The organism is Micromonospora sp. CNZ303 (assembly GCF_004345505.1).
This window is the reverse complement of the sequence record NZ_SLVT01000014.1, coordinates 57,672-115,342: the sequence shown is the minus strand read 5'-3', so window position 1 is coordinate 115,342 and position 57,671 is coordinate 57,672. Positions and strand designations below refer to the sequence as shown.

Genomic DNA, 57,671 nt, shown 5'->3' with positions numbered 1-57,671 from the left:
GCGCCTCGGCGGGCTGTGGCGGCGTGACCGGGCCGACGCCGCCCGCGCCCTCGACGAGGTCTACCAGCTCTTCGCGCCGCTGGCCCGGCGGCGGCGACACCTCGGGCACCAGCTCTCCGGCGGCGAGCGGCAGATGCTCGCCCTCGGCCGGGCGCTGGTCGGTCGGCCCCGCCTGCTGCTGCTCGACGAGCCGTCGCTCGGCCTGGCGCCGCGGGTGGTCGCCCAGACCATGGCCCTGCTGCGCCGGCTGCGCGACGACACCGGGCTGACCGTGCTGCTGGTCGAGCAGAACGTGCGCAGCGCGCTCTGGATCGCCGACCAGGGCGTGGTGATGTCCCTGGGCCGGATCGTCACCACCGCCCCGGCCGCCCGGCTGCGCGACGACGCCGACCTGCGGCACGCCTACCTCGGCTTCTGACCCCCTCGTCCCCGCAAGGGAGGACCGTTGGACCGCTTCGTCTTCCTCACCCTCGACGGACTGTCCAGGGGCGCGGTCCTCGCCGCGTTCGCCCTGGCCCTGGTGCTCATCTGGCGGGCGGCCCGGATCGTCAACTTCGCCCAGGGCGCGATGGCCGTCGCCACCGCGTACGTCGCCTACAGCGTCTCCGCCGCGACCGGCTCGTACTGGCTGGGGTTCCTGGCCGCGCTGGCCGCCGGGCTGCTCCTCGGCGCGGCGGTGGACGTGGTCGTCATGCGCTTCGTCGACCACGCCTCGCCGCTCAATCCGGTGATCGTCGCGCTCGGGCTGGTGCTGCTGATCCAGGCCGTCCTCGGCATGGCGTACGGCAGCGAGTTCCTGCCCGCCGGGACGCCCTTCTCCCGCAACCCGCTGACCGTGGGCGGCGTCGCCGTCCTGTCGCCGTACGACCTGTTCGTCTTCGCGGCGGTCGCGGTGGTGGTCGTGGGGCTCGCCTGGACCTTCACCCGCACGGCGGTGGGCCTGCGGATGCGCGCGGCGGCGTTCGCCCCCGAGGTGTCCCGGCTGCTCGGGGTGAACGTGGGCGGCATGCTCACCCTCGGCTGGGCGCTGGCCTCCGGGGTCGGCGCGCTGGCCGGCATGCTTGTCATCCCCACCGAGCTGGGCCTGCACCCGCACGCGATGGACCTGGTCTTCGTCTCGGCGTTCACCGCCGCGGTGGTGGGCGGCCTGGACAGTCCACCGGGGGCGGTGGTCGGGGGCCTCGCGGTCGGGTTGCTGCTCTCCTACGTCAGCGGCTACGCCGGCAGCGACGTCACCCCGCTCGCGGTGCTGGTGCTGCTGCTGACCGTGCTGCTGGTCCGTCCCGCCGGGCTGTTCGCCCCGGTCGCGGCGAGGCGGGTGTGAGCGCCACCCGGGCGGTGACCCCGCCGGACACGCAGGCCCGGGCCGGCCGCACCGGCCCCGCCGATCCCCGCCGCGGCTCGACCCTGCTGCGCCACCTCGGCCTCGCGGCCGTCGCCGCGCTGCTGCTGGTGGCCGCCAGCTACGGGCTGGAGCCGTTCCGTAACTTCCAGCTCGCCACCGTGGCCGCCTACCTGTGCGCCACCGCCGGGCTGACCGTCCTCACCGGGCTCAACGGTCAGCTCTCGCTGGGGCACGGCGCGCTGATGGCGACCGGCGCGTACACCGTGGCGCTGTGCCAGAACGCCTTCGCCGACGCCGGGATGACCGGCGGCTGGCTGCTCCCGGTCTCGCTGGGCGCGGCCGTCCTGGCCGCCCTCGCGGTGGGCGCCGTGGTCGGGGTGGCCGCCGCCCGGCTGCGCGGGCCCTACCTGGCCGGCGTCACCCTGGCCGTGGCGGTCGTGGTGCCGGCGCTGACCGTCACCTTCGACGGCGTGTTCAACGGCGAGCAGGGGTTGGCGGTGCCGGTCGAGCCTCCGCCGGTGGCCCTCGGCGTCCACTTCCCCTACGAGCGCTGGCAGCTCTGGGTGACCGCGGCGGCCACCCTGCTGGCCCTGCTGTTGCTGGCCAACCTGGTCCGCAGCCGGTACGGCCGCACCTTCCGGGCGGTCCGTGACGACGAGGTCGCCGCCCGCCTCGCCGGCATCCACGTCGCCCGCACCCAGGTCCTCGCCTTCGTGGTCAGCGCGGCCGGCGCCGGGCTGGGCGGCGCCCTGCTCGCGGTCCTCGCGCAGAGTGTGTCGCCCGGGGCCTTCTCGCTGACGCTGTCGCTGTTCCTGCTGATGGCGGTCGTCATCGGCGGGCTGGGCAGCCTCGCCGGCGCGGCCTGGGGCGCCGTCCTGCTGGTGGCCCTGCCCGACCTGACGCACGCCGTCACCGAGCAACTCACGCTGTCGCCGGCGGTCGCGCAGCGGGTCGAGGGCAACCTCCCGCTGGCGATCTTCGGGCTCACCCTGGTCGTCGTCATGATCGCCGCATCCGGCGGCGTGCAGGGCCTGCTGTCCCGGCTGGCCCGGGCCTTCTCCGCGCGTCCGGCGGGCCGACGACGGCCCTGAGCCGTCCCGGTCCGCCCGGCAGTCCGCACCCGTCCTACCCGCCCCCACCACCGCCGCCGCACCCGCCCCCACCACCGCCGCACCCCACCCCATCACCGCCGCACCCCACCACCGCGGCACCTCACCGCCGCCGCACTGCACCCCACCACCACCCGGACCGAGGAAAGGTCGGTGTCTGACATGACACGAACGGCACGGCGCGGCCTCGCGCTCGCCACCGCCATCACCCTGCTCGTCGCCTCCGCCGGCTGCACCGGGGACGACGGCGGCGGCCGGGGGGCGGTCCCCGGCGTCACCGACACCGAGATCGTGGTCGGCACGCACATGCCGCTCACCGGTCCGGCGTCCGCCGGCTACTCCAAGATCGCGCCCGCCACGAAGGCGTACTTCGACCACGTCAACGCCAACGGGGGCGTGCACGGCCGGAAGATCACCTACAAGATCATGGACGACGGCTACAACCCGGCGAACACCCAGCAGGTGGTCCGCCAGCTCGTCCTGCAGGACAAGGTCTTCGCCATCCTCAACGGGCTCGGCACGCCGACGCACACCGGCGTGCTCGACTTCCTCAAGAGCAACCGGGTGCCCGACCTCTTCGTCGCCTCCGGCAGCCGCAGCTGGGACCAGCCCGACCGGTATCCGGGCACGTTCGGCTTCAACCCCGACTACACGGTGGAGGGCAAGATCCTGGCCCAGCACGTGAAGACCAGCCTGCCGGGGCGCAAGGTCTGCTTCCTCGGCCAGGACGACGACTTCGGCCGGGACAGCCTGGTCGGCGTGGAGAAGGTGCTCGGCGCCGGCGCGGTGGCGGCGAAGCAGACGTACGTCACCAGCAACACCAACGTGGCACCCCAGATCGGCGCGTTCAAGGCGGCCGGCTGCCAGGTGGTCGTCCTCGCCACCGTGCCCGGCTTCACCGCCCTCGCCGTCGGCACCGCCGCCCGGCTGAACTTCACGCCACAGTGGCTCGTCTCCAACGTCGGCGCCGACCACCCGACGCTGGCCAAGCAGCTCGGCGCCAACGCCGGGCTGCTGGAGGGCATGGTCGGCGCCAACTACCTGCCGATGCAGAACGACGCCGCCGACCCGTGGATCCAGCTCTTCACCAGAGTCAACAAGGAGTACAACGGGGACGCGCCGTTCGACGGCAACACCGTCTACGGCATGGCGGTCGGCTACCTCTTCGTGCAGGTGCTCCTCGCCGCCGGCAAGGACCTCACCCGCGAGGCGGTGACCGAGGCCGTCGCCAAGGGCGGCTACCAGGGGCCGGGCCTGGCCCCGTTGCGCTACTCCGACACCGACCACTCCGGCTACGGCGGGCAGCGGCTGACCCGGGTGAGCGGGGGGACGCAGTCCTACTTCGGGCCGACGTACGAGACGGACGAGGGCGACGGGCCGGTACGCGAGCACACCGTCGCGCCGGTGGCGCCGCCGGCCAACGGGGTGCCGACGGCCTCCTGACCGGGCGCACCGGGCGTGGCGCGTCGGTTCTCCGGCCCGCCACGCCCGGTCCTGGTTTCCGGGTGAGGGCGCTCAGGCTTAGCGTCCTCTCCCGGAGAGTGAACTGTCCGCATCGACAGTGCTGTTATGCCGGAGGGCTGTCGGTGGGATGCGCCCTGTCCGCCGACGTGCCGTCGTTGACGGGTCTCGGACGCCCTCATAGTATTTGCATCGTGAATGCAGATTCGGGGCGATCCGCGGGCCGGGCGGCGGTGGCGAGGACCCGCCGCGCGGCGGCGTGGCGCGATGGTCGGGAAGGGGCGTACCCCCTGGGGCGCCTCGGGGTGCCGTGGGACGGGGCCGGCGCGGTCGCCTCCCTCGCCTCCGACGACGCGGCCCGGCTCACCGGGCGGACTCTCGTCCCCGACGGCGGGGCTGGCCCCGCCGACCGGCCCGCCGGATGACCGCGTGGGGCCGGGGCCGGGCGGTCGCCGTGCCGCCCGCAGCTAGACTCGGCGCGGCGGTACGGGGGACGTGACGGCGATGAGGAGGCGGGCGCGGATGGGCGGTGCCGAGGCGCCGGTCCGGGTCGACGGCCGGACCGCCCGGGCCGAACGCACCCGGGCGGCGATCGTCGAGGCGCACCTGGCGCTCATCTCCGAGGGCGACCTGCGGCCGACCGGCGAGCGCATCGCCGAGCGGGCCGGAATCTCGCTGCGGACGCTCTGGACCAACTTCAAGGACATGGAGACGCTGTTCGAGGCCAGCGGCGCGGAGCTGCTCCGGCAGCAGGACGCCGCCCACCGGCCGATCTCGCCGGCGCTGCCGCTGGCCCGGCGGGTCGACGCGTACTGCCGGCAGCGGGCCCGGCTGCTCCAGCTCATCGCCCCGTCGGCGCGCGCCGCCCAGATGCGCGAGCCGGTCTCCGGGCAGCTGCGCCGCAACCGCCTCAAGCACATCGCCCGCGTCCGCGACGAGGTCGAGCACCTCTTCGCCGCCGAGCTCGAACAGGCCGGTCCCGACCGCGACCAGGTGGTGCACGCCCTGGTGGCCGCGAGCATGTGGCCGGCCTGGTCGATGCTGCGCGACGGGCTGGGGCTGGGCGTGGACCAGGCCCGCGCGGTGATGACCCGGACGGTCGCCGCCCTGCTGGCCGACGTCGACCCGCGCTGACGCGCGAGGGGCGAAGGGGGCGCCGCCGGTCTTTCCATCGGGCTACCGATAGGTGACACTCGATTGCATGGTTACTGCATCCTCAGTGCAATTAACCGTGCTGCGCGGCCGGGCCGACGAGTGCGCCGCGATCCGGCGCCTGCTGGGTGACCTGCCCGCCGGCGGGGGAGCGCTGCTGGTCCAGGGCGAGCCCGGATCCGGCCGCAGCGCGCTCGTCGACTACGCCCACCGGCACGCCGGGAGCTGCACCGTCCTGGCCGGCGCTGGGCTGCCCGAGGAGGCGGGCCTGCCGTACGCGGGGCTGCAACGGCTGCTGGACCCGGTCCTGGACCGGGCCGGCGCGCTCCCCGGACCACAGCGGCGGGTGCTGCTGCGGGCGCTGACCGGCGCGGGCTGCCCCGCCCACGGGCGCCTGGCGCTGTCCCTGGGCGTGCTCGGCCTGCTCGCTGCCGCCGCGCGGGACCGCCCGCTGCTGTGCACGATGGACGACGTGGACCGGGGCGACCAGCCCACCGCCGACACGCTGGCGTTCGTCGCCCGCCGCCTGCGCCGGTCGTCGGTGGCCGTCCTGCTCACCACGGCCGCGGACGTCCCCCTCGGCGGGATAGCCCGGCACCGGCTCCGCCCGCTCGACGACCGGGACAGCGCCGCGCTGCTCGCCGACCGGCTGGCCGGCCGGCCACCCGCGCCGCCCGTGGCCGCCGCGCTCGTCGCCGCGGCCGGGGGCAACCCGCAGGCCCTCGTCGACCTGGCCGAGGGGCTCACCCCGGGCCAGTGCCGTGGGGAGGAGCCGGTGCCCGAGACGCCCCCGCCCGACGGCGGGCTGGGCCGCGCCTACCGGGCCCGGCTGGACCGGTTGCCGGCCGTCACCCGCCGGGTCCTGCTGCTCGCCGCGCTCGACGAGGACGGGGAGCCGGCCACCCTGGTCCGGGCCGCCCGGGTCGCCGGCACGGCGGTCGAGGCGCTCGCGCCGGCCGAACTCGCCGGCCTGGTCCGCGTCGAGCCGCGACGGGTCACGTTCCCGCAGCCCCTCGTCCGGACCGTGGTCCGGGCCGCCGCGCCGCTGGCCGAGCGGCGCGCGGCGCACCGGCTGCTTGCCGGCGTGCTCGACGGGGCCGGGCACCGGCTGCGCCGGGCGGGGCACCTCGCCGCCGCCGCCCAGGGCCCCGATCCGGCCCTGGCCGCCGAGCTGGAGCAGGCCGTGGCCGAGTGTGAGGGCGCGGGGGCGGCGGCCTCGGCCGCGCTGCAACGGGCCGCCGAACTCACCGACGATCCGGCGCGCGCCGCCGCCCGGCTGGTGGCCGCCGCCCGGTACGCCTGGTCGGCCGGCCGGGCGCACCGGGCCCGACTGCTGCTGGGCGAGCTGCCCCCGGGCGCGGACGCCGCGGTGGCGGGCCGGGCCGACCTGCTGCGCGGGGAGTGGGAACTGCGCACCGGCCGGCCCCGGTCGGCGCTCACCACGCTGCTGTCCGCCGCCGACAACTTGTCCGCCGCCGATCGCGCGGCCGCCGACACCCTGTCCGCCGCCGATCGTGCGGCCACCGGCGCCCTGTCTGCCGCCGGCGATTGGACGGCCGCCGGCGCCCTGTCTGCCGCCGGCGATTGGACGGCCACCGGCACGGGTGGTGCCGGCGATCGCGCGCTGGCCCTCGGCGCGCTGGTGCGGGCGGGCGAGGCCGCCTGCTTCACCGGCGACCAGTACCGCTACGCCGACGTGGCCCGGCGGGCGGAGCTGTTGCGCCGCCCCGACGACCCGCCCGCCACCGAGCTGCTGAGCGCCTACGTCGCCGGGACCGCGGCTACCCTGCGCGGCCACCACGAGCAGGCCGGGCCCGCCCTGCGCCGGGCCGTCGTCCTCGGCGGGCAGCTGACCGGGCCGGCGTCGACCCCCGCGGCCCTGACCTGCGCGGCGGCGGCCGGGCTGCTGGTGGCCGTGGACGGCGCGGCGCACCGGCTCGCCGAGCGCGCCGTCGAGCTGGCCCGCGAGCGGGGCGAGCTGTCCGCCCTGCCGCGCGCCCTGGAGCTGCGGGCAGCCGCCGAGTACTGGCTGGGCCGGCACGACGCCGCGACGGACACCTCCCGGGAGGGGCTGCGGATCGCCCGGGACGTCGGCCAGGAGAACTGGGCCGGCGTACACCTGGGCATGCTGGCGGTGCTGGCCGCCGTCCGGGCCGACCGTGACACCGCCCTGCGCCGGATCCGGGAGATCGGCGAGGACCCGGGCGCGCACAGCCGGCCCCGCGCCCTCGCGCAGTGGGCCCTGGCGGTGCTCGACCTGGTCGACAACCGGCCGGCCGCCGCCGCCGCGCGACTGGCCGCGCTGGCCTGCCCGGGCACGGGCCGGGGGCAGGTACTGGTCCTGGTGATGGCCACCCCGTACCTGGTGGAGGCGGCCGCCGCCGTCGTGGACCGGCCGGCGGCAAACGCCGCCCTCGCCGTCTTCGACCGGTGGGCCAGCAGTACGGCCAGCCCGTCGCGCCGGGCCCTCTCCGCGCGCTGCCACGGGCTGCTCGCGCCGCGGGGCAGCGCCGAGGCGGAGCGGGAGTTCCGCACCGCCCTGCGGCTGCACCCGACGGACGCCGGCGCGTTCGAGCGGGCCCGCACCGAGCTTCTCCTGGGCCGGGAACTGCGCCGCAGCCGCCGACCGCGCGCGGCGCGCGAACACCTGCACGCCGCCCGGGAGGCGTTCACCCTGCTCGGGGCGGCCACCTGGGCGGAACAGGCCACCACGGAGCTGCGGGCGGCCGGGGAGTCGGTCGGCCCGCCGGAGGAGTCGGCGGCGCGACTGCTGACCGGCCAGCAGCTCCGGATCGCGCGGCTGGTCGCCGAGGGCGCCACCAACCGGGAGATCGCCGCCCGGATGTTCCTCTCCACCCGTACGGTCGACCATCACCTCCGCAACATCTTCCACCGCCTCAACATCCGCTCCCGCACCCAACTGGCCCGCGCCCTCTCCTAATCCCTTCCCCCTCCCTCCCCGCCCTCCCGCCCTCCCTCCGGCCCTCACCGGCGTCGATCATGCAGTTGTGGTGCCCCGCAAAAGCGGCGAAGTGGCCCCGACCGCCCACCACAAGTCCATGATCGGCGGGGCGGGGCGGGGCCGGGGGCGGGGTGGGGCGCGGCGGGGTGGGGGAAGGGAGGGTCAGGGGGTGGGGAGGATTACGGTGCGGGCGCCCTCGCCGCGGGACATGCGGGCGAAGGCCTCGGGGGCGCCGTCGAGGGTGGTCCGGTCGGTGATCAGGTAGCCGAGGTCGAGGGTGCCGTCGAGTACGGCCCGGGCGAGTTCGGGCACGTCCCGGTCCGGGTCGGAGGAGCCGTAGACCGAGGAGCGCAGCGTCCGGGCCGAGTGGAAGATGTCCAGCGCGCCCAGCCCGACGATGTCGTCCTTGGCGCCCATGCCGACGACCGTCACCTGACCGCCCCGGCGGGTGGCGCGCCAGGCGGTGCGGATCGTGGCCGAGCGCCCGACGCACTCCAGCGCGTGGTCGACGCCCCTACCCGCCGTCCGCTCCCGGACCGCCCGGCTGAGCGTCTCGTCGGCCAGCAGGAAGTCGGTGGCGCCGGCCGCGACGGCCAGCTCCGCCTTGGCGGGGGAGACGTCGACGGCGAGTACCGCACCGGCTCCGGCGGCCCGCGCGGCGGCGACCACCGACAGCCCCACCCCGCCGAGGCCGATCACGGCCACCGACTCGCCGGGGGCCACCCCCGCCGTGCGGCGGACCGCGCCGACGCCGGTGAGTACGGCGCAGCCCAGCAGCGCCGCCGCCTCGAAGGGCAGCTCCGCCGGCACCGGGATGACCGCCTCCTGCGGCACCACCACCTCCTCGGCGAGGGCGCCGAGGCCGAGCGTGACGTGCAGCGCTTCGCCGGCCGGCGTGCGGCCCCGGGGGGCCGAGGGCGACCCGGTGCGCTCGCACAACCACGGCTCGTCCCGCCCGCAGTACCAGCAGCTGCGGCACGGCGGGGCCCAGTTCAGCACCACGTGCGCGCCGGGCGCGACCCGCGTGACCCCCTCGCCGACCTCGGCCACGACCCCCGCCGCCTCGTGCCCGAGCACCAGCGGGTACGGCGGTGCCAGCGTCCCGTCGACCATGGACAGGTCGGAGTGGCAGACGCCCGCCGCCCGGACGCTCACCCGTACCTCGCCCGGGCCGGGGGCCGGCAGCTCGATCTCCTCCACCCGCAGCGGGGCGTCGACGGCCCGTACGACCAGCGCCCTCATCGCTGGATGGCCTTGACCTGGCAGAACTCCTCGAGCCCGTGCCGGCCCAGCTCCCGGCCGAGGCCGGACTGCTTGTAGCCGCCGAACGGGGCGAGCGGGTTGAACGGGGCGCCGTTGACGTCGACGGCGCCCGTGCGCAGCCGCCGGGCCACCCGCAGCGCCCGCTCCTCGTCGGCCGACCAGACCGCGCCGGCCAGCCCGTAGCGGGAGTTGTTGGCGATGCGCACCGCCTCGTCCTCGTCGTCGAACGGCATGACCGCGAGCACCGGGCCGAAGACCTCCTCCTGGGCCAGGGCGCTGTCGGGTTCGACGTCGGCGATCACCGTCGGGGCGACGAAGTAGCCCCGCTCGGGCAGCGGCGCGTCGGGCCCGCCGGCGACGAGCCGGCCCCCGTCGGCCAGCCCCCGGGCGACGTGCTCGCGGACCCGTTCCCGCTGTGCGGCCGAGACCAGCGGGCCGAGCCGGGTGGCCGGGTCGAACGGGTCGCCGAGCCGGTAGCCCGCCGCGGCTGTGGCGGCCAGGTCGAGGGCCTCGTCGTAGCGGTCGCGGTGCACGAGCAGGCGGGTCCAGGCGGCGCAGGTCTGGCCGGAGTTGAGGAAGGCGTTACCGACCCCCACCTTGACGGCCGTGGCCAGGTCGGCGTCGTCGAGGACGACGTTTGCGGACTTGCCGCCGAGTTCCAGGGCGACCCGGGCGATCCGGTCGGCGGCGAGGTGGGAGATCCGCCGGCCGGTGGCTGTCGAGCCGGTGAAGGAGACCATGTCGACGTCCGGGTGCGCGGCGATGGCCTCGCCGACGACCGGGCCGGTGCCGGTGACCAGGTTGACCACCCCCGGCGGGAAGCCGGCCTCGTGGATGGCGTCGAAGAGCAGGTACGCGGTCAGCGGGGTCAGCTCGCTTGGCTTGAGCACCACCGTGCAGCCGGCGGCCAGGGCGGGGGCGAGTTTCGCGACGACCTGGTGCAGCGGGTAGTTCCACGGGGTGATCGCCCCGACCACGCCGACCGGTTCCCGGACCACCAGCGAGTTGCCGATCGTCTCGTCGGCCGGGGGGCGGGCGGCCAGCTCGACGTAGCTGTGCAGGACCGTCAGCGGCAGGCCGGTCTGGACCCTGCTGGCGACCTTCAGCGGGGTGCCGAGTTCCAGGGCGACGGTGCGGGCGATCTCGTCGGCCCGGGCGGAGAGCGCGGCGTGCAGCCGGTCCAGGCGGGCGGCCCGTTCGGCGGGCGCGGCGTCGGCCCAGCCGGGGAAGGCGGCTCGGGCCGCCGCGACGGCGCGGTCCACGTCGGCCGCGGTGCCCGCCGGCACGGTCGCGACGACGTCCTCGGTCGCCGGGTTCCGCACCGCGACGGTCTCCCCGGCGCCGGCGGCGACCCACTCTCCGTCCAGGTAGAAGTCAGTCCGTGCGAGATCCATCGTGCCCCTCACGTACGTCGGCCGAAACTAGCAGCGCAAGTTTTGACTCTAGTACGCGTCGTCGGGCGGCGGGAGGGGCGGCAGCGGCCCGATGTGCTCCTCGTAGGTGCGCGACAGCCCGTGGATCAGCGCGTCGAGACCCAGCGCGAAGGCGCCCTCATCCACCCGCTGCTGGTGCTCGGCCAGCCGGTGGGCCTGGGTCAGGTGCGGGTACTGCTCCGCGTACAGCCCCGGGTCCTCGACGAAGCCCCGTGCGAACGAGCCCAGCGCCGAGCCGGCCACGAAGTAGCGCATGAGCGCGCCGATGTGGGTCGCCCGGGCCGGCGGCCACCCGGCGGCGACCAGCCCGCCGTAGACGGCGTCGGCCATGGTCAGCGCCGCCGGCCGGCGCCCCGGTCCCCGGGCCAGGTACGGCACGATGTTCGGGTGCGCGGCCAGCGCCGCCCGGTAGGAGTGCCCCCACCGGCGCAGCGCCTCGCGCCAGTCGACGCTGCCGAAGAACGACACGTCCACCTGGCCGGTGACGCTGTCGGCCACCGCGTCGAGGATCTCGTCCTTGGTGGCGAAGTGGTTGTAGAGCGACGGTCCGCGTACCCCGAGTTCGGCGGCGAGCCGGCGGGTGGAGAAACCCTCCAGCCCTTCGGCGTCGATCAGCGCGGCGGCGGTCTCGACGATCCGCTGCCGGCTGAGCAGCGCCTGCCGCGGCCGGGGCATCCGGTCCTCCTTCGCTCGGGGGTCCGTCGCAGACTCTGCCACAACCGGGTCTGGACGGATTTAAACTTGCACCGCTAGTTTAAGCCTCATGGATCTGGAACTCTCCGCCGAGCAGGCGGCGGTCCGCCGGCTCGCCGCGGACTTCGTCGACCGTGAGGTGGCGCCGCACGCGGCCACCTGGGACCGCCGCGAGTCCGTGGATCCGGACATCGTCGGCAAGCTCGGCGAGCTGGGCTTCCTGGGGCTCACCATCGGCGAGGACGACGGCGGTTCGGGCGGCGACCACCTCTCCTACTGCCTCGTGCTGGAGGAACTCGGCCGGGGCGACTCCGCCGTGCGCGGCATCGTCTCGGTCTCCCTCGGCCTGGTCGCCAAGTCGATCGCCGCGCACGGCTCGGCCGGGCAGCGGGAGCAGTGGTTGCCCCGGCTCTGCTCCGGCGCGGCGCTCGGCTGCTTCGCGCTGACCGAGCCGGACAGCGGCTCCGACGCGGCCGCCCTGACCACCCGGGCGGTGCGCGACGGCGCCGACTGGCTGATCACCGGCGCGAAGATGTTCATCACCAACGGCACCACGGCCGACGTCGCGCTGGTCTTCGCCCGCACCGGCGGCCCGGGACACCGGGGCATCAGCGCGTTCCTGGTGCCCACCGACGCGCCGGGCCTGACCCGCCGCGAGATCCACGGCAAGCTGGGCCTGCGCGGGCAGGCCACCGGGGAGCTGCGCTTCGACGGCGTACGGGTTCCGGACTCGGCGCTCCTCGGCGAGGAGGGCGCCGGCTTCCGGCTCGCCCTCGCCACCCTGGCCAAGGGCCGGATGTCCGTGGCCGCCGGCTGCGTCGGCATCGCCCAGGGCTGCCTGGACGCGGCCGTCGGCTACGCCGGGCAGCGCACCCAGTTCGGCAAGCCCATCGCCGGCCATCAGCTCGTGCAGCAACTGCTCGCCGCCATCGCCGTCGACACCGACGCCGCGCGGCTGCTGGTGTGGCGGGTGGCCGACCTGATCGACCGGGGCGAGCCGTTCGCCACCGAGGCGTCGATGGCCAAGCTCTTCGCCAGCGAGGCCGCCGTGCGCGCGGCCAACAACGCGGTGCAGGTCTTCGGCGGCTACGGCTACATCGACGAGTACCCCGTCGGCAAGTACCTGCGCGACGCCCGCGTCGCCACCCTCTACGAGGGCACCAGCCAGATCCAGCAGCTCCTCATCGGACGCGCGCTCACCGGCGTCAACGCCTTCTAGAGCCAGGAGGAACCGTGACCAGATTCGCCGACCGGGTCGCCGTCGTCACCGGCGCCGCGCAGGGCATCGGCGCGGCCACCGCGCACCGGCTCGCCGCCGAGGGCGCGGCCGTCGCGGTGGTGGACCTCGACGCCGCGCGCGCCCGGGCCGTCGCCGACGAGATCGCCACCGCCGGTGGCCGGGCCGTCGGCATCGGCTGCGACGTGACCGACGCCGAGGCGGTCGCCGCCATGACCGACCAGGTGGTCCAGGCGTACGGGGGGCTGCACGTGCTCGTCAACAACGCCGGGATCACCCGCGACAACCTGCTGTTCAGGATGGCGCTGCCCGAGTGGGAGGCGGTGCTGACCACCAACCTGACGAGCATGTTCCTCTGCTGCCAGGCGGCGCAGCAGCACATGGTGGCGGCCCGCTACGGCCGGATCGTCAACCTCAGCAGCCGTTCCGCGCTGGGCAACCGGGGCCAGGTCAACTACGCGGCGGCCAAGGCCGGCGTGCAGGGCCTGACCGCCACGCTGGCCGTCGAGCTGGGCCCGTTCAACGTCACCGTGAACGCGGTGGCGCCCGGCTACGTGGCGACGGCGATGACCGCGGCCACCGCCGAACGGGTGGGCAGCAGCCCCGAGGAGCACCAGCGGGCGGTCGCCGAGCAGACCCCGCTGCGCCGGGTCGCCCAGCCCGCCGAGATCGCCTCGGTGATCGCCTTCCTGGCCAGCGACGACGCCTCGTACGTCAGCGGCCAGACCCTGTACGTCAACGGCGGCGCGCGCTGAGCCGCGCTTAGCACGCACCCGAGGAGGAGGGGACATGGACTTCGCGCTCTCGGACACCGAACGGGCCATCCGCGACACGGCCCGCGACTTCATCGCCAGGGAGGTCATGCCGCTGGAGCCGGAGCTGCTGCGGCGCGAACGCGCCCACCGGCCCGGGCTGGAGCCCGACGAGCTGCGCGAGTTGCAGCTCAAGGCGCGGGCGTTCGGCTTCTGGGGGCTGGCCACCCCCGAGGCGTACGGCGGCATGGACCTGCCGGCCGTCACCCAGTCGCTGATCTGGACCGAGCTGGGCCGCTCGTACGTGCCGTTCCGCTTCGGCGGCGAGGCCGACAACATCCTGTTCCGGGCCAACGAGGAGCAGCGGCGGGAGTTCCTGGTCCCGACGATCGAGGGGGAGCGGCGCAGCTGCTTCGCGATCACCGAGCCGGGCGCCGGGTCCGACGCCGCCAACATCCGGCTCAGCGCCCGCCGCGACGGCGGCGACTGGGTGCTCAACGGCGAGAAGACCTTCATCACCGGCGGCAACGAGGCCGACTTCGCCATCGTCATCGCGGTCACCGACCGGGAGAAGGGCGCCCGCGACGGCGGCGCCACGGCCTTCCTGGTGGACCGGGCGATGGGCTGGCGCTCGGAGTTCATCCAGACCATGGGCGAGGGCGGGCCGGCCGCGCTGGTCTTCGACGACGTACGGGTGCCGGAGCGCAACATCCTCGGCGAGCCCGGCCAGGGCTTCGCGCTCGCGATGGAGTGGATCGGCAAGGGCCGCTACACCATCCCCTCGCACGCCGTCGGCATCGCCGAGCGGGCGCTGCGGATGGCGATCGACCACGCCACCACCCGGCAGACGTTCGGCCGGCCCATCGGCGACAACCAGGCGATCCAGTGGATGATCGCCGACTCCGAGACCGAGCTGGAGGCGGCCCGCTGGCTCATCCTGCGGGCGGCCTGGACGGTGGACCAGGGCATGGATCCCCGGCACGCCTCGTCGATGGCGAAGCTCTACGGCGCCGGCATGGTCAACCGGGTGGTGGACCGCGTGCTGCAGATCCACGGCGGCATGGGCTACACCCGGGAGCTGCCCGTCGAGCGGTGGTACCGGCAGGTCCGGCTCTACCGGATCTTCGAGGGCACCGACGAGATGCAGCGGCTCATTATCGCCCGGGACCTGCTGCGCGGCTACACCCGACTGGGAGGGCACCTGGCATGAGGACCTTCGACTCCGTCGACGAGCTGGCCGCCGCGGTCGGGGAGACCCTCGGCCCGGGGCCGTGGCAGCGCATCGAGCAGGGGCGCGTCGACCTGTTCGCCGACGCCACCGACGACCACCAGTGGATCCACCTCGACCCGGAGCGGGCCGCCGCCGGCCCGTACGGGGGCACGATCGCGCACGGCTTCCTCACCCTGTCGCTGCTGCCGGCGCTCGTGGGGCGGCTCTACCGGGTGCGGGGCGTGCGGATGGGCGTCAACTACGGGCTGAACCGGGTGCGGTTCCCCGCCCCGCTGCGGGTCGGCACGGCGGTCCGGGCCGTCGCCACCATCGCCGAGGTGTCGCCGGTGGCCGGCGGCGTGCAGCTGGTCACCGCCGCGACCGTGGAGTGCGACGCCAGCGGCAAGCCGGTCTGCGTCGCCGAAACGGTGAGCCGGCTCCACGTGGGGCCAGCGGCCTCCTGAACCACGGGCGGCACCGGCCGCGCGTGGCGGGGACCACATGATTAGCGCCGTGTTCGGGAGTTTGTGTCGCTTTTATCCATCGGCCGTTCGGTTGATATGGCGACGGCCGTTGGTCTAGGGTGGTGGCACTGCGGTCGCCGGTACCCGGCGTCGCCGCATCGTAGGACAGGAAGGGCAGCATGATCACCACGACGACCGCGCCGACCACCACCACCGAGGCCACCACCACGGCCCCCGGTGACGAGACCCGCGCGAGTGAGCTGACCGCCGCCCTCGCCGCCCTGCCGGAGGGGCACCCCGACCGGCCGGCGCTGCGGGCGCGGGTGATCGAGGCGTGGCTGCCGCTGGCCAACCACCTCGCCTTCCGCTACAGCGGGCGCGGCGAGCCCAACGGGGACCTGGCCCAGACCGCCGCCCTCGGGCTGATCAAGGCCGTGGACCGGTTCGACGCCTCCCGGGGCGTGGACTTCGCCGGCTTCGCCATCCCGACGATCCTCGGTGAGATCAAGCGTCACTTCCGCGACCGCACCTGGAACATCCGCGTGCCGCGCCGCCTGCAGGAGCTGCGGCTGCGAATCTCCGAGGCCAACGGCACCCTCACCCAGACGCTCAACCGCGCGCCGACGGTCGCCGACATCGCCACCCACCTCGGCGTCACCGAGGAAGAGGTCCTGGAGGGCCTCGAAGGCGCCCGCGCCTACAACGCGGTCTCCCTGTCCACCCCCATCGGCGACGGCGACAGCGCCACCGAGCTGGGCGACACCCTGGGCGCCGAGGACAACGAGTTCGAGCTGGCCGAGCTGCGGGTCGCCCTCGGCCCGGCGCTCGCCACCCTCGACGAGCGGGAGCAGAAGATCCTCACCCTCCGCTTCTACGGCAACCTCACCCAGAGCGAGATCGCCACGCAGGTCGGCGTCTCCCAGATGCACGTCTCCCGCCTGCTCGCCCGCGCGCTGGGCAAGCTGCGCGGCCAGCTCGAGGGCAGCCGCTGACGACACCCCCGCGGCGGACGGCCACGTAGCCGTCCGGCACCCGCCCCGACGTACCGTCCTCGTCCGCCCCGCCGTGCCCGGCGGGGCGGACGAGTGCGTTTCCGGCACGGGCGGCCGGTCCCGCCTCGTGGCCCTGTCTTCCAGGTTGCCGTGTTGGGCGCCGCAGCACCGCATCCGTGCGGTGTCGGCGTCACGCCCTGTGGCCGCCACGGGTGGCGGTGCCACCATCAGACCATGGTGGATGTCGATGTATTTCGGCGTGGGGCGCAGGCCCGGGCAGCGGTGATGACGGCGCGGTTGCGCCGGTTGGTGACCTGCGAGTCGCCGCCGGGGCAGGGCCACGAACTGGCCGCCTGCGCCGACCTGCTCGAGGCGTGGGGCGACGCCGCGCTGGGCCGGCGGGGGCGTCGAGTCGTCCTCGACGGACTGCCGCACCTACTCTGGGCGGCCCCCGACCAACGCGTGCTGCTGCTGGGCCACTACGACACGGTCTGGCCGGCGGGCACCATCCGGGACTGGCCGTTCACGATCACCGGAAGCACCGCGACGGGGCCCGGGGTCTGCGACATGAAGGCCGGGATCGTGCAGATGCTCACCGCGCTGGAACTGCTGCCGGACACCTCGCGGGTGGGGCTGCTGCTCACCTGCGACGAGGAGAGCGGGTCGGTCACCTCCCGGCCGCTGATCGAGGAGCAGGCCCGGCGCTCCGGGGCGGTGCTGGTCGGCGAGCCGAGCACCGAGGGCGGCGACCTGAAGGTCGCGCGCAAGGGCGGCTCCGTCTACCGGATCACGGTGCGGGGCCGGGCGGCGCACGCCGGCGTCGAACCGCACCGGGGCGTCAACGCCGGGGTCGAACTCGCGCACCACGTCCTCGCCGTGCAGGCCTTCGCCGCGGGGGAGACGAGCGTGACCCCGACGGCCCTCACCGCCGGCACGATGACGAACGTGGTGCCGGAGTCCGCGGTCCTCTGCGTCGACGTGCGCGCCTGGACCCGCGAGGAGCTGCACCGGGTGGACCGGCTGGTCCGCGAGCTGACCCCCCGACTGCCCGACGCGCGGTTGGCCGTCAGCGGCGGGATAAACCGGTACCCGCTGCCGGCCTCCGTGTCGACGCCGCTGCTGCGGGTCGCGCAGTCGGTGGCGGTGGACCTCGGGCTACCGGCTGTCCGCGGCGTCGCCGCCCCGGGCGCCTCCGACGCCAACTTCACCGGCGCCCTCGGCGTACCGACCCTGGACGGTCTGGGTGGGGTGGGGGGACTGCCGCACGCGCGTGGCGAGTACGTCGACGTCGCGAGGATGCCGGAGCGCACCGCGCTGCTGGCCGCCCTGACGGCCCGCCTCCTCGCCACGCCCGGCCCGGCCGAAGCCGCCGAGGAGTACCGGCCGCTCGGCGCGGTGCCCGCCGGGCAGGGCTCGTCGACGGACGGGTGAGCGGCCCACCCGCCCCGCGCGGCGTCGCGCCCGCCCGCCCCGGGCGGCGGCGGTCGAAGTTCCGCACGGTTGCGTAAACGCGCCCGGCGCCGTTGGGCGATGCTGGATCCGTCGATCACGCGGGAGGCGTTCATGGCTGGAATGACCGGTGACTCCGGACCCGACTCGCTGCTGGCGGCGGCGGCGGGGGACATGGTGCACAACGCGCGTACCTTCGCCGACCGGATGGCCGCCAGGCGCTCCATCCGGCACTTCTCGCCGCAGCCGGTGCCGATGGAGGTGATCGAGGAGGCGATCCGCGCGGCGGCGACCGCGCCGAGCGGCGCGAACCTGCAACCGTGGCGGTTCGTCGTGGTCACCGACGCGGCCCGCAAGCGCCGGCTGCGGGAGGCGGCCGAGGCCGAGGAGCGCGAGTTCTACGCCCGGCGCGCGTCGGCGCAGTGGCTGGAGGCGATCGCCCCGATCGGTACGGACTGGCACAAGCCCTTCCTGGAGGTGGCGCCGGTCGTGATCGTGGTGTTCGAGGTGCACCAGGGCCCCCGGTCCCCGAAGCCCTACTACGTCAAGGAATCCGTCGGCATCGCGGTCGGCGTACTGATCACGGCGCTGCACCACGCCGGCCTGGCCACCCTGACGCACACGCCGAGCCCGATGCGCTTCCTCAACGAGGTGTGCGAACGGCCGCCGGAGGAGCGCCCGTACCTGGTCATGCCGGTCGGCTATCCGGCGCCGGACGCGACGGTGCCGGACCTGGTCCGCAAGCCGCTGCCGGAGGTCCTGATCCGGCGGTGACGGCCCCTTCTCCGGGCCGACGCGGGCCGACCGAATATCACCGTTCTCGTAATCAATCAATGATCCGCGTGTCATGAAGTGCCGCACGTTGGAAGATGCCGCGCTGCGCCGTGGCAACCAAGATTCTTTTCGCAACTCCTGTGACGGACCGATCGGTGATTCGCCGGCCGGCGGTGCGTCCGGGTCTTGGCGGGCTTCGGGGGCCCCGCCCCCGCCCCACCCTGGCCCGGGCTGACGCTCCCGCCGCCGGTCGTGCCCGGCTCGACCAGAAAGGGTGTACATGTCCGTGGATTCGATGGAGGTCGCTGGCCTCCGGGACGCGTGGGTCAGGCTCGGCGACACGGAGCTGACCTCGCGCCTGCTCGTCGGTATCGAGCAGTACACGTCGCCGTCGGTGATCCGCCAGGTGCTCGAGGCGACCGGTTCGCAGGTCTTCATCACCACCGTGGACCCCGACAACAACCGTTCGAGTCTCCTGCTGTCCGACCTGGCCGACGAGATCCCCATCGAGCAGTACCTGTGGATCGGCACGACCTCGTTCGCCCGGTCGGCCGACAGCGCGTGGAAGACCGTCAACATCCTGCACGACGCCTACGGCATCACCGTGTTCAAGCTGGACGTCCGCGGCCGGACCAACGAGCCGGACAACCGGGCCACCGTCGAGGTCGCCGCCCAGCTGCGCGAGCAGGGCTGGGAGGTCATGCCGTTCATCCTGCCCGACCTCGCGACCGCCAAGGAGCTGGCGGCGCTCGGCTGCTCGGCGCTGCGCGTGATGAGCGCTCCCGTGGCCTCCGGCCACGGCATCCCCGACCCCGGCCCGATCCGCCAGATCATCGACACGGTCGACATTCCGGTGGTCGTCGAGGGCGGGCTGGGCAGCGCCCGGCACGCCACCCTGGCGATGGAGCTCGGGGCGGCGGCGGTACTGGTCAACACCGCCCTGGTGAAGGCCCGGGAGCCGATGCTGATGGCGCAGGCGATGAAGCACGCCGTGGCGGCCGGTCGGCTGTCGTACCTGGCCGGCGCCATGCCCGGCGACGAGATCCCCTACTGACCGAGGAGCCGACCATGGCCGTCGAGGTGTGCATCCCGACCGTGTTCCGCAACTACACCAGTGGCAGCAAGTACGTGACCGCGGACGGCTCGACCGTCGCCGAGGTGCTGGCCGACCTCGAGGCCCGGCACCCGGGGCTGGGCAGCCGCGTGATGGGGGAGGACGGGCAGCTGCGCCGCTTCGTCAACCTCTACATCAACGACGTCGACGTGCGCACCAGCGGGATGCTCGACTCCCGCCTGCGCGACGGCGACTCGCTGACCATCCTGCCCGCCGTGGCGGGGGGCTGATGGCGTCCGGACCGGTCCCTGTCTTCGCCGGTGTGCTGTTCGACCTGGACGGCGTCCTGATCGACTCGACCGAGGCCATCCTGTCGCTCTGGCGGGGCCTGGCCACCGAGCACGATCGGGTGCTGTCCGCGTCGGCGATCCGCGACGACGTGCTCGGCTGTTCCCCGGAGCACTCGGTCTCGGCGCTCTTCGGCGACCTCGACCCCGACACGCGGGAGGAGATCCTGCGCCGGGTGCGGGTCGCCGAGACCGACCTCGCGTTCGTCGAGGTGCCGGGCGCCCGGGAGATCCTGGCGACGCTCGGCGGCGCCGGTGTCCGGCTGGCGCTGGTCACCGGCGCCTCCGCGCGCCGGGCCCGGCGGGTGGTGGCGCACCTGGGCGTCGCCGCGGCCTTCGACGCCATGGTCACCTGGGGCGAGACGGCGCGCGGCAAGCCGGCGCCGGACTGCTACCTGCTCGCGGCGCGCCGGCTCGGGCTGGCCCCGGCGGACTGCCTGGTCGTCGAGGACGCCCCCAGCGGCGTCCGCGCCGCCTCGTCCGCCGGGGCGGTGACCGTCGGCGTCGGCGACGCGCCGGCCCTGCGGGCCGCCGGGGCGACCTGGACCGCGCCGGACCTCGCCGCGCTGAGCGTCGCCCGGGCCGCCGGCGCGGTCGAGCTGCGCCTGGCCGGTACCCCGATCGCGGGCCTGTCCACGGTCGCGGGGCCGGCCACGCTGTCGGGGACGCGGGCGTGAGCGCCGGCCGCCCGCTGCGGGTCTTCTTCGCCACCTCCGAGGTGGCACCCCTGGTCAAGGTGGGTGGTCTCGGGGACGTCGCCCGGGCCCTGCCCCGGGCGCTGGCCGGCCGGGGGCACGACGTACGGCTGTTCCTGCCCGGCTACGCGGGGCTGCCGGACGGCCGCCGGGTCGGCACGGTGGCCGTAGCGGCGGGCTCGGCGCGCGCCGAGTTCACCGTCGACGACCTGGGCGACCACGACGGCGTCCGGTACCTCACCCTGCGGACGCCGCAGCATCCCGACTGGCAGCGGCCCGAGGGGTACGTGGAGAAGCACCTGTCGTCCTTCGTGCTGTTCTCCCGGGCGGTCGCCGAGCTGGCCGCCCGGTCGGCGAGCCCGCCCGACGCGGTGCACTGCAACGACTGGCACGTCGGGCACGTCCCGGCGTACCTGCGCGCCCTCGACGCGTCGCCGCGGACCGTGATGACCATCCACAACCTCGCCTACCAGGGGTTGTTCCCGCACGACAAGGCCGACGAGCTGGACCTGACCCGCTACGGCACCGGCAACCTGCTGGCCCAGGGCATCCGGTACGCCGACGCCGTCACCACCGTCAGCGCCCGCTACCGGGACGAGACCCTCGCCCCCGCGCACGGGGTCGGGCTGCAAGGGCTGCTGCGGGCCCGGGGCGAGGACTACCACGGGATCCGCAACGGGGTCGACTACGACGACTTCGACCCCGCCACGGACCCGCACCTGCCGGCCCGCTTCGACGTGCACGACCTCGCGGGCAAGGCGGTGGCGAAGCGCGCGCTCCAGCAGCGCAGCGGCCTGGCGACGGATCCGGCGGTGCCGCTGTTCGCCTTCGTCGGCCGGTTGGTCGACCAGAAGGGCGTCGACCTGCTGCTGGAGGGCATCGACGAGATCGCCGCCCTCGGCCTGCAACTCGTCGTCGTCGGCGTCGGGGCCGAGTACGAGCGGTCGTTCCGCCGCGCCGCCCGCTACTACCCGCACGTCGCCTACCACCCGGACAGCGGGGAGGCGATCGCCCGGCTGGCGTACGCCGGCTCGGACGCCTTCCTGGCACCCTCCCGGTTCGAGCCGTGCGGGCTGGCGCCGCTGATCGCGCTGCGCTACGGGTCGGTGCCCGTGGTGCGGCGGGTCGGCGGCATGGCGGAGACGGTCGCCGCGACGGGGCTCGGCTTCTCGTTCGACGGCTACCGCGCGCCGGACCTGGTCGACCTGATCGCGCAGGTGGTCGCGCGCTGGGCCGACCGGCAGGCGTGGGCGCGGTTGCGGGAGCGCGGCATGCGGGCCCGGTTCTCGTGGGACGAGGCCGCCGAGCGGTACGAGCAGTTGTACGTGCGCGCGCCGGCGCACGGGACAGGACGGGAGGACGACTCGGGTGCCGGTCAACCGACGTAGCGGGATCCTGCTGCATCCCAGCTCTCTACCGGGCCGGTTCGGGGTGGGTGAGTTCGGGCCGGCCGCGATCGAGTGGCTGGACTTCCTGGCGGCCGCCGAGCAGAGCGTGTGGCAGGTGCTGCCGCTCAACCCCGTCGGCGCGGACGGCTGCCCGTACCAGGCCAGCTCCACGCTGGCCGGCAGCCCGCTCTACGTCAGCGTCGAGCGGCTGCGCGACGAGGGCCTGCTCACCGCCGCCGACCTGGCGCACGTGCCGGCGCTGCCGCCGGACACCGTGGACTACCCGGCGGCGGGCGCCGTCAAGGCCGACCTGCTGGCCCGGGCGTACGCCGCCTTCACGCCGACCGCCGACAGCGAGGCGTTCGCCCGGGAACAGGCGTGGTGGCTGGACGACTACGCCCGCTACATGACCCTGCGGGAGCGGCACGGCGGTCCGTGGACGAGCTGGCCGGCGCCGCTGGCCCGGCGGGACCCGGACGCGCTGGCCCGCCTCGACGACACCGAGCGGGACCGCCTCGACTACTACCGTTTCGAGCAGTACCTGTTCGCCTCGCACTTCACCGCCGTCCGCGACCACGCCCGCCGGCTCGGCATCGAACTGATCGGCGACGTGGCCATGTTCGCCGGCACGGACAGCTGCGAGACGTGGGCGGCGCCGGAGCTGTTCCAGCTCGACGCGGCGGGCCGCCCGACCGCCGTGGCCGGGTTCCCGCCCGACGAGTTCAGCACCGACGGCCAGGTCTGGGGCAACGCGCTGTACCGCTGGGAGCTGATGGCGAAGGACCAGTACGCCTGGTGGGTCGACCGGATCCGCCGGATGACCCAGCTGTACGACATGATCCGGCTCGACCACTTCCGGGGCTTCCTGCACTACTGGGCCGTGCCGCAGGGCCGGCCGGCGAGCGCGGGGCGCTGGCGCGACGGGCCGGGCCCGTCGCTGTTCCAGGCCATCCGCAAGGAACTCGGCGAGGTGGTGATGCTGGCCGAGGACCTGGGACCCGCCTCGGCGGAAGTGCAGCAGTTGCGCATCGACGCCGGCATTCCCGGCATGCGGCTGCTCCAGTTCGCCTTCGCCGGCGACGAGAACCAGCATCTGCCGCACCACTACCCGACCGACTGCGTGGCATACACCGGAACGCACGACAACGACACCACACTGGGCTGGTGGGAGGAGTCGAGCGCCGACCAGCGGCTGCGGGTGGAGCGCTACCTCGGGGGCCTGCCGGACGGCATCTGCTGGTCGATGGCGCGGGCGGTCTTCGCGTCGGTGGCCGAGCTCGCCGTCCTGCCGTTGCAGGACGTGCTGGAGCTGGGCCCGGCGGCCCGGATGAACGTACCGGGACAGGCCGAGGGGAGCTGGCGGTGGCGGTTCCGGATGGAGTCGCTGACCCCGGGCCTGGAGTTCCGGCTGCGCCGGCTGACCGAGACGTACGGCCGGGACCGGCGGGCGTCCACCCGACGGGCCAGGGGGTTCACCGGCTGATGGCGGCACCGACCTCCACGTACCGGCTCCAGTTCGGCCCCCACCTCGGTCTCTCCGACGCCGTCGCGCTGACCGACTACCTGGTCGACCTCGGTGTCGGCGCGCTCTACGCCTCCCCGCTGCTCGCGGCGGCGCCGGGCTCGACGCACGGCTACGACCTGGTCGACCCCACGCGCGCCGACCCGGGCCGGGGCGGCGAGCGGGCGCGCCTCGCGCTCGCCCGCCGGCTCGCCGAGGCCGGGCTCGGCTTCGTGGTCGACGTGGTCTGCAACCACATGGGCGTCGCCGACGCGACGGCCAACCCGTGGTGGTCCGACGTGCTGCGGCACGGGCCGGAGTCCCGCTACGCCCGGTTCTTCGACGTCGACTGGTCGGCGGGGCCGCTGTTGCTGCCGGTGCTGGGCGACGACGGCGACGGCGGCGCGGCGGCCGAGGGTGAGCTGAAGCTCGCCGACGACTCGCTGGTCTACCACGAGCACCGCTTCCCGCTGGCGCCCGGCACCGGGCACGGCACGGTGGCGCAGGTGCACGGCCGGCAGCACTACCGGCTGGTGTCCTGGCGCCGGGGGGCGGCCGACCTGACGTACCGCCGGTTCTTCAACATCGACACGCTGGCCTGCCTGCGCACGGAGGACCCGGAGGTGTTCGGGGCGCTGCACGCCGAGACGCTGCGCTGGGTACGGGAGGGGCAGGTCACCGGGCTGCGCGTCGACCATCCGGACGGCCTGGCGGACCCCGCGGGATACCTGCGACGGCTGCGGGCCGCGGCGCCCGCAGCGTGGATCGTCGTGGAGAAGGTGCTGGGCGCCGACGAAAAGCTGCCGGCGGGCTGGCCGGTGGACGGCACCACGGGCTACGACGCGCTGGCCGAGATCTCGGGCGTCTTCGTGGCCCCGGCGGGCCGGCAGCGGCTGACCGAGGCGGCGGGCCTGACCGGCACCGCGCTGGCCGACGTCGTGCGCGAGGCGCGCGAGCAGGTCGTCACGACGATGCTGGTCGCCGAGGCGCGACGGGTGGAGGCGCTCCTCGCGGCACTGCTGCCCCGCTGCCCGGCGGCCGAGCGCGCGGACGCCGTCCGGGCCCTGCTGGTGGAGTTTCCCGTCTACCGGTCCTATCTCCCGCAGCACCGCTGGGCGCTGGACGAGGCGGTCGAGCGGGCCGCCCGGCGTCGGCCGGCGCTGCGGGGGATCCTCACCGCCGTCCGGGACGAGATGGTCGCCCGACCGACCGGCCCGCTCGCGGTGCGGGTGCAGCAGGCGACCGGCCCGGTGATGGCCAAGGGCGTCGAGGACACCGCGATCTACCGGCACAACAGCCTGGTGGCGGTCAACGAGGTGGGCGTCGACCCGGGCCGGTTCGGGGTGTCGCCGGGTGAGTTGCACGCGGCGAACGCGGCCCGGGAGGCCGGCTGGCCCGCCACCATGACCACGCTGTCCACCCACGACACCAAGCGCTCAGAGGACGTACGGGCCCGCCTGGCGGTGCTCAGCGAGCTGCCGGAGGCGTACGCCGAGCGCTTCCGCCGCTGGTCGGCCCGGCAGCCGTTGGGCGACCCCCTGCTCGAACCGCTGGCGTGGCAGACCCTGCTCGGCGCCTGGCCGATCGGCCCCGAGCGGCTCTCCGCCTACCTGCTCAAGGTCGCCCGCGAGACGCGGGTCCGCACGAACTGGCACGATCCCGACCTCGACTACGAGGACGGCGTCACGAGCTGGCCCGCCCGGGTGCTCGCCGACGCGACCCTCACGGCGGAGGTCCGTGCCTTCGTCGACCGGATCGCCCCGCCCGGCTGGTCGAACTCGTTGGGCCAGAAGCTGCTTCAGCTCGCCGGCCCCGGGGTGCCCGACGTCTACCAGGGCACCGAGTTGTGGGACTACTCCCTGGTCGACCCGGACAACCGCCGCCCGGTCGACTTCGCGGCCCGCCGGCGACTGCTGGCGGAGATCGACGCGGGACGGACGCCGCAGGTCGACGACACGGGGGCGGCCAAGTTGCTGGTCACCTCCCGGGTGCTGCGGCTGCGCCGGGACAGTCCGCGGCTGTTCCGCGGTTACCGCCCGGTCCGCGCGGAGGGTGGCGCGGCGGAGCACCTCGTCGGCTTCTCGCGCGGCGGTGACGACGGCGTCGTGGCGCTGGCCACCCGGCTGCCGGTGGGGCTCGCCGAACGGGGCGGTTGGGCCGACACCGTGGTGCCCCTGCCCGGTGACGCCGACGGCTGGGTGGACGTGTTCACCGGCGCGCCGGTCCGTACGCCGGCGCCCCGCGTCGAGGACCTGTTCGGCCGCCTGCCGGTGGCACTGCTCGTCAAGAAAAGAGGATCATGAGCGTCGACGTGGAAACCACCGGCCGGCGACGGTCGATGGCGGCCCTGCTCGGTGGGGTGGCCGCCACCAACACCTCCATGGTGGGGGCCAGCACGGCGTCCACGCTGATCGGCGCGGAGGAACTGACCGAGCTCTGGAGCGGTGTGCCGAACGCGGCCGGCGTGCTGGGCACCGCCGCCGGCACGCTCTGGCTGGCCGCGCTGATGGCGCGTCGGGGCACCCGTTCCGCGCTGTCGCTGGGCTACCTGGTCGCGATCGTTGGCGCGGCGGTGGCCGGCGCCGCCGTGGCCTCCGGGCAGGTGCTGCTGCTGATCTTCGGCATGGTGCTGCTCGGGGTGGGCAACGGCGGGGCGCAGCTGTCGCGGTACTGCGCGGCGGACCTGTACCCGCCCCGCCGGCAGGGGCTGGCCGTCGGGGTCATCGTCTGGGCGGGCACCGTCGGGGCGGTCTTCGGGCCCAACCTGATGGATCCGAGCGCCGACGTCGCCGACCGGCTGGGTCTGCCGGACCTGGCCGGGCCGTTCCTCGTGGCGCTGCTGGCGGCCGGCATCTGCGTGCTCGCCTCCGCCGCCATGCCCCGGTCGCGGACGGCGGCCCGGCAGGGCGCCAACGATCCGACCCCGGCGCAGGTGTGGCGGCACCCGGTGGTGTCCGTCGCGTTGGTGTCCATGATCGCCGGGCAGTTGGCCATGGTCGCCCTGATGACCATGACGCCGCTGCACATGAGCAGCAACCACCACGGCCTCACGGCGGTGGGCGTGGTGCTCAGCGGCCACATGATCGGCATGTTTGCGCTGGCGCCGCTCTCCGGCTACCTGTCGGACCGTTTCGGCGGCCGGGCCGCGATCCTGATGGGCATCGGCCTGCTGGTCACCTCCGTGGTGGTGGCGTCGTGGCCGGCGGCCCACGGCAGCGGCCTCACCCGCCTGGTGGTCTCGCTCTTCCTGCTCGGTTGGGGCTGGAACCTCACCTTCGTCGGCGGTAGCGCCCTGCTCACCCAGGCGCTGACCCCGGCCGCCCGGCGGGCGGTGCAGGGCCGGGTCGACGCCCTCGTGTGGGCCGCCTCGGCCGTGGCCAGCGTGGTCGCCGGGGTGGTGCTGGCGACCACCAACTACGTGGTGCTGTCGGTCGCCGCCGGGGTCGTCTCGCTGATCCCGGTGCCGATGCTGCGCCGCCGGCCGCCGGCCGAAGCGTCGGCCACCGCCCCCGAGCACGCCGACGCGGTGCGCTGACCCGGCGCGAGGCGGGCACGTGCGAAGGTGCGGCCCTCGGGGGCGGCGGACGATGCTGGGTGCGGCGCGGGCCGGCGTACCGCCCGGTACCGGCCGCGCCTCCCTGGGGCCGCCGGTGCCCGGTGGGTCCCGCCGGTGCCGGCCGACCCGCCCACTCCCGCTGGACGCTAGGAGAACCTGATGACAGTCGCGTTGGAACGTGCCGGCGTCACGACGTTCCGGGGCCGCCCGGTCACGCTGCTCGGGCCGGAGGTGCGCGTGGGCGATCCCGCGCCGGCCTTCACCGCGCTGGCCAACGACTTCTCGCCGGTCGACCTGGCCTCGTCGGCCGGTACGGTGCGGATCCTGTCCGTGGTGCCGTCGCTCGACACCGGCGTCTGCGACCAGCAGACGCGGCGGTTCAACGAGGAGGCCGCCGCCCTGCCGGGGGTGAGCGTGCTGACCATCTCCGTGGACCTGCCCTTCGCGCAGGCCAGGTGGTGCGGCGACGCCGGCATCGAGGGGGTCCGGACGGCCTCGGACCACCGCGACCTGTCCTTCGGGCTCGCCTACGGCGTGGTGATCGCGGAGTTCCGGCTGCTCGCCCGGGCGGTCTTCGTGGTCGACGCCGAGGACCGCGTCGTGCACGTCGAGTACGTGCGCGAGGTCGGCGAGCACCCGCGCTACGAGGAGGCGATCGCCGCGGCGAGGTCGGCGTCGTCCCGCTGACCCGTCCCGGGGTCGCCACCAGCCACTGCGCGCGCGGTGACCACGACGTCGATGCGTCGTGGTCACCGCGTGACCCTGTCCGCCACCAGGCCCGCGCCTGCTTGCGGCCATGTGCGCGTGCCCGCGCCGGGCCCTGCTCTCGCGCTTCCCGGCACGTGCGCGCGCCGGCCGCGTCCCCGTCAGGTGCGCCACCGGCGGCGTCCCCGCCTCCGTCCACCGGGTGCGGCCCGTCGTGCGGGCATGGCACGACGGGCCGTAGCGCGTGCGGGGGAGCGGCCGCCGCGGGCGCGGAACCGCCTCAGCCGCGGTCGCGCGCCGGGGGACGGGCCACCGGGCCGGACGGCGTGGCGACGGAGCCGGCCGGCTGCCGGCCCGCGCGCAGCACGCGCAGCATCACCGAGGGGCGCATGATCGCCTGCGGCGGGTCGATCAGCCCGGCCACCCGCAGGAAGGCGTCCGTGACCCGGCTGTCCCGGGTGGCGGCGGCGTGCACCCGGGCGATGTAGGCGTTGGCCATCCGCACCTTGAACGGGCGCGGCCCCTCCACCCGCGGGTGCGCCAGGTCGCCGCCGGCGGCGACCTCCCAGGGGGCGTCGAGCTGCCGGGAGATGTCGGCGAAGAAGGCCCGCGGCCGGGGCGTCCCACCGCCGGCGAGGTGCCGGCGCAGGATCAGCGCCTCCAGGGCGGCGACGGTCATGCCCTGGCCGTACACCGGGTTGAACGTGCAGACCGCGTCGCCGACCACGAGCAGCCCCTCCGGCAGCCGGGACACCCGCTCGTAGCGGCGCCGGACGCTGGCCGGGAACCGGAACGAGGCCGGCTCGTCGAGGAACTCGGCGTCCCGGACGGCGTCGATGATGTCGGGCACGGGCAGCGAGGCCGCGTACGCCAGGAAGCCCTCGCGGTCGGTCGGCGGCTCGTCGCCGAGGATGCCGGTGAGCGAGAGCAGCCCGGCGTCGCCGCCCAGCGTGGCGAGGAACGCGCCGCGCGGGTGGGCGGGGGTGGCCACCGGGTTGATCGAGACGTCGCCGTGGAACGGGTCGTGGGAGAAGCGGAAGCGCGCGCTGGTGTAGGTGAGCCCGATCTTGATCCGCTCCTCCGGCACCGGGCCGTGGCCGAGCTCGGTCAGCCAGGTGGGGGTCCGGGAGCCGCGGCCGGTGGCGTCCACCACCAGGTCGGCGTCGATCACCTCGGCGACGTCGGTGCCGCGGTGGTGGATCCGTACGCCGGTGATCCGGTTGCCGTCGGCGGTGGCGACCGGGGCGACGACGTCGGCGTCCTCGACGAGCCGCACCCCCGACAGGGCCAGTACCCGGCGCCGCACCAGCGCCTCGATGCCCGGCCGGTAGCCCCCGACCACCAGCAGGCCGGTCTCCGCCGGCTTCAGCCGGTGGCCGTTGAAGTACCAGCGGATCCGGGTGCCGAGGTCGCCCGAGCGCAGGCCGGCCGCGGTCGCCTCGTCGGTGAAGCCGGGCAGCAGCTCCTCGATGGCCTGCTGACCCCGGGCGAGCAGGCCGTGCAGATGCCGCCCCTGCGGTGCGCCGCGGCGCACCTCGGTCGCGTCGGCGAGCCGGTCCCGGTCCACCAGGACCACCTCCCGGTACGCCTCGGCGAGCACGCTCGCGGCGAACAGCCCAGCCATGCTCGCGCCGAGGACGACGGCCCGGCCTCTCGCGGTGTCGCTCATCGTGTGGTTCCTCTCGGTTCGCCGCCGGGCGGACCTCCCGCCCGGTACAGGGGTGCCGGTCTGCGGGCCGCGCTCATTCGGCGGGTACGGCGGAAGCGGCGGGCTCGCCGGCCCTCGGCTCCCACTGCGCCGCCGAACGGACGGCCGGCCGCTGTTCGCGTACCGTCCTCGGCGCCTGGGCCCCCGGGTCCACGGGCGCCCGGCCCAACCACGGCCGCAGCCCCGACGCCGGGCGCTCCACCACGTAGAAGCTCAGCGTCGCCGTCACCACGCTGGCACCCGTCACCGCCGCGGTGATGAGCCAGAAGTTGCCGGTGCCCAGCGGCGTGCCGGTCGCCCCGTAGTAGACCCACAGGTAGAAGACATGCCAGAGGAAGACCCCGTAGGAGACCCGGCCGAGGAAGCGCAGCACGGGGTTGGACAGGGCCGCCCGCATGTAGCCGGGACGGCCCGCCGGCAGGGTCAGCGGCGCCACCAGCAGCAGGGAGATGACCAGGTAGAGAGTGTGGTCGACCATCGCCGAGCCCAGCGGCGGGTAGTTCATCTCGTTCGGGCCGCCCAGGGGGGAGCAGGCCGCCGCGTACACCAGCACCGCGCCGATCCACGCGGCGCCCGGGTGCCGGATGAGGAACCGGTACGCGGCCGGCGCCCGCTCGGGCGTCACCTCGGCGACGGCGGAGAGGGTCGCCAGGATCATGCCGACCGCCAGGTAGCCCATGTACTCGGTCGGCCAGAGGTGCTGCAACGGGAAGGCGCCCATCGAGGGCAGGTGGTGGTACGCGGCGAAGCCGGCGCCGGTCAGCACCAGCGCGCCCAGTGGCACCAGCAGCCGCCTCGCGCGGGTCCCCGGGTCGGCGGCGCGTACCGCCCAGCGGCGCAACGCCCAGGCCAGCAGCGGCAGGGTGACGTAGAACGCGACCTCGGTCGCGAGGCTCCACGTCTGCTCCATCCCCGTGGGCATCGAGTTCGGCTGGTAGACGTGCAGCACGAGCAGCGAGCGCAGCACGTACCACAGCCCGGTGAGGGCGTCGGTGTTGAGCACGAGCAGCGCCGTCACGGCCAGCGCCCAGTACGCCGGCAGGATCCGCAGGGCCCGCCGCCAGAAGTACGGCTTCAGCGCCATCGACGGCCGGTCGGTGAGGGTGGCCAGCGCGAAGGGCCGGTAGAGCACCAGCCCGGAGAGGACGAAGAAGATCGGCAGGCCGACGTCCATGGTGTTGAAAATTGGTCCGGCGACCGGGTTACCGGCCGCGCCGTACATGTCGGAGGCGATCACGCCGGAGGTCAGCGCGATGTGGGTCAGCATGACCATCACGGCGGCGACCCCGCGCATGCCCTCCAGCTCGGGGAAGAAGATCCTCGGTCGGGCCTGCTCGCCGGTGGCGGATGTCGCCCCCGGGGCGTGCCCTCGCACTGTTGTCATCGTCCGCTCCTCACGCGCCCGTACTGTCCGAAAAGGATCTGTTGAGCCTTGCCTCGGCAGAACCGGGCGCCCCGGCGCGTCCGTCCGCTCCACTGTCGGATCGTGCTGCTCCGCCGGACCCGGCGCACCTTCCACCGTGCGCAACTCCGCGCCCGGCGACGGGATGAGCGCACGACGGGAGATGCGGGGCTCAGAGAGCCAGACGACGATCCTGATGACCAGACACCACCGATGACCGCCGCGCGTGCGGCGGACCTGAGCGGCGGAGGGGACACAGGGTGGGCGAGAAACGTGCGGCAACAGGTAGCGGAGGGCGCGGCCGAAGGGCCATCGCGGTCGGGGGCGTGGCGGCCCTGGCGGCCGTACTGGTGATCACCGGGCAGCAGGCCCCCGCGGTCGCGGGCGGAGACGCGGACCCCGCGCCGGCGCCCGCCGGCCAGTCCGACCACCGGGTCACCCTGATCACCGGTGACCGGGTCACCGTCTCCCCGGACGGCGCGCGGGTCACCGTCACCGCCGCCCCGGGCCGCGCCGGCACCCGTTTCACCAGTCACCGGGTCGGCGGGCACCGGACGATCCTCCCGGAGGACGCCCGCCCGCTGGTCGCCGCCGGGCTGCTGGACCGGCGCCTGTTCGACGTCACGGGGCTGGTCCGGGCCGGCTACGACGACGTCCGCAGCCCTGGGCTGCCGCTGATCGTGTCGCGACGCGGCGCCGATCCCGCGGCCGGTCTGACCGGGCCGGGGCTGCGCACGACCGGCCGGTTCGCCGTGGCCGGGATGAGCGCGGTGACCGTGGTCAAGACGGACGCCGCCTCGGCCTGGTCGGCGATCCGCGAGCAGCGGGCAGGCATCGAGCGGATCTGGCTGGACACGCCGTTGACCCCGGCGCCCGTGCCGGCGCCGCCCACCGCCCCGCCCCCGGCCTTGTCGGCGAATGGCGCCGCGCCGACCGTGGCCGTGCTGAGCACCGGCGTCGACGCCGAGCGGGCCGGGCCGGCCGCCCGGGTGGCGCGCCGGCAGGTCTTCGTCGGCGCGAGCACCGGGGACCGGCACGGACACGGCACCCGCACCGCCGCCGCCGTGCCCGGCGCGACGCTGCTCGACGGCAAGGTCTGTGACGACGACGGCCGGTGCCCGGAGTCGGCGATCCTGGCCGGCCTGGAGTGGGCCGCTGGCCGGGCCGACGTCGTCGACCTCGGCGTCGGTGGCGCGGAACAGTTCGGCACCGGCCCGCTAGGCCGGGCGGTCGAACGGATCGGCGACCGCACCGGGGCCCTCGTGCTGACCCCCGCTGCGGACGGGGCTGCCGGGGCGATCGCCACCCACGACAGGCCCGACGGGCGTGCGACCGGGCTGCCGGCCGGCACGGTGACGGGCGCGGCACTGCTCGCCCAGCGTCACCCGGACTGGTCCGTGGACCGGCTCCGCGCCGCCCTCGCCGCCTCCATGGTGGACGGTGCGCTCGACGCGGCGGCGCTGGCCCGGCGGAACGTGCTCCCGGCCACGGCCTTGCTCGCTCTCGGGGTGCAGCAGTGGCCACACGCCGACGACCGGCCGCAACAGCGGACGCTGACCTGGCACAACCACGGAGACCGGCCCGTCGAGCTGCGGCTCGACGTCGCGCTGACCGGCCCCGACGGCACGCCCGCCCCCGCCGGGGCGCTGCGGCTCGACGCGACGACGGTGACCGTGCCGGCGGGCGGGTCGGCCGGCGTCGCCGTCACCGCCGACACCCGCCACGACGGGCCCGACGGCCGCTACACGGGCACCGTCACCGCCACCCCGGCGGGCGCGCCCGACCTGGCCGTGCGCTCGCGCGTCGAGGTGGAGAAGGAGGTCGAGAGCCACACGCTCACCGTCCGGCACCTCGGGCCGGACGGGCGGCCCACCGGCCGGGCCGAGACGATGGTCCTGGACCTCACCGGCGATCTGCGGGCGTTGCTGTACGGCGAGGACGGCACCGCCACCACCCGGCTGCCGAAGGGCAGCTACGTCCTCGTCGGCGACGTGGTCGACTTCGGCGACGCCGACTCGACCTGGCACCGCCTGGTCCAGCCGGAGCTGGCCCTCGACGCGGACGCCACGGTGACCATGGACGCCCGACGGACCGCCCCGGTACGCACCACCGTGCCCCGCCCGGACGCGCGGACCGCCATCGTCGACCTCGGCTTCAACCGGCGCGCCGAGGACGGCACCGGGTTCGGCATCGCCCTGGCCCTCGACGGCTTCGAGGGGCTGCGCTCCGGGCAGCTCGGCCCCGACCTGCCCGCCGAGGAGATGACCGGTTACCTCCACTCCACCTGGGCGGTGCCCGGCCCGGCTGGCGACTTCCGCGACACCCCCTACACCTACGGGCTGCTCGACACCCGCCCGGGCGGCTTTTTCACCGGCTTCCACCGCAAGGTGGCCGATCGGGACCTGGCGACGGTGGACAGCCGGCTGGCCGCCCAGGTGACCGGCCGCGCGGCGACCAAGGCCATGTTCCCCAACGCGCCCGGCGTCGTCGGCACGCTGACTCCACTGCTGCCGTTCAGACTGCCGGCGCGCACGACGCACCTGCTGGACGGCGGTGCCACCCTGTGGAGCGCCGCCTTCGGCGAGAACGTTCCGGGCGGGGACGGGCTACCGGTCGAGATCACGGCCTTCGGCCAGGCGAACCAGTCGTACCAGGCCGGGCAGCGGTACACCGACCGGTGGAACGCGGCGGTGCTCGGGCCGATGTTCGACTTCGCCGGTCACGCCGGCCGGCGCGGCGACACCGTCTGGTTCGGCGTCCCCATGTACTCCGACCAGGACGGGCATCGGGCCGGCTCCCTCACCGACGCGGCGACGACCCGGATGTACCGCGACGGGCGGCTGGTGGGCGCCTCCGGCGCCGGGAACCTGGAGGCCGAGGTGCCGCCGGGGCCCGCGACGTTCCGCGTGGAGAAGCGGACCAGCCGACCGTCGTACTCCCCCCTGTCGACGCGGGTGGACGCGACGTGGACGTTCCGGTCGGACACCGCCGGCGGGGCCGACCAGATCTTCCCGATCTGGGTCGTCCGGTACGCGCCGACGGTCGACGACCACAACGTCACCCCCTGGGCGCCGGTGACCCTGCTGCCGGTGAAGGTGATGTCCCAGCCGGAGGCCCGCGTGGGTCGGGTCCGGCAGCTGGCCGTGCGGATCTCCGTCGACGGGGGCCGCACCTGGCGCAAGGCCCCGGTGGTGCCGGCGGGCGACGGCGGCTACCGCGCGGTGGTGCACGCGCCGAAGGGAACCCGGACGGTGTCGCTGCGCGCCACCCTGGTCGACTCGCACGGCAACCGGCTGGACCAGACCATCGTCAACGCGTACCGGTTCGCGAAGTGATCCGGTACGACACGGGCAGGCCGGCCGCCGCTCCCGCGCCCCGGTGCGGGAGCCGGCCGGCCGGCCGGACAGGAGGAAACATGGCAACGGTATCGAGATGGCTGTCGCTGACGCTGGGCGTCGTCCTCGCCGTCGGCGCGATCGGGTCGGGCCCGGCCGCCGCCGCGACGACGGCCGGGGAGCCGCCGCGGAGCTGCATAAGCGCGCCGAGCACCCCGGAGAAGAGCCCCACCGGCGTGATGGTCCGTACCGTCGCGACCAACGACTGCCTCGTCCTCGCGGTCGTCTGGCTGATGCGCTACGAAACCACCGACACCGGCTGGCGGACGGTGCTGGATCGTTACATGGACCCCGGGTCGACGACCCGGCTCGACTTCCCGTGCCGGGCCAGCGGCACCCGGATCTACCGGTCCGTCGTCTGGGACCCGAACATGATGGCCTACCTGACCTCTCCCGAGGTCCGCATCACCTGCTGACCCGCCCACGCGGCCCGCACGTCCGGACGCCCGCGGCGTACCGGTGACACGAGGAGGAGGAACGACATGTCCGCAGGCAATGCCGCCGTCGTGAGCGACGAGACGGCCGTACGGGACGTAGCGCGACGCATCGTGACGGCCTGGGCGGCCAACGACGCCGACGCGTTCGCGGCGATCTTCGTCGAGGACGGCACGCTCATCGGTGACGCCTACATGAAGGGCCGGGAGGAGATCCGCTCCTACATGGCCGCCGGGTTCGCCGGGCCGTACGGGGGGACCCACGTCCTCGTCGAGCCGCTCGACGTCCGCTTCCTGACCGACGACATCGCGCTGCTGGTGACCCAGGGCAGCGTGCTCCTGGAGGGGGAGACCGAGTTCGTCGCCGAGCGCGCCTTCCTCGCCACCTCCACCGTCGTCCGGGTGGACGGGGGGTGGAGCATCGCCGCCTACCAGAACTCCAAGGGCACGGCCAACCGCTGACGACGCGTACGCGGCGGCGGGCCGCCCGGCGTCCGACTGCACCCCGCACCGCCCCTGGGCGGTGCGGGGTGCGTCGGTGCGTCCGGGTGACCCGCCGCCCGGGCTGAGCCCCGCCCGCTCAGGCGGGGCGGGGGAGGCCGGCCGCCAGCGAGCGGTAGGCCTCGGCGGGGGTCAGCGCGGTGCCCCGGTCGAAATTCTCCGTGAACGCGGTCGGGCCGAGCGCGTCGCGCGCGGCCTGAGTGATCCGGTCGACGTCGCCCCGTTCCCCGGCCGGGAGCGGCGCGCCCACCGAGGCCCGCGCCATGGCCGCCGCGCCGAGCAACCGGGCGGCGTCGCCGTGCCGGCCGTCGAGCGTCGCCGTGCCGGCGAGCCCTTCCAGCGCGAGCGCCTGCGCCCGGGGATCGCCGATGGCGGTGGCGACCTCGAACGCCTCGGCGTGCAACTCGTGCGCGTCGCGGGCGGCGCCGCGCTGCTCCGCGACGAAGCCCAGCTCGGCCAGGAGCAGTGCCCGCACCACGTCGGCGTCCAGGCCCGGCTGGCGGGTCCACGCCAGGACGCCGCGCAGCAGCTCCTCGGCGGCGTCCAGCCGGCCCTCGCGGCGGGCCCCGAGCCCGAGGCCGATCTGCGCGTACAGCTCCCCGGGCTTGAAGTTCTGTTCGGCGGCCAGCCGTAGCGCCCGCTCGTGGAACTCCCGGGCCCGGTCGTAGTCGCCGCTGAGCAGCGCGATGCGGCCCAGGCCGGAGAGCCGGTCGGAGGCCTCCAGCCACAGCCCGAGCTCCTCGGCCATCCGCAGGCCCTCCCGGTGCAGCCTGGCCGCCTCCGGGTAGTCGCCGGTCGCCTCCGCCCGCGTGGTCAGCGCGAAGGACGCCTGGAGCTGGCCCCACCGGTCGCCCAACTCGCGGAAGAGCGCCACGCTGCGCGCGCTGTCCCGGCTGGCCGCCTCCAGGTCGCCCCGGGACTGCGCGTGCCCGGCCCGCAGGCTCAACGCCGTCGCCACCCCCCACCGGTCGCCGAGCGTCTCGAACTGCGCCAGCGCGTCGTCGACGAGCTCCTGGCTGGTCGTGACGTCCCCCGTGTTGAGCAGCGCGAGGCCGAGGAAGCAGGTGGCCCGGGCCCGCCCCGCCGGGTCCTCGTCCGGCGGCCAGCCCGCCAACGCCGGGGCCACCAGCGGGGCGTGGTCGCCACCGGCCTCCAGCAGGGCGAGCCCGGCCCGCCAACAGGTGGCCGCCGACCGTACGGAGGCCGGCACCGGACCGGGCACGGCGAGCGCCGCCTCGATCGACCGGCGCGCCTCGCGCAGCCGGCCGCGCAGGTACCGGTACCAGGCCAGCGCGGTCGACAGCTCCAGCGCGCCGGCCGCGTCGTCGTCGGCCAGCGCGCCGTCGAGCGCGCGACGCAGGTTGGCCGTCTCCTGGTCCAGCCGCGCGAGCCAGCGCCGCTGCGCCGCCCCGCGCAGTTCGTCGTCGGCCCGCCGCGCCAGCTCGAGGTAGTGGCGCCGGTGGCGGCGGCGTACCACCGCCACCTCGTCGGCCTCGCGCAGCCGCGCCAGGCAGTACTCGGCGACCGACTCGAGCAGCCGGTAACGCGGCTCACCGGCGCCCTCGGTCATCACCACCAGCGAGCGGTCGACCAGCCGGACGAGCAGCCCGAGCACCTCGTCGGCGGGCAGGTCCGGGTCGGCGCAGACCGCCTCCGCGGCCTCCAGGGTGCAGCCGTCGGCGTGCGCGGCGAGGCGCCGCAGCACCACCCGCTCCGGGTCGGAGAGCAGCTCCCAGCTCCAGTCGATCATCGCGCGCAGGGTCTGCTGGCGCGGTGGGGCACCCCGGTGGCCGCCGGAGAGCAGCCGGAACCGGTCGTCCAGCCGGGTGACCAGCCCGTGCACGCCCAGCGCGCGCACCCGGGTGGCGGCCAGCTCCAGCGCGAGCGGCACCGCGTCGAGGCGGCGGCACAGCTCGGCGACGTCACGGGCGTTGGTCGCGTCCAGGGCGAATCCGGGGGCGGCGGCGGTGGCCCGGGCGACGAAGAGCTGCACCGCGCTGGAACGGGCGAGCACCTCGGGCTCGGTGACCTCCGGGTCGGGCAGCTCCAACGGGGGGACCGGCCAGACCCGCTCACCCGCCACGCCGAGCGGGTCCTGGCTGGTGGCCAGCAGGCGTACGCCCGGGGCGTGCGGCAGCACCCGCTGGGCCAGCTCGGCGACCGGCTCCACGACGTGCTCGCAGTTGTCCAGGACCAGCAGCAGGGACCGGCCGCGCAGCACGTCGACGAGGCGGTCGGCGGGGGTGGCCGGGGCGCCCGTCGGCCCACGGTCGGCCCCGGTGGCCTCGCGGATGCCGAGCACCGCCAGCAGCGACCCGGCCAGCGCGGCGGGGTCGTCCGGGCGCAGCGAGGCCAGCTCGACCAGCCACACCCCGTCCGGGTACGCCTCGACGAGCTGGTGGGCCGCCTCGACCGCCAGCCGGGTCTTGCCCACTCCGCCCGGCCCGACGAGGGTGAGCAGCCGTTCGACGCGCAGCAGTTCGTGGACGTGCCGCACGGCCTCCGCGCGCCCGACCAGCGGGGTCAGCGGAGCGGGCAGGTTGGTCCTCGGCATCACCCGTCCCGTACCCGCCGGGCGCGGCGCGGCCAGCGGATCGTCCGCGCCGTTCGGCTCGGCGCCGCGCGGATCCCTCGCGCCGCTCCTGCCGCCCTGACCGCTCCTGCCGCCCTGACCGCTCCTGCCGCTCTGGTCGCTTGCACCGCTCCCGCCGCTCGGGCCGCCCTGGTCGCTTGCACCGCTCGGGCCGCTCCGGTCGCCCGCGCCGAGCAGCGCCGGGTCGTGCGCCAGGATCGCCCGGTGCAGCGCCACCAGCTCCGGGCCCGGGTCCAGGCCCAGCTCCTCGGCGAGCTGCCGGCGGAAGCGGGCGTAGCTCTCCAGCGCCTCGCCCTGTCGCCCGGCCCGGTAGAGGGCGCGCAGTTGCAGGGCGCGGGCCCGTTCCCGGAACGGATGCCGCGCCACCAGGTCGGCGAGCTCCCCGACCAGCAGCTGGTGCTCGCCGAGGACCAGCCGGGCCTCGGCCCGCTCCTCGACGGCCACCAGGCGCTGCTCCTCCAGCCGGGCGGCCAGCGGGCGGGTGAACGGCTCGTCGGCGAAGTCGGCCAGCACCGGGCCACGCCACAGGGCCAGGGCCTCGTCCAGCAGCGCGACCCGGGCGGGTGGGGCGGTCGTGCCGGTGGCCCGCTCGACCAGCGCGCCGAACCGGTCGGCGTCGGTCTGCCCGGGTGCGGTGCGCAGCAGATATCCGGGCGGTCGGGACACCACCGCGTCCCTGCCGCCGGCCTCCGCGTCGTTCAACGCCCGCCGCAGCTGCCAGACCTTGGTCTGTAGCGCACCGCTGGGATTGGCCGGCCGGCGCTCGCCCCACAGGTCCTCGACCAGCCGGTCGACGGGCACGGGGCGGCCCTGGTGCGCCAGCAGGTCGGCGAGCAGGACACGAACCTTCAGATCGGGCACGGTGACCGGTGCGCCGTCCGTCGTCCAGACCGCCAACGGACCGAGGAGCCCGAAACGCATGGCGTCACCGTAGCGCAGCGCACCGACGACGGGCGGTCACGGCGCGGCGCGGCGGCGCGGCGACCGGGAGCGCACCCGGAGAAGACCGGGAGTGGACCGGGAGCGGTGGGCGGCAGAGTGGGACCGGCGACGGATCCGGCCCGGCGAGGCGAGGGAGGCACACCGGGTGTCGCGGCGCGGGCGGCATGCGCGCCCCGGCCGTTGGTCCCGGTCGACCACCGTGAGGCGGCCGGAAGGGCTGGCGACGCGGGCGCGGGAGCGTGCCCAGGGCGCCGGTCGGCGCCCGTGCCGTGCGACGGCCCGCGCCACCTCGGTACGCCGGAGAGCCCGCGCCGTCGCCGCCGCTCCCGGACAGGGGAGCGTCCGTGACCACGAATGGAGAGACAGCATGAACCTGCCGACGATCGTGTCGCAGTCGGAATGGGACACCGCCCGGGAGCGGCTGCTCGCCAAGGAGAAGGAGGCGACCCGGGCCCGGGACGCGCTGGCCGCGGAGCGCCGCAGGCAGCCCATGACACGGATCCACAAGGAATACGTCTTCGAGGGCCCGGGCGGCAAGGCCAACCTGGCCGACATCTTCGACGGCCGGCGGCAGCTGATCGTCTACCACTTCATGCTCAGGCCGGGCGAGTCGCACTACTGCGAGGGGTGCTCGATGTTCGTCGACAACCTCGGCCACCCCGCCCATCTGAACGCCCGGGACACCACCCTGGCGCTGATCTCCCGGGCGCCGCTGGCGGAGATCACCCCGCTCAAGGAGCGGATGGGCTGGACGCTGCCCTGGTACTCGTCCCACGGCACCGACTTCAACACCGACCTCGGGCTCACCACGAAGGCGGGGGAGGCGTTCGGGCTGAGCGTCTTCCTGCGCGACGGCGACGAGGTGTACCGCACCTACTTCACCTCGGAGCGGGGCGTCGAGGCGCTCGGCAGCAACTGGTCGCTGCTCGACCTCACCCCGCTCGGCCGCCAGGAGACCTGGGAGGACACCCCGGACGGGCGCCCGCAGGAGGAGCCGTACGGCTGGTGGCGGCTGCACGACGAGTACGACAACTAGGCGCCGCACCGATACGGAGGAAGGACCACGATGGATGTGAACGCGAGCGAGGCGGAACCGAGAGCGGGCCGGCGCGAGTGGATCGGCCTGGCCGTGCTCACGCTGCCCACCCTGCTGCTGTCTCTGGATCTCAACGTTCTCTACCTGGCGCTACCGCAGCTGAGCGCCGACCTGGCGCCGGACGCCGCCCAGCTGCTCTGGATCATGGACATCTACGGCTTCATGATCGCCGGATTCCTGGTGACCATGGGGACCCTCGGTGACCGGATCGGCCGTCGCCGGCTGCTCATGATCGGCGCGGCGGCCTTCGGCGTGGCGTCGGTGATCGCCGCCTACTCGAGCAGCGCCGAGATGTTGATCGCCACCCGGGCGCTGCTGGGCGTTGCCGGGGCGACCCTGATGCCTTCCACGCTGTCGCTGATCAGCAACATGTTCCGCAACCCGCAGCAGCGCACCATGGCCATCGGCCTCTGGATGAGCTGCTTCATGATCGGCGCGATCATCGGACCGCTGGTCGGCGGTGTGCTGCTCGAGTCGTTCTGGTGGGGCGGGGTCTTCCTGCTGGGCGTACCGGTGATGGTCGTGCTGCTGGTGGCCGCGCCGCTGCTGCTGCCCGAGTACCGCAACCCGGAGGCCGGGCGGCTCGACCTGTTCAGCGTGGTGCTCTCGCTGGCCACCATCCTGCCCTTCGTCTACGGTCTCAAGGAGCTGGCGAAGGACGGCTTCGGCGTCCGGCCGGTCCTGGCGATGGTCGCCGGTGTGGTGATCGGCGTGATCTTCGTGGCGCGGCAGCGCCGCCTCACCAGCCCGCTGCTCGAGGTGCGGCTGTTCGCCAACCGGACCTTCAGCGCGGCCCTGGGCATCATGCTGCTCGGTGGGTCGACCATCGGCGGCATCGCGCTGCTCTTCGCCCAGTACGCCCAGCTGGTCGAGGGCCTCTCCCCGCTGCGGGCCGGGCTCTGGATGCTGCCGTACGCGGTGTCCATGCTGGTCGGTTCGATGCTCGCGCCGCTGATCGCGCAGAAGTTCGCCCCGGGCTACGTGGTCGCCGGCGGCATGGCGATCGCCGCGGTCGGCTTCGCGCTGCTGAGCCAGGTGGGCACCGCCGGTGGGCTCGGCCTCGCGGTGACCGGTCTGGTGATCGTCTACCTCGGCTTCGGTCCCGGTGCCGTGCTGGGCACGGACCTGATCATCGGGGCGGCGCCGCCCGAACGGGCCGGCTCGGCGTCGTCGATGTCGGAGACGAGCACCGAGCTGGGGGTGGCGCTCGGCGTCGCCGTACTGGGCAGCGTCGGCACCGCCGTCTACCGCAGCGAGATCGCCCCGGCCCTCGCCGCCGACCTGCCCGCGCAGGTCAGGGAGGCGGCCGGCGATTCGCTGGCCGGCGCGAGCGCGGTGACCGGGCAGCTCTCCGAGCAGACCGGCAGCGCCCTGCTGGAGGCCGCCAGGGCGGCGTTCACCAGCGGGTTCAACATGGCCGGGTTGGTCAGCGCGGTGATCGCGGTGATCCTGGCCGTGGCCTCGGCGCTGCTGCTGCGCCGAGTACGCCCGGCGGCCGAGGAACCGGTCGTCGATGCCCCGGCGGTCCCGGCCGGTGGCACCGACGAGACGCCCGCGTCGGCCCGGCGCTGACGGGTCGGTCGCGGCGCGACCGTGCGGCCGGGGTGGAGCGCTCCACCCCGGCCGCACGCCGTTCGCGTACGTTCCGGGCGGCACCCGGAGCTGCCGCGGGTCGCCCGGCGGGCCCCGCGTCCCCCGCCGGCGGCGCCGGCGGACCGGGTGCGCGTACGACGGCGCCGCCCGACCCCGGTGGGGTCGGGCGGCGCCTCCGTGTCGGGACGTCAGTTCGCGCCGGTGTCGGGCAGGGCCAGCCACCACGGGTTCTCCCGGGCCCAGTGCACCGTCCGCTCCAGGCCGGTACGCAACGGCACCTCGCACTTCCAGCCCAGCACGGTGCGCGCCTTCGTGGTGTCCGGGATCCGCCGGGCCAGGTCCTCGTAGGCGCTGCCCAGCGCCCGGCTGGTGTCCACGTCGGCCACCGCGGCGGTGCCGGTGAGCGTGCCGATCATCTCCGCCACCTCGCCGATGGTGTTCTCCACCATGCTGCCGATGTTGAACGACTCGCCGAGCGCCGCCGGGCTGGTGGCGGCGGCGAGCGTACCGGCGACGGCGTCGTCGACGAAGGTGAAGCAGCGGGTCTGCCGCCCCTGGTCGTAGACCACCACCGGGCGCCCGTTCAACGCCCGGTGCACGGAGCGGCTGACCAGGTACGCCGGGCGCTGCCGGGGACCGTAGACGTTGAAGTAGCGGACGATGGTGGCCGCCAGCCCGTGCTGCCGGGCGAAGGCGTACGTCAGGTGCTCGGTGAGGGCCTTGCTCGACGAGTACGTCCAGCGGTCGGCGGACGTCGCGCCGAGCACCCGGTCGTCCTCCTCCGCCCACGGCACCGCCGGGTTCTTGCCGAAGACCTCGCTGGTGCTGGCCAGCACGACGCGGGCGCCGGCCCGGCAGGCCAGGTCCAGCACGTTGCGGGTACCGGTGAAGTTGATGTCGACGACGTCCAGCGGGCGGGACAGGTACTGGTCGACGCCCACCACGGCGGCCAGGTGGTAGACGACGTCGACGCCGGAGGTGATGGCCTCGGCCAACCCCTCCGGGTCGCGCACGTCGCCCTCCACCAGCCGGGCGTGCGCCGCGGCCGGCGAACGTCCCACCGGCGGCGCCGGGCCGTCGAAGACGGTGACGTCGTCGCCGCGCTCCAGCAGCCGGTCCACCAGGTGACCGCCGATGAAGCCGTGCCCGCCGGTCACCACCACCCGCGCGCTCACCGGCCGATCCCCCGGTAGTGGTACCCGGCGGCCCGCAGCCCGGCGATCCTGTCCTTCGGGAAGTACGCGCGCCCGTCGAGCACCAGGCACGGCCGGGCCACCGGCAGCGCCGCGTAGTCGATCTCGGTGAACCGCCGGTGGTGGGCCAGGACGGCCAGGCAGTCCGCGCCCCGCACCGCCTCGTCGAGGTCGGCGACCGGCCGCAGGCCGAAGAGCTTCTCCGCCTCGTCCGGGTCGACCAGGGGATCGTGCAGGCGGACCTCGCAGCCGGCCTCGCGCAGGGCCGCGACGGCCGGCAGCGTCGGGGTGGCCCGCAGGTCGCCGGTGTCGTTCTTGAACGCCAGCCCCAGCACGGTCACCGTCGCCGTCTCCGCCGGCCTGCCGAGAGCGGCCAGCTCGTCCAGGACCAGGCGCGCCGTGTAGCCCGGCATCCCCGCGTTCACCTGCCGACCGGCCGGCGCGGTGAGGATCTCCAGTCCCCGCTCCCGCGCCGAGTGCCAGACCATCCAGGGGTCCTTGGTCAGGCAGGAGCCGCCCACCCCGACGCTGGGCAGTAGGATGTTGATGTTGCTCTTGCCCTTCGGGATGCTGTTGGCGGCGGCGATCACGTCCAGCACGTCGACGTCGAACAGCGCGCTGAACTTGGCCAGCTCGTTGGCGAGCGCGATGTTGAGGTCGATCCACCAGTTGTCGGCGAGCTTGACGATCTCCGCCGCCTCCAGCGAGTCCACCGGGATCACGTCCACCCCCAGCGCCCGCTGCCAGAAATCGCCGGCCGCCCGGGTGCTGTCGGCGTCCAGGCCGCCGGCGACGATGGGGAACGTCCGCAGCTCTCGCAGCGCGGTGCCCTCGGCGAGCCGCTCCGGGGTGAAGGCGATCCCGAAGTCCTTGCCGCCGTTCAGCCCGCCGCGCTCCAGCAGCGGCAGGACGAAGTCCCGGGTGGTGCCCGGCGGGACCGTGCTCTTGATCACGACCAGTTGGCCGGGTCGCAGGTGGCGGGCCAGCTCGACGCAGGCGCCGCGGAGCTGCTCGTCGGCGAGCGAGCCGTCGCGGCGCACCGGCGTGCCGACGGTGACGAGGACGACGTCGGTCTCCGCCAGCGCCGCGTAGTCGGTGGTCACCCGCAGCCGGCCGCCCTCGATGCCGGCGCGGACCAGCTCCGGCAGGCCGGGTTCCTCGAACCGGCAGTGCCCGGCGCGCAGCTCGTCGACCAGGTGCGGGTCGACGTCCACGCCCACCACGTCCAGGCCCCGTTCGGCCAGGACCGCGGCGATGCAGGACCCGACGTAGCCGAGCCCGACGACCGCCACCCGAGGATCTCGTCGGTCGGACAGAACGCCCATCTGTGCTCCAATCAGGGAAGCTGACGGGTCCCAGGCCGGGATCCCGCCGGTCAGCCGTAGGTCTTGACGAACTCCCGGATGGACGAGACGACGTAGTCGATCATCTCGTCGGTGAGCCCGGGGAAGACCCCGACGTGGAAGGTCTGGCTGGTCACGATGTCGCTGTTGGTCAGCTCGCCGACCACCCGGTACTGCTGGTCGGCGTACGCGGGATGGCGGGTCAGGTTGCCCGCGAACAGCCGCCGCGTGCCGATCTTGCGGTCCTCCAGGAAGCCCACCAGCTCGGGCACGTCGAACGGCGCCCCCGGCTCCACGGTGATCACGAAGCCGTACCAGCTCGGGTCGCTGCGCGGCGTGGCCTCGGGCAGCAGCAGGTGCGGCACCCCGTCCAGGCCCTCGCGCAGGCGCCGCCAGTTGTGCCGCCGGGCGGCGCAGAACTCGTCCACCCGGGCCAGCTGGGCCAACCCCAGGGCGGCCTGGAGGTCGGTGGTCTTCAGGTTGTACCCGACGTGCGAGTAGATGTACTTGTGGTCGTAGCCCTCCGGGAGGGTGCCCAGCTGGTGCTCGAACCGCTTCATGCAGGTGTTGCTCTTGCCCGGGTCGCACCAGCAGTCCCGGCCCCAGTCGCGCAGCGACTCCACGATCCGGGCCAGGGCCAGGTTGTTGGTGACCACGCAGCCGCCCTCGCCCATCGTCATGTGGTGGGCCGGGTAGAAGCTCGCCGAGGCCAGGTCGCCGAAGCTGCCGGTGGGCCGGCCGTCGTAGAAGGAACCGACCGCGTCGCAGTTGTCCTCGATGAGGAACAGGTCGTGCTCCTTGGCGAGCTGCGCCATCTCGGCGACCGCGAACGGGTTGCCCACCGCGTGGGCCAGGATGATGGCCCTGGTCTTCGGGCCGATCGCGGCGGCCACCCGCTCGACGGTGGCGTTGTAGGTGCCCAGCTCGATGTCGACGAAGACCGGCACCAGCCCGTTCTGCAGGATCGGGTTGACCGTGGTGGGGAACCCGGCCGCCACCGTGATCACCTCGTCGCCCCGGCGTAGCCGCCGGTCGCCCAGCTGGGCGGAGGTGAGCGCCGAGACCGCCAGCAGATTGGCCGAGGAGCCGGAGTTGCACAGGTGCGCCTTGCGGACCCGCAGCTTGCGGGCGAAGGCCGACTCGAACCGGCGGGCGTTCTGCCCGGACGCGATGCGCAGGTCCAGCGCGGCCTCGACCAGCGCCACCCGCTCCTCGGCGCCCAGCACCGCGCCCGAGGGCCAGATCTCGGTCTCCCCCGGGACGAACGGCCGCTCCTGTTGGACCTCCTGGTGGTACTTGCGGACGCTGTCCAGCAGCAGTGCCTTGGGGTCGCTCATCCCATCTTCCTCTCGGATCGTGCCCGGCAGCGGGCGTCGGTCGGCGGCCGTACGGGCGTCATGCGGCGAACTCGATCCGGCTGTGGTCGCCGACCACCAGCCGGCTCCCGGCCGCCGGGCTGAGGCTGACCGTGGCGGAGCGGCCGATCAGGCAGCCGCGCAGCCCACGGACGGCGGTGATCGAGGCGTCCGCCAGCACGATCGAGTCGGCCACCTCGGCGTCGACGAGCCGGCAGCCGGGCCCGATCGCGGTGTGCGGGCCGATCCGGCAGCCCTCGACCACGGCGCCCGCGCCGATGACCACCGGCCCCTCGACGCGGCTGGCGACGATGCGGGCGCCCGGCTCCACGACCACGGCGCCGGTCAGCTCGCTGGCCGGATCGACGCTGCCGGCGACCGCGCGCGGCTGGCCGTCGAGCAGGTGCCGGTTGCAGGCCAGCAGGTCCGCCACCTGGCCGGTGTCGCGCCAGTACCCGTCGTACTCACTGGCGCGCACCTCGGCGCCGCTGGTGACCAGCCACTGCACCGCGTCGGTGATCTCCAGCTCGCCGCGCGCGCTGGGCGTGATGGCGTCGACGCCGGCGTGGATGGCCGGCGTGAAGAAGTAGACGCCGACCAGGGCGAGGTCCCCGCGCGGCTGCCGGGGCTTCTCCACCAGGCGGCGTACCGTGCCGTCGGGGTCGAGCTCGACGATGCCGAAGGCGCGCGGATCGTCCACCTTGTGCACGAGCACCTGGGCCGCCGGTCGGTGGCGGCGGAACTGGTCGGCGTACCGGGCCACGCCGTCGGGCAGCATGACGTCGCCGAGGTACATGACGAAGTCGTCGTCGCCGAGGAACGGCCGGGCCAGCCGGACACAGTCGGCCAGCCCGCGGGGCCGGTCCTGACGCAGGTAGGTCAGCCGCACCCCGAGGCGGGAGCCGTCGGAGAGGACCTCGCGGATCTGGTCCGCCCAGGCGCCCACGATCACGCCGATCTCGGTCACGCCGGCGTCGCGGACGTTCTCCAGCACGTGCTCCAGGACCGGCTTGTTCGCCACCGGGACGAGCTGCTTGGGCATCGAGTGGCTCAGCGGGCGCAGCCGGGTGCCGGCGCCGCCGGAGAGCACCAGGGCCTTCATCGCGTCCCCCCGGCGCCCCGCCGCCCGGGTGGGCCGGCCACCGGCCGCGCCGTCCGGTCAGTCACCGGTGCCGCCCTGCCGCTGCTCGACGGACTTGCGCAGGCCGTCGACGACCGTTCGTACGTCTGCATCGTCCAGTCCCTGGTGGAGCGGTAGGAGGAGGGTGGTCCGCGCCGCCTCGTCGGCGCCGGGCAGGTGCCAGCCGGCGCCGTACGCGGGCACCTTGTGCAGCGGCGCGTAGCGGAACGTGGTGTAGATGCCGATGTCGAGCAGGTCGGCGGCCACCTGGTCGCGGATCTCCGGGTCGAGCTGCACCCAGTAGAAGTAGTGCGAGCTGCGCTGCCCGGCGGGCAACGGCGGGGGGAGCCGGACGCCCTCGACATCGGCGAGCAGGCGGTCGTACTCCGCGGCGATCTCCCGCCGGCGCGCGACGAACCCGGGCAGGCGGCGGAGCTGGACCAGGCCGATCGCCGCGGTGAGGTCGTTGCCGACCACCCGGCGGCCGAACTCGCGCACGTCCAGCTCCCACCAGCGGTGCGGCACCCCCTTGCCGGCGGCCGAGAAGCCGCTGGCGTGCTCCAGGCCGTGGTACGCCAGGCGGTGGGCCCGCCGGGCCAGTTCCGCGTCGCGTACGTGCAGCATCCCGCCGTCGCCGGTGACCAGGATCTTCATCGCGTCGAAGCTCCACATGGCGATGTCGCCGAAGCTGCCGCAGGGACGCCCGTCGACGGTCGACGCGACGGCGCACGCCGCGTCCTCCACCAGGGCGACCCCGCGCCGGCGGCACAGCTCGGCGATCTCGGCCACCTCGCCGGGAACGCCGCCGTAGTGCAGCAGGATGACCGCCTTCGTGGTGGGGGTCAGGGCCCGCTCCACGTCGGTGACGGAGGGGTTGAGCGTGCGCGGGTCGACGTCGCAGAAGACCGGCCGGGCGCCGGCAGAGGCGATGGCGTTGGCGGCGCCGACGAAGCTGATCGAGGGCAGCACCACCTCGTCACCGGGCCCGAGCGCCAGCAGCTCCACGGCGAGGAAGAGCCCGGCCGTGGCCGAGTTGATGAAGATGGTGCGCTCGGGCACCAGCCCGGCGTGCGCGGCGAACTCCTGCTCGAACTCCCTGGTACGCGGCCCGTGCCCCAGCCAGCTGCTGTCGAAGACGGCGCGCACGGCGGCGAGCTCCTCGGCGCCGAGGGTCGGCTGGAAGACGTTGATCATCGCTTCTCCTGTCGTCGAGGACGCCCGTGCACCGGCAGCGACGCGGGGGCGGCGGCGGGCAGCCGGCAGCGGGGCGGCGCGGGGCGCGCCACCCGGGTGGGCCGCGGGCGGGCGGTGCGGGAGCGGAGGGTGCCGGCGGGCGTGCGCGGGGGCCCGCCCGCCGGCGGCGACGGCGGTGCCGGATCAGGCCCGGTACCGCCGGGTGAGCTTCTCCAGCACCGGCACGGTCTCGGTCGGGCTGGGCGTGGCGAGCAGGTCGTCGTAGAGGGAGTCGGCCCCCTGCCGGAACGCCGGCTCGTCCAGCACGCGGACGAGCTGCTTGCGCATCGCGTCCACGGAGAGGTTCTTGATGTCCAGGACCAGTCCCGCGCCGCGCCCGGCGACGCAGCGGGCGGTCACCGACGACTCGATGTGCTTCGTGGCCATCGACCACTCCAGGCCGTCGGCCTCGATGGTGATCATGCCGTTGTCGTCGTCGGAGTCGGTGATCAGCTGCGGCACCCGCAGCGCCACCGCGCTGGCGAAGGTGCCCATGCCGCCGTGGTGCACCATCGCCGAACAGGACGGCAGCAGCTGGGTCAGGGGCAGGTAGTCCACCGCGCGGACGTTCTTCGGCAGGGTCGGCATGCCGGCCAGCTGGTCGGCGTTGAGCGTCGCGACCACCTCGACGTCCAGGTCGGAGACCATCTCCAGCAGGCCGGGCACGTGGTCCCAGCCGCCCTTGAAGTACATCCGCTGGGACAGCCCGAGGGAGAGCGCGACGCGGGGCCGCTCCGGCCGGTGGTGCAGCCACCGGGGCAGCACCGTCTGCCCCGAGTAGGGCACCCAGCGCGTCGGCACGGTCCGGACGCTGGTGGGCAGGCGTACGCCCGGGGGAGTGGGGTCGACGGTCCACTGGCCCAGCAGCAGCTCGTCGTCGATCTCCAGCCCGTACCGCTCGGCGGCCGGCCGCATGGTCTCGACCAGCGGGTTCTCCTCCGGGCCCGGGCCCGGTCGGGCGGCGGCCTCGGCGAAGCGGTCCATGGTCGAGGCGAAGTAGTCCAACCCCCAGAGCAGCCGCGCCTGCGCCGCACCGGCGACGCGCGCCGCCACCGCGCCGGCCGGGAAGCACGGGTCCCAGAGCACCAGGTCGGGCTGCCACTCGCGGGCGAAGGCGACCAGGTCGTCGAGGACCGGGTGCGGGTCGCGGGCGGTGGACCCGACCGGGTGGAAGTCCCACATGGACGGCAGCATGAACTGGTAGAAGACGTCCCAGACCTCCTTGTCCGCCGGGGTCAGCTCCAGCGCCTCGGTGATCCGGTCGAGGCGCTGCTTGACGCTGCGCGGCTGCGGTCGACCGGGGCCCATCGGCATGATCTCCGGGTCGCCGACCGCGACCGGGGTCAGCCCGACCGCCAGCGTGCTCTCCGCCAGGACGGGGTGGGACGCGACGCGGACCTCGTGGCCGGCGCTCTGCAACGCCCACGCGAGCGGAACCAGCGGGTACAGGTGGGCCGGGTTGGGCCACAGGGCGAACACGACGCGCATGTCTCTCCTCGGTTGTGCGGTCCTGGTGGGTGCGGTGCGGCGGTCGGCGGAACGGGTCAGAGCTTGCGGGCCACCCCGGCGTACATCCGGTCGGTGGAGGTGGCGTCGGGGTCGTCCTGCCGCCAGCGGCCGGTCGGCACGAGCCCGGGCGCGACGAGCTCGAAGCCCTCGAAGAGGTCGGCGATCTGCGCGGCGGTCCGGTAGACCATCGGCGCCGTGGCGTTGCGGTAGCTGTCCTCCATCATCCGGCGCTCCTCGTCCGGCCCGCCCTCCACGCAGAGGTGGGACAGGGCCAGGTACGAGCCGGGTGCCATCCGGTCGCGGAAGGCCCGGATGATGCCCTTCGGGTCCTCGCTGTCCCGGATGAAGTGGAAGACCGCGATGAACAGCACCCCGACGGGCTGGGAGAAGTCGATGAGGGACTTGGTGTCGGGGTGGTCGAGGATCGAGCCGGGGTCGCGCAGGTCGGCGGTGAAGATCCCGGTGTTGGCCCGCTCGTCCTCGGTGAGCAGGCGCTTGCCGTGCTCGGCGACCGCCGGGTCGTTGTCCACGTAGATCACCCGGGGCTGGGCGACGGCCCGCCGCGCCACGTGGTGGGTGTTCTCCTGGCTCGGCAGGCCCGCCCCGACGTCGATGAACTGCCGGATCCCGCAATCCTCGGCGAGGTGCCGGACGGCGCGGCCCAGGAACCGGCGGTTCTCCCACACCACGTCGCGGGTGAGCGTCTGTCCGACCCGCCCGATCACGGCCTCCGCCGCGGCCCGGTCCACCGGGTAGTTGTTCGTGCCGTGGAGGAAGTAGTCGTACATCCGCGCCGGCGACGGCCGCTCCACGGACTGGGCAGGTTCTGTCGACATCGGTCTCTCCTCGTACGTCGTTGGTGGGGAGTGCGGGTGGGGGCCGGCCCCGTCGGGACCGGCCCCCGGGGTCAGCCGGTGACGGGGCTGCTCTGGTGCGAGAGCAGCAGCGGGCGGCCGTCGTCCTGGCGGACGATGATCCAGGTGGCCCGGATGTGCCGCTCGGGGGCGACCTCGCTCTCGCCGGCGAGGATGATGCCGCCGCCGGTGATCACCATGGCGACGTCCGGGTGCAGGAAGTTCACCGACACCGGGTAGCCCTTGACGTAGGCGCCCCGGTACGGGCCCGCGAACCCCTTGGTCATGAAGGCCCGGATCTCGTCGCGGCTGGTCAGCTGCTCGTCGCCCATGAGCAGGCTGCCGTTCTCCGCGAAGAGGTCGGCGAAGAAGTCCGGGTCGTTGGCCTTCCACGCGGCCTGGATCAGCTGCGGTACGGCCAGGACGGCCTTCTCGTCGTCGCTGACGAATTCCCGGTAGTAGGAGTGGTCCTCCGCGACGCGGGCGGCCTCGAGGATCTCCGTCGCGTCGCCCCACCGCGACGCTGCCTTGGTGGTCATGGGTGCTCCTTGCCGATCGTCACGGGGGGATGGACGGTCACCAGCGCAGCGTCGCGCCGGCGCCGCGCGGGCTGTTCTGGTAGCCGGCGAGCTTCCACTCGCCGTCGCGCTTGACGACGATCCACGTGGAGCGGACGGCGAGCTCCGGGGCGATCTCGGTCTCGCCCGGGGCGAGGATGCCGCCGTGGGTGCGCAGCAGGGCGACCTCGTCGTTGACGAACCGCACGTCGACGGGGTTGCCGGTGACGCCGGTGCCCTTGAACGGCCCGGCGTACGCGGCGGCCATGAACGAGTAGATCTCGTCGCGGCCCTTCTTGTAGACGTCGCCGGGGAGGATGAGGATGCCGTCCTCGGTGAAGCTGTCGGCGACGCCGGCGGCGTCGTTGCGGCTCCAGGCGGCGACCAGCCGCAGCGGAACGCCGAGGGCCTCCTTCTCCTTCTCGCTGGTGAAGGGGCCGTAGTAGGCGTCGAGGTCGGGTCGGTTGGCCTGGGTGGTCGTGGTCATGGGGGTGCTCCTTCGTCGGTTCGGGCGGCGGGATGCGCCGACGCCGGGTACCGGTCGTGATCGCTACCCCGAATCGTTGCCGGGGCCCGTCACCGACTGCATCTCTCTGATTGCGCTGCCGGGCAGGCCGGGGCGGGCCGTCGCGCCGGCCGGGGCACGCCGTCGCGCCGGCCGGTCGGGGCGGGAGCGGGGGGCGGGCGGCGGCTGATCCCGCGACACCGCACTTGCGGAGATGCGTCGACCTCCGGCGGAAGCAGACGATGCCAGGGCCACCCCAGGCGGGGCGCGCCCCGAGCGACCGCGCCGCCCGCCGCCGGTGACGGCTGGCCGGACCGGACGCGACCGGGGCGGATGCCCCCGCCGGCCCGGTCCCGCGCCGTGCGCCCGGCGGTCACGCGGCGGTGGTGTAACCGCCGAACCGACGATTATCGAGGAGGTCAGGGTGGACGTCACCCAGACGGTGCCCGGCACGGAACTGGTGCGTCGCGCGACGGAGCTGGTGCCCCTGTTGCAGAAGCACGCGAGCTGGTCCGAGGAGAACCGCCGCATGCACGACGAGGTGGTCGAGGCGATGGCCGACGCCGGCCTGTTCCGGATGCGGATCCCGAAGCGGTACGGGGGGTACGAGTCGGACACCCGGACGCTGACCGACGTGACGGCCCAGCTGGCCCGGGGTGACGGCTCCGTCGCCTGGACCGCCTCGGTGTGGTGCATCCCGGGCTGGATGGTCGGGATGTTCCCCGACGAGGTGCAGGACGAGGTCTTCGGCACGCCCGACGTGCGGGTCTGCGGCACGCTGAGCCCGACCGGCAACGCGCAGCCGCGGCCGGGGGGTGTGCTGCTCAACGGCCAGTGGGGCTTCATCAGCGGTGCCCTGCACAGCCAGTGGCAGGAGATCATCGCGATGGGGGCGGCGCCGGACGGCACCCCCATGCCCCTCATGATGCTGGTGCCCATGTCGGACCTGGAGGTCGTCGACGACTGGCACACCGCGGGGATGCGGGGCTCGGGCAGCGTCACCACCGTCGCCCGGGATGTCTTCGTGCCGCAGGAGCGGGTGCTGCCGCTGCCGGCCGTGCTCCAGGGCCAGTACGCCTCGAAGCTCAACGCCGAGTCGCCGATGTACCGGGCACCCCTGCTCGGCGTCGCCGCCGCGTCCTCGGTCGGCACCGTGATCGGCCTGGCCCGGGCCGCCCGGGAGGTGTTCTTCGAGCGGCTGCCCGGCCGGAAGATCACCTACACCGACTACGGCAGCCAGGCCGAGGCGCCGGTGACCCACCTCCAGGTGGCCGAGGCGACGCTGAAGGCCGACCAGGCCGAGTTCCACGGCTACCGGGTCGCGGACCTGACCGACAGCAAGGGCCGCTCGGGCGAGCCGTGGACGCTCGAGGAGCGGGTCCGCTCCCGCGCCGACGTGGGCGCGGTCTGCCAGCTGGGCCGCGAGGCGGTGGAGGTGCTGGCCCTGGCCAGCGGCGGTTCGTCGGTCTACAGCTCGGTGCCGATCCAGCGGATCGCCCGGGACGTGCACACGGTCAACCTGCACGCCCTGATGACCCCGCAGACCAACTTCGAGCTCTACGGCCGGGTGCTCTGCGGCCTGGAGCCGAACAGTTTCTACATCTGACACCGGCCCGGGCGGCGGCACCCGGCGACGCCGGGTGCCGCCCCGGATCCGTACCAGCTGCGCTGATGTCACGCCTGTGGGCGGGCACGCGACGAGGAGGGGTGGATGTACGACTATGTAATCGTCGGGGCGGGATCGGCGGGCTGCGTGCTGGCCGCGCGACTGAGCGAGGATCCCGACGTCCGGGTCTGCCTCGTCGAGGCCGGCCCGGCGGACACGGCGCAGAACGTGCACGTTCCGGTGGCGTTCGGCCAGCTGTTCCGCACCCAGCTCGACTGGGACTACGACACGCACGACGAGCCGCACCTGGACCGCCGCCGGGTCTACCTGCCCCGCGGCCGGGTCCTGGGCGGCACCAGCTCGATCAACACGATGATCTACGTCCGGGGCCACCGGTCCGACTTCGACGGGTGGAACCAGCCCGGGTGGAGCTTCGACGAGCTGCTGCCGTACTTCAAGCGCTCGGAGGACAACGAGCGGGGCGAGTCGGCCTACCACGGCGTCGGCGGCCCGCTGCGGGTCTCCGACGGGCGGGCCCGCAACCCGATGTCCGCCGCGTTCGTCGAGGCGGGACGGCAGGCCGGTTACGGCGCCAACGACGACTTCAACGGCGCCGAGCAGGACGGCTTCGGGCTGTTCCAGCTCACCCAGCGCGACGGCCGGCGGGCCAGCACCGCCACCGCCTTCCTGCACCCCGTGGCCGACCGGCCCAACCTGACCGTCGAGGTGAACCTTCAGGTGCACCGGGTGCTCATCGAGAACGGCCGGGCGGTGGGCGTGGTGGGCCAGCGGCTCGGCGAGGACGTCGAGATCCGGGCCGAGCGGGAGGTGGTGCTCTCCGGCGGGGCGTACAACAGCCCGCAGCTGCTCATGCTCTCCGGCATCGGGCCGGCGCCGCTGCTCGGCGCGCTCGGGGTGCCGGTCGTGCTGGACCAGCCGCAGGTCGGGCAGAACCTCCAGGACCACCTCCTGGTGCCGCTGATCTATGCCCACTCGCACCCGATCAGCCTGCTCGCCGCCGGCACGCCGGAGAACCTGGAGCTGTTCATGTCCGAGGGGCGCGGGCCGATGACCGCCAACGGCCCGGAGGCCGGCGGGTTCGTCCGGACCAGCGACGCCCTGGCCGCGCCCGACGTGGAGTTCCTGGCCGCGCCGGTGATGTTCGCCGACAACGGCCTCGGGACGCCCACCGACCACGCGCTGTCCTACGGCCCGTCCATGTTGGCGCCCCGCAGCCGGGGTTCGGTGCAGCTCGCCCTGGCCGACCCCACCGCCAAGCCGAAGATCGTGCACAACTACCTCGCCGAGGAGTCCGACCTGGACGACGCGGTGGCGGCCCTGCGGATCGGGCTGGACATCGCCCGGCAGCCGGCCCTCACGCCGTACGTGGAGCGGCCGTACCGGCCGCCGGCGTCGGAGTCCGACGCCGACCTGCGCGACTACGTCCGCCAGTACGCGCACTCCATCTACCACCCGGCCGGCACCTGCGCGATGGGCGCCGTGGTCGACGCGGAGCTGCGCGTCCTCGGCGTCGACGGGCTGCGGGTCGCGGACGCGTCTGTGATGCCCCGCCTGGTCAGCGGAAACCCGAACGCCGCGACGATCGCCATCGGCGAGAAGGCCGCGGACCTGATCAAGGGGGTGGCCGCGGCCACCGAGCCCGCGCTGGCCGCCGGTGCGGCGGGCCCGACGCGGTAGCGCGTCGGGCGGGGCCGCGGCCGGCGACGTGACCGGCCGTGGCCCGAGGCGGCGACCACCAGCGGTACCCGCGCCGACGCGACCGGAGCGCCGGCGACCACTCACATCCGACACCCGGCAGAGGAGCACACCATGACCAACAAGGCAGCGTCGCTCGTCGAGCAGTCCAAGCAGTGGGCGAAGCACTACGGGGCGTACAGCAACGGGGAGGAGGGTCACGCCTTCACCGCGCCGCTGCGCGTACGCGCCAACTGGGACGCCAACGACGCCGACGCCATCGCCGAGATGTTCACCGACAACGGCAGCATGCTGATGGGCGACGACCAGCTGAAGAGCCGGGACGAGATCCGCGCCTGGCTGACCGACGCGTTCGCCGGCCCGTACAAGGGGGCCCGGATGACCTTCGAGCCCGTCGAGATCAGCATGCTGCACCGGGACTCCGCCCTGATCGTCGCCGAGGGCGGCATCCTGCTGGCCGGCGAGACCGAGGTCGCCCCCGAGCGGAGCAGCCGCATCGTCTTCGTCACCGTCCGCGTCGACGACGACTGGCGGGTCCTGTCCTACCAGTCGAGCCCGGTCAAGGGCTGACCCGGCCCACCCCGTCGGCCCGGGCCCGGGCGCGGGAGGCGACGACCGGCTCCGGCCGGCCGCGTCCCGCTACCGGGCCCGGGTCGCGTCGTACCTCGCGTCCGCCGCCGGCCCGCCGCCGGCGGCGGTTCGTCGTACGTCCCGCGGCCCGGCCGCCCTCCGTCGCCTTCCGGGACGGGGCCCGCCGGGCCCGGTGGTTGGCGTTGCTCGCGGCCGTGGCCCCAGCCCCAGCCCCAGCCCTGGCCCCAGCCCCGGCCCTGGTCCTGGCCCCGGCCCTGGTCCTGGCCCCGGCCCTGGTCCTGGTCCTGGTCCGCCGTCGCGCCGCGCCGTGCCCTGGTGCCGACCCCGGTCGGCCGCCGGCGGTACGCGAAGGGTGGGGCCGGGCACACGGAAGCGACCACGGCGCTCGCCGTGGTCGCGGGGTGGCCCGTGCGCCCCGGCGGCCCGGCCGGGGCGCACGGGACGTCAGGAGGTGGCGAACTGTCCCGGCCGCCGCCCCGGGCCGGCCGGGCCCCGGTACGCCTGGGCGATGTCCAGCCAGTGGTGGGCCTCGGCGCCGACGGCCTTCAGCGACAGGTCGTCGCGGTGCCGGCGCCGGGTCACCAGGAGGCAGAAGTCCTCGGCGGTGCCGTTGACGATCTGCTCGGCGTCCGGCGGCCCGAAGCGCCAGACCGCGCCCGACGGGGCCGTGATGACGAAGCGGAACGTGCTGCTCGGCACCTCCAACCCCCGTGCCAGGTAGCCGAAGTCCCAGGTGCGGACCGCGAACTCGACGAGCGGCCGGAGCCGGTCGGTGCGGCGGCGGCGCACGCCGAGGGCGTCGGCGATGTCCTGGCCGTGCCCGAACAGCTCCATCATCCCCGCCGCGGCGAGCACCGGCGCCGGGAGCGGCCGGACGAGCCAGGGCACCGGCTGTCCCGCCGGGACGGCGGCGAGGGCCTTCTCGGCGAGGGTCCGCTCCTCGCGCCACCGGGCCAGCAGCGCCGCCGGCGCCTCGGCCAGGTACGGGGCCATCGCCGCGTTCACGTTCGCGTCGAAGTCGCCGCTCATGCGCGACATGAGGGCCTGGAAACCGTCGGGGTCGGCGGCGGCCAGGCCGGCCATCCGGAAGGTGGCGGTCAGGTGGGCGATCTGGTGCGCGACCGTCCAGCCCTCGGCGGGGGTGGGGGTACGCCACCCGGCGTCGTCCAGCTCGGCGACCATGCGGTCGACGTCGTCGCCCTCGGCCTCCAGGGCGGCGAACACGTCCTGTTCTGCCACGCGCTCATCCTCTCGATGCGGTGCCGCCCCACCCGGACGGACGATGCGGGCCCCGGGCTTCGTCGCGGGGGGTGACCTCGACCGGTGCGGTGGCGCACGTCGCCGGCGCCGTGCGGCCGGCGGTTGACGGGGAAGCCGGCCGATCGGGTCGGTGCCGGCGCTTCAATCATCGGCGGGTGGCGTGGCGGGTGTCTTCTCCCACTGTGCGGAGCGCGACCGGCGGCCACGTCCCGGTCCGACCGTCTCCGGGGCCTCGCGGCCCGGCCCATCGTCGGGCGGCGGGTTGCCGTCGACCGGCGGATCCGCCTCGTGGCCGGCGGGACGCCCGCGCAGCCGGAGCGCGAACAGCCCGCCGAGCAGCAGGACGCCCACCACCACCCACAGGGCCGGCCGGACGGCGGGCAGGAACGCGTCGGCGAACGCGTCGGCGGCCACGTCGCGGTACCGGTCGGCGAGCTCCGGCGGGGCACCGGGCGGCACGACGAACCCGCCGGCCTGGCCGGCACCCAGCTTGACGCCCTCGCCGGCGGCCGCGCCGAAGCCGTGCAGGAAGTCCGCCCGGGCCTCGGGAGGCAGCTGCGCCGCGCCCGCGCGGGCGGCCTCGGGCAGGGTGTCGGCGAGGCGGTGTTGCAGGACGGCGCCGACGACGGCCGCGCCGAGCGCGCCGCCGACCTGCCGTGCGGTGTTGAGCACGCCCGCGGCGGCGCCGGCCAGTGGGGCGGGGACGTGGCGCATCGCCTCGGTGGTGGTCGGCGCGATGGACGCCCCCATGCCGATGCCGACGGCGACCAGCGGCAGGACGAAGGTGCCGGCGGTGGAGTGCGGCGTGACCAGCAGCGCCATGCCCAGCACGCCGAGCGCGTACACGGTGAGCCCGCCCGCGAGCAGGCGTCGGCCGCCGAGCCGGTCGGTGAGCCGCCCGGCGACCGGCGCGACGGCGCTGAGCACCACCGTCCAGGGCAGCGCGGCGAGGCCCGACTCCAGCGGGCTCATGCCGAGCAGCGCCTGCGTCTCGATCACGAAGACCAGCAGGAAGCCGTACAGCCCGAATGAGCTGACGAGCGTGATCAGGGTCGCCGGGCCGAAGTTGCCGAGGCGGAACAGCCCGGGCGGGACGAGCGGCTCCCGCTGCCGGCGTTGGCGCAGCGCGAAGACCACTGCGCACAGCGCCGCGGCGGCCAGGATCGCCGGGATGCTGACGGGCCCGCGTACCGTGCCCCAGTCGTGCCGTTCGCCCTCGATGAGGGCGTACATGAGGCCCACCAGCGCGGCGGTGGCCAGGAGCACGCCGACCACGTCGAGGTGGCGCGGCCGGCGGGTGCGCAGGTCGGGGACGAGCCACCAGGCGAGGGCGACGCCCGCCACGCTGAGCGGCACGTTCAGGTAGAAGATCCACTCCCAGCCGAGCCGGGTGATCACGAGACCGCCGAGGGTGGGGCCGCTGACGGCGGCCACGCCCGCGACGGCGGTGAAGATCCCGAAGGCGGCGCCCCGCCGCGCGGCCGGGAAGATGCCGGAGATGAGGACCAGCGCCTGCGGCAGCAGCGCCGCGGCGCCGACGCCCTGCACCACCCGCGCGGCGATGAGCTGCCCCGGGGACTGGGCCGCCCCGCAGAGCACCGAGGCCACCGCGAACAGCGCCAT

The 57,671-nt window shown here is 74.7% G+C and carries 46 protein-coding genes (2 of these 46 cut by a window edge); 29 read left to right on the top strand and 17 right to left on the bottom strand.

Going from position 1 to position 57,671, the window contains the following annotated elements:
• The 6 genes from EV374_RS21920 to EV374_RS21890 form a co-directional block, all read left to right on the top strand.
• A protein-coding gene (locus EV374_RS21920; RefSeq protein ID WP_132238300.1) for an ABC transporter ATP-binding protein crosses the window boundary here: on the top strand, positions 1-418 show its 3' portion. The gene continues 305 nt to the left of window position 1, outside the view; the window shows 418 of its 723 coding nt (coding positions 306-723); its start codon lies off the left edge, out of view; it ends in the stop codon at positions 416-418.
• A 27-nt stretch (positions 419-445) separates the two neighbouring features.
• Positions 446-1,324 carry a branched-chain amino acid ABC transporter permease gene (locus tag EV374_RS21915; RefSeq protein ID WP_132238298.1) on the top strand — a complete coding sequence of 293 codons (879 nt, stop codon included), beginning with the start codon at positions 446-448 and terminating at the stop codon, positions 1,322-1,324.
• A complete protein-coding gene (locus EV374_RS21910; protein WP_132238296.1) occupies positions 1,321-2,436 on the top strand; it encodes a branched-chain amino acid ABC transporter permease in 1,116 nt (371 codons plus the stop codon). Before EV374_RS21915 ends, EV374_RS21910 begins: the two co-directional genes overlap by 4 nt.
• 180 nt (positions 2,437-2,616) lie before the next feature.
• Entirely contained in the window at positions 2,617-3,897 is a 1,281-nt protein-coding gene (locus tag EV374_RS21900) for an ABC transporter substrate-binding protein (RefSeq protein WP_132238294.1), read from the top strand.
• A 540-nt stretch (positions 3,898-4,437) separates the two neighbouring features.
• Positions 4,438-5,049: a TetR/AcrR family transcriptional regulator gene (locus EV374_RS21895; RefSeq protein ID WP_132238292.1), complete on the top strand. Its 612-nt coding sequence runs from the start codon at positions 4,438-4,440 to the stop codon at positions 5,047-5,049.
• Positions 5,050-5,134: 85 nt separating this feature from the next.
• Positions 5,135-8,008, top strand: coding sequence for a helix-turn-helix transcriptional regulator (locus EV374_RS21890; RefSeq protein ID WP_486485887.1), 2,874 nt, complete (start codon positions 5,135-5,137; stop codon positions 8,006-8,008).
• Between the two features lie 183 nt (positions 8,009-8,191).
• Here EV374_RS21890 and EV374_RS21885 read toward each other — a convergent pair whose 3' ends face one another.
• The 3 genes from EV374_RS21885 to EV374_RS21875 are packed head-to-tail and all read right to left on the bottom strand — an operon-like array spanning position 8,192 to position 11,400.
• Positions 8,192-9,271, bottom strand: coding sequence for an alcohol dehydrogenase catalytic domain-containing protein (locus EV374_RS21885; protein WP_132238288.1), 1,080 nt, complete (start codon positions 9,269-9,271; stop codon positions 8,192-8,194).
• Positions 9,268-10,686, bottom strand: a complete 1,419-nt coding sequence (locus tag EV374_RS21880) for an aldehyde dehydrogenase family protein (protein ID WP_132238286.1) — start codon at positions 10,684-10,686, stop codon at positions 9,268-9,270. Before EV374_RS21880 ends, EV374_RS21885 begins: the two co-directional genes overlap by 4 nt.
• Before the next feature lie 48 nt (positions 10,687-10,734).
• Positions 10,735-11,400 (bottom strand): TetR/AcrR family transcriptional regulator C-terminal domain-containing protein, encoded by a 666-nt coding sequence (locus EV374_RS21875; RefSeq protein ID WP_132238284.1) that lies wholly within the window; start codon positions 11,398-11,400, stop codon positions 10,735-10,737.
• 88 nt (positions 11,401-11,488) lie between these two features.
• Between EV374_RS21875 and EV374_RS21870 the strand changes: the two genes are divergently transcribed.
• The 15 genes from EV374_RS21870 (at position 11,489) to tpx (ending at position 27,524) form a co-directional block, all read left to right on the top strand.
• Positions 11,489-12,637: an acyl-CoA dehydrogenase family protein gene (locus EV374_RS21870; protein ID WP_132238282.1), complete on the top strand. Its 1,149-nt coding sequence runs from the start codon at positions 11,489-11,491 to the stop codon at positions 12,635-12,637.
• Positions 12,638-12,651: 14 nt separating this feature from the next.
• Positions 12,652-13,410 (top strand): 3-oxoacyl-ACP reductase FabG, encoded by a 759-nt coding sequence (gene fabG / locus EV374_RS21865; protein ID WP_132238280.1) that lies wholly within the window; start codon positions 12,652-12,654, stop codon positions 13,408-13,410.
• Positions 13,411-13,444: 34 nt separating this feature from the next.
• Positions 13,445-14,617 (top strand): acyl-CoA dehydrogenase family protein, encoded by a 1,173-nt coding sequence (locus EV374_RS21860; protein WP_132238278.1) that lies wholly within the window; start codon positions 13,445-13,447, stop codon positions 14,615-14,617.
• Entirely contained in the window at positions 14,614-15,081 is a 468-nt protein-coding gene (locus tag EV374_RS21855) for a MaoC family dehydratase (RefSeq protein ID WP_132238276.1), read from the top strand. The genes EV374_RS21860 and EV374_RS21855 overlap by 4 nt, the downstream gene beginning before the upstream one ends.
• A gap of 179 nt (positions 15,082-15,260) precedes the next feature.
• Positions 15,261-16,073: a SigB/SigF/SigG family RNA polymerase sigma factor gene (locus EV374_RS21850; protein WP_132238274.1), complete on the top strand. Its 813-nt coding sequence runs from the start codon at positions 15,261-15,263 to the stop codon at positions 16,071-16,073.
• A gap of 234 nt (positions 16,074-16,307) precedes the next feature.
• Positions 16,308-17,504 (top strand): M20/M25/M40 family metallo-hydrolase, encoded by a 1,197-nt coding sequence (locus EV374_RS21845; RefSeq protein ID WP_132238272.1) that lies wholly within the window; start codon positions 16,308-16,310, stop codon positions 17,502-17,504.
• 192 nt (positions 17,505-17,696) lie between these two features.
• Positions 17,697-18,296 carry a nitroreductase family protein gene (locus EV374_RS21840; protein ID WP_311413408.1) on the top strand — a complete coding sequence of 200 codons (600 nt, stop codon included), beginning with the start codon at positions 17,697-17,699 and terminating at the stop codon, positions 18,294-18,296.
• Between the two features lie 280 nt (positions 18,297-18,576).
• The gene (locus EV374_RS21835; protein WP_132238268.1) at positions 18,577-19,350 is read left to right on the top strand and encodes a beta/alpha barrel domain-containing protein; all 774 of its coding nucleotides are present in this window, start codon (positions 18,577-18,579) and stop codon (positions 19,348-19,350) included.
• 14 nt (positions 19,351-19,364) lie between these two features.
• Positions 19,365-19,640, top strand: coding sequence for a MoaD/ThiS family protein (locus EV374_RS21830; protein WP_132238266.1), 276 nt, complete (start codon positions 19,365-19,367; stop codon positions 19,638-19,640).
• Positions 19,640-20,374 carry an HAD family hydrolase gene (locus EV374_RS21825; protein ID WP_132238264.1) on the top strand — a complete coding sequence of 245 codons (735 nt, stop codon included), beginning with the start codon at positions 19,640-19,642 and terminating at the stop codon, positions 20,372-20,374. The genes EV374_RS21830 and EV374_RS21825 overlap by 1 nt, the downstream gene beginning before the upstream one ends.
• Positions 20,371-21,780 carry a glycogen synthase gene (locus tag EV374_RS21820; protein ID WP_165947865.1) on the top strand — a complete coding sequence of 470 codons (1,410 nt, stop codon included), beginning with the start codon at positions 20,371-20,373 and terminating at the stop codon, positions 21,778-21,780. Before EV374_RS21825 ends, EV374_RS21820 begins: the two co-directional genes overlap by 4 nt.
• Entirely contained in the window at positions 21,761-23,263 is a 1,503-nt protein-coding gene (gene malQ, locus EV374_RS21815) for a 4-alpha-glucanotransferase (protein ID WP_132238256.1), read from the top strand. The genes EV374_RS21820 and malQ overlap by 20 nt, the downstream gene beginning before the upstream one ends.
• On the top strand, positions 23,263-25,584 hold the full coding sequence (gene treY, locus EV374_RS21810; RefSeq protein ID WP_132238254.1) for a malto-oligosyltrehalose synthase: 2,322 nt from the start codon (positions 23,263-23,265) through the stop codon (positions 25,582-25,584). Before malQ ends, treY begins: the two co-directional genes overlap by 1 nt.
• Positions 25,581-26,816 carry an MFS transporter gene (locus EV374_RS21805; RefSeq protein ID WP_132238252.1) on the top strand — a complete coding sequence of 412 codons (1,236 nt, stop codon included), beginning with the start codon at positions 25,581-25,583 and terminating at the stop codon, positions 26,814-26,816. Before treY ends, EV374_RS21805 begins: the two co-directional genes overlap by 4 nt.
• A 180-nt stretch (positions 26,817-26,996) precedes the next feature.
• Positions 26,997-27,524 (top strand): thiol peroxidase, encoded by a 528-nt coding sequence (gene tpx / locus EV374_RS21800; protein ID WP_132238250.1) that lies wholly within the window; start codon positions 26,997-26,999, stop codon positions 27,522-27,524.
• Positions 27,525-27,822: 298 nt separating this feature from the next.
• Here tpx and EV374_RS21795 read toward each other — a convergent pair whose 3' ends face one another.
• Both EV374_RS21795 and EV374_RS21790 read right to left on the bottom strand, forming a co-directional pair.
• Positions 27,823-29,211 (bottom strand): FAD-dependent oxidoreductase, encoded by a 1,389-nt coding sequence (locus tag EV374_RS21795; protein WP_132238248.1) that lies wholly within the window; start codon positions 29,209-29,211, stop codon positions 27,823-27,825.
• 73 nt (positions 29,212-29,284) lie between these two features.
• Positions 29,285-30,634: an acyltransferase family protein gene (locus EV374_RS21790; protein ID WP_132238246.1), complete on the bottom strand. Its 1,350-nt coding sequence runs from the start codon at positions 30,632-30,634 to the stop codon at positions 29,285-29,287.
• Between the two features lie 344 nt (positions 30,635-30,978).
• On the opposite strand from EV374_RS21790, the gene EV374_RS21785 reads away from it, so the two are divergent.
• The 3 genes from EV374_RS21785 (at position 30,979) to EV374_RS21775 (ending at position 34,943) form a co-directional block, all read left to right on the top strand.
• On the top strand, positions 30,979-33,987 hold the full coding sequence (locus EV374_RS21785; RefSeq protein ID WP_132238244.1) for a hypothetical protein: 3,009 nt from the start codon (positions 30,979-30,981) through the stop codon (positions 33,985-33,987).
• 80 nt (positions 33,988-34,067) lie between these two features.
• Positions 34,068-34,463, top strand: coding sequence for a hypothetical protein (locus EV374_RS21780; RefSeq protein WP_132238242.1), 396 nt, complete (start codon positions 34,068-34,070; stop codon positions 34,461-34,463).
• Positions 34,464-34,529: 66 nt separating this feature from the next.
• Positions 34,530-34,943: an SgcJ/EcaC family oxidoreductase gene (locus EV374_RS21775; protein ID WP_132238240.1), complete on the top strand. Its 414-nt coding sequence runs from the start codon at positions 34,530-34,532 to the stop codon at positions 34,941-34,943.
• A gap of 118 nt (positions 34,944-35,061) precedes the next feature.
• Here EV374_RS21775 and EV374_RS21770 read toward each other — a convergent pair whose 3' ends face one another.
• Positions 35,062-38,496, bottom strand: coding sequence for a BTAD domain-containing putative transcriptional regulator (locus EV374_RS21770; protein ID WP_132238238.1), 3,435 nt, complete (start codon positions 38,494-38,496; stop codon positions 35,062-35,064).
• 388 nt (positions 38,497-38,884) lie between these two features.
• Between EV374_RS21770 and EV374_RS21765 the strand changes: the two genes are divergently transcribed.
• Positions 38,885-39,553, top strand: coding sequence for a DUF899 domain-containing protein (locus tag EV374_RS21765; RefSeq protein ID WP_132238236.1), 669 nt, complete (start codon positions 38,885-38,887; stop codon positions 39,551-39,553).
• Positions 39,554-39,583: 30 nt separating this feature from the next.
• Positions 39,584-41,185, top strand: coding sequence for an MFS transporter (locus tag EV374_RS21760; RefSeq protein WP_132238234.1), 1,602 nt, complete (start codon positions 39,584-39,586; stop codon positions 41,183-41,185).
• Between the two features lie 209 nt (positions 41,186-41,394).
• Here EV374_RS21760 and EV374_RS21755 read toward each other — a convergent pair whose 3' ends face one another.
• From EV374_RS21755 to EV374_RS21715, 9 genes are all read right to left on the bottom strand, one after another.
• Positions 41,395-42,381 (bottom strand): NAD-dependent epimerase/dehydratase family protein, encoded by a 987-nt coding sequence (locus tag EV374_RS21755; RefSeq protein WP_132238232.1) that lies wholly within the window; start codon positions 42,379-42,381, stop codon positions 41,395-41,397.
• Positions 42,378-43,724 (bottom strand): nucleotide sugar dehydrogenase, encoded by a 1,347-nt coding sequence (locus EV374_RS21750; protein WP_132238230.1) that lies wholly within the window; start codon positions 43,722-43,724, stop codon positions 42,378-42,380. Before EV374_RS21750 ends, EV374_RS21755 begins: the two co-directional genes overlap by 4 nt.
• 50 nt (positions 43,725-43,774) lie before the next feature.
• Positions 43,775-45,079: a lipopolysaccharide biosynthesis protein RfbH gene (gene rfbH / locus EV374_RS21745; RefSeq protein WP_132238228.1), complete on the bottom strand. Its 1,305-nt coding sequence runs from the start codon at positions 45,077-45,079 to the stop codon at positions 43,775-43,777.
• Between the two features lie 58 nt (positions 45,080-45,137).
• On the bottom strand, positions 45,138-46,199 hold the full coding sequence (locus EV374_RS21740; RefSeq protein ID WP_132238226.1) for a glucose-1-phosphate thymidylyltransferase: 1,062 nt from the start codon (positions 46,197-46,199) through the stop codon (positions 45,138-45,140).
• A 57-nt stretch (positions 46,200-46,256) separates the two neighbouring features.
• Entirely contained in the window at positions 46,257-47,411 is a 1,155-nt protein-coding gene (locus EV374_RS21735; protein ID WP_132238224.1) for a DegT/DnrJ/EryC1/StrS aminotransferase family protein, read from the bottom strand.
• A 183-nt stretch (positions 47,412-47,594) separates the two neighbouring features.
• A complete protein-coding gene (locus tag EV374_RS21730) occupies positions 47,595-48,938 on the bottom strand; it encodes a nucleotide disphospho-sugar-binding domain-containing protein (RefSeq protein WP_132238222.1) in 1,344 nt (447 codons plus the stop codon).
• A 56-nt stretch (positions 48,939-48,994) separates the two neighbouring features.
• Positions 48,995-49,795, bottom strand: a complete 801-nt coding sequence (locus EV374_RS21725; protein WP_132238220.1) for an SAM-dependent methyltransferase — start codon at positions 49,793-49,795, stop codon at positions 48,995-48,997.
• A gap of 71 nt (positions 49,796-49,866) precedes the next feature.
• Positions 49,867-50,352 carry an SgcJ/EcaC family oxidoreductase gene (locus EV374_RS21720; protein WP_132238218.1) on the bottom strand — a complete coding sequence of 162 codons (486 nt, stop codon included), beginning with the start codon at positions 50,350-50,352 and terminating at the stop codon, positions 49,867-49,869.
• Positions 50,353-50,389: 37 nt separating this feature from the next.
• A complete protein-coding gene (locus tag EV374_RS21715) occupies positions 50,390-50,857 on the bottom strand; it encodes an SgcJ/EcaC family oxidoreductase (RefSeq protein ID WP_132238216.1) in 468 nt (155 codons plus the stop codon).
• Between the two features lie 442 nt (positions 50,858-51,299).
• Between EV374_RS21715 and EV374_RS21710 the strand changes: the two genes are divergently transcribed.
• The 3 genes from EV374_RS21710 (at position 51,300) to EV374_RS21700 (ending at position 54,767) form a co-directional block, all read left to right on the top strand.
• Positions 51,300-52,481: an acyl-CoA dehydrogenase family protein gene (locus tag EV374_RS21710; protein WP_132238214.1), complete on the top strand. Its 1,182-nt coding sequence runs from the start codon at positions 51,300-51,302 to the stop codon at positions 52,479-52,481.
• A gap of 105 nt (positions 52,482-52,586) precedes the next feature.
• The gene (locus EV374_RS21705; RefSeq protein WP_132238212.1) at positions 52,587-54,179 is read left to right on the top strand and encodes a GMC family oxidoreductase N-terminal domain-containing protein; all 1,593 of its coding nucleotides are present in this window, start codon (positions 52,587-52,589) and stop codon (positions 54,177-54,179) included.
• Positions 54,180-54,311: 132 nt separating this feature from the next.
• Positions 54,312-54,767 carry an SgcJ/EcaC family oxidoreductase gene (locus EV374_RS21700; RefSeq protein WP_132238210.1) on the top strand — a complete coding sequence of 152 codons (456 nt, stop codon included), beginning with the start codon at positions 54,312-54,314 and terminating at the stop codon, positions 54,765-54,767.
• A 465-nt stretch (positions 54,768-55,232) separates the two neighbouring features.
• On the opposite strand, the gene EV374_RS21690 is transcribed toward EV374_RS21700, so the two are convergent.
• A complete protein-coding gene (locus EV374_RS21690) occupies positions 55,233-56,027 on the bottom strand; it encodes a TIGR03084 family metal-binding protein (protein ID WP_132238208.1) in 795 nt (264 codons plus the stop codon).
• Positions 56,028-56,189: 162 nt separating this feature from the next.
• Positions 56,190-57,671 carry the 3' portion of an MFS transporter gene (locus tag EV374_RS21685; RefSeq protein ID WP_132238206.1) on the bottom strand. Its footprint extends 282 nt past the window's final position, so only the last 1,482 of its 1,764 coding nucleotides appear in the window; the start codon falls outside the window, past its right edge; its stop codon occupies positions 56,190-56,192.

Bases quoted from the DNA above. Each gene is read 5' to 3' on its own strand.
- EV374_RS21900 (WP_132238294.1), top strand. From the start codon at position 2,617: ATGACACGAACGGCACGGCGCGGCCTCGCGCTCGCCACCGCCATCACC.
- EV374_RS21895 (WP_132238292.1), top strand. From the start codon at position 4,438: ATGGGCGGTGCCGAGGCGCCGGTCCGGGTCGACGGCCGGACCGCCCGG.
- EV374_RS21885 (WP_132238288.1), bottom strand. From the start codon at position 9,271: ATGAGGGCGCTGGTCGTACGGGCCGTCGACGCCCCGCTGCGGGTGGAG.
- EV374_RS21880 (WP_132238286.1), bottom strand. From the start codon at position 10,686: ATGGATCTCGCACGGACTGACTTCTACCTGGACGGAGAGTGGGTCGCC.
- EV374_RS21875 (WP_132238284.1), bottom strand. From the start codon at position 11,400: ATGCCCCGGCCGCGGCAGGCGCTGCTCAGCCGGCAGCGGATCGTCGAG.
- EV374_RS21870 (WP_132238282.1), top strand. From the start codon at position 11,489: ATGGATCTGGAACTCTCCGCCGAGCAGGCGGCGGTCCGCCGGCTCGCC.
- EV374_RS21860 (WP_132238278.1), top strand. From the start codon at position 13,445: ATGGACTTCGCGCTCTCGGACACCGAACGGGCCATCCGCGACACGGCC.
- EV374_RS21855 (WP_132238276.1), top strand. From the start codon at position 14,614: ATGAGGACCTTCGACTCCGTCGACGAGCTGGCCGCCGCGGTCGGGGAG.
- EV374_RS21850 (WP_132238274.1), top strand. From the start codon at position 15,261: ATGATCACCACGACGACCGCGCCGACCACCACCACCGAGGCCACCACC.
- EV374_RS21845 (WP_132238272.1), top strand. From the start codon at position 16,308: ATGGTGGATGTCGATGTATTTCGGCGTGGGGCGCAGGCCCGGGCAGCG.
- EV374_RS21840 (WP_311413408.1), top strand. From the start codon at position 17,697: ATGGTGCACAACGCGCGTACCTTCGCCGACCGGATGGCCGCCAGGCGC.
- EV374_RS21835 (WP_132238268.1), top strand. From the start codon at position 18,577: ATGTCCGTGGATTCGATGGAGGTCGCTGGCCTCCGGGACGCGTGGGTC.
- EV374_RS21830 (WP_132238266.1), top strand. From the start codon at position 19,365: ATGGCCGTCGAGGTGTGCATCCCGACCGTGTTCCGCAACTACACCAGT.
- EV374_RS21825 (WP_132238264.1), top strand. From the start codon at position 19,640: ATGGCGTCCGGACCGGTCCCTGTCTTCGCCGGTGTGCTGTTCGACCTG.
- treY (WP_132238254.1), top strand. From the start codon at position 23,263: ATGGCGGCACCGACCTCCACGTACCGGCTCCAGTTCGGCCCCCACCTC.
- EV374_RS21805 (WP_132238252.1), top strand. From the start codon at position 25,581: ATGAGCGTCGACGTGGAAACCACCGGCCGGCGACGGTCGATGGCGGCC.
- tpx (WP_132238250.1), top strand. From the start codon at position 26,997: ATGACAGTCGCGTTGGAACGTGCCGGCGTCACGACGTTCCGGGGCCGC.
- EV374_RS21795 (WP_132238248.1), bottom strand. From the start codon at position 29,211: ATGAGCGACACCGCGAGAGGCCGGGCCGTCGTCCTCGGCGCGAGCATG.
- EV374_RS21790 (WP_132238246.1), bottom strand. From the start codon at position 30,634: ATGACAACAGTGCGAGGGCACGCCCCGGGGGCGACATCCGCCACCGGC.
- EV374_RS21780 (WP_132238242.1), top strand. From the start codon at position 34,068: ATGGCAACGGTATCGAGATGGCTGTCGCTGACGCTGGGCGTCGTCCTC.
- EV374_RS21775 (WP_132238240.1), top strand. From the start codon at position 34,530: ATGTCCGCAGGCAATGCCGCCGTCGTGAGCGACGAGACGGCCGTACGG.
- EV374_RS21770 (WP_132238238.1), bottom strand. From the start codon at position 38,496: ATGCGTTTCGGGCTCCTCGGTCCGTTGGCGGTCTGGACGACGGACGGC.
- EV374_RS21765 (WP_132238236.1), top strand. From the start codon at position 38,885: ATGAACCTGCCGACGATCGTGTCGCAGTCGGAATGGGACACCGCCCGG.
- EV374_RS21760 (WP_132238234.1), top strand. From the start codon at position 39,584: ATGGATGTGAACGCGAGCGAGGCGGAACCGAGAGCGGGCCGGCGCGAG.
- EV374_RS21750 (WP_132238230.1), bottom strand. From the start codon at position 43,724: ATGGGCGTTCTGTCCGACCGACGAGATCCTCGGGTGGCGGTCGTCGGG.
- rfbH (WP_132238228.1), bottom strand. From the start codon at position 45,079: ATGAGCGACCCCAAGGCACTGCTGCTGGACAGCGTCCGCAAGTACCAC.
- EV374_RS21740 (WP_132238226.1), bottom strand. From the start codon at position 46,199: ATGAAGGCCCTGGTGCTCTCCGGCGGCGCCGGCACCCGGCTGCGCCCG.
- EV374_RS21735 (WP_132238224.1), bottom strand. From the start codon at position 47,411: ATGATCAACGTCTTCCAGCCGACCCTCGGCGCCGAGGAGCTCGCCGCC.
- EV374_RS21730 (WP_132238222.1), bottom strand. From the start codon at position 48,938: ATGCGCGTCGTGTTCGCCCTGTGGCCCAACCCGGCCCACCTGTACCCG.
- EV374_RS21725 (WP_132238220.1), bottom strand. From the start codon at position 49,795: ATGTCGACAGAACCTGCCCAGTCCGTGGAGCGGCCGTCGCCGGCGCGG.
- EV374_RS21720 (WP_132238218.1), bottom strand. From the start codon at position 50,352: ATGACCACCAAGGCAGCGTCGCGGTGGGGCGACGCGACGGAGATCCTC.
- EV374_RS21715 (WP_132238216.1), bottom strand. From the start codon at position 50,857: ATGACCACGACCACCCAGGCCAACCGACCCGACCTCGACGCCTACTAC.
- EV374_RS21705 (WP_132238212.1), top strand. From the start codon at position 52,587: ATGTACGACTATGTAATCGTCGGGGCGGGATCGGCGGGCTGCGTGCTG.
- EV374_RS21700 (WP_132238210.1), top strand. From the start codon at position 54,312: ATGACCAACAAGGCAGCGTCGCTCGTCGAGCAGTCCAAGCAGTGGGCG.